Source organism: Aeromonas sp. WP2-W18-CRE-05, assembly GCF_014168615.1.
Classification (GTDB): domain Bacteria; phylum Pseudomonadota; class Gammaproteobacteria; order Enterobacterales; family Aeromonadaceae; genus Aeromonas; species Aeromonas caviae.
This window is the reverse complement of sequence record NZ_AP021917.1, coordinates 3,575,870-3,633,077: the sequence shown is the minus strand read 5'-3', so window position 1 is coordinate 3,633,077 and position 57,208 is coordinate 3,575,870. Positions and strand designations below refer to the sequence as shown.

Here is a 57,208-nt window from a genome sequence, read left to right as displayed (position 1 = left end):
CCATCATCTCGTCGCTCACCTGCAGGGTGGAGTTGAAGCCCGGGCGGAAGCTGTGCAGCACAAAGCCGCGATCCCCGTGCACCGGTCCCCCCTGCAACACCGGCTGTTTCATCTCGGCGGTGGCGGGGGGATTGAGGTTGAGCTTGGTCAGCATGGCGTCCAGGGACATGTCAACCGGAATGTTGACCACCAGTCCCATGGCGCCTTCGCTGCTGTGTTCGCACAGATAGACCAGGGAGCGCTGGAAATAGGCGTCCGTGAGGCTCGGCATGGCGAGCAGAAAGTGATTTTGCAGTGTTTGCATGGAGCGTATGTATCTCTTAGCGTGCAAAGGTATTTGGGGTGATTATGGCAGTTGATGGCGGCGGGCAAAACCGCTTTTTGCCGGCAGTCAAAGGGGCCTTCACGGCCCCTTGTGTGTGTTTCCTCGCTGCGGCAACGGGTCGCTGGGGAAGGGGTCAGCGGCCCAGCCGGCGCTCGATGGCGTCCATCAGCATGCCGGTAATGGAGACGTCGAAGGTCGCCTCTATCTCGCGGATGCAGGTCGGGCTGGTGACGTTAATCTCGGTCAGGCGATCGCCGATGATGTCGAGGCCGACGAAGATGAGCCCCTTCTCTTTCAGGGTCGGGCCTACCGCGCGGGCGATGGCCCAGTCCGCCTCGCTCAGGGGGCGCGCCTCGCCACGGCCGCCGGCCGCCAGGTTGCCACGGGTCTCCCCTTGCGCCGGGATGCGGGCCAGGCAGTAGGGTACCGGTTCACCGTCCACCACCAGCACCCGCTTGTCGCCATCCTTGATGGCGGGCAGATAGGTCTGCGCCATGCAGTACTGGCTACCGTGGGCGGTCAGGGTTTCGATGATGACGCCGACGTTGGCGTCATCCTCCTTCATGCGGAAGATGGAGGCGCCGCCCATGCCGTCCAGCGGCTTGAGGATGACGTCCTTGTGCTCGGCGTGGAAAGCCCGCAGCTTGTCTGCTCTGCGAGTGACGAGTGTGGTCGGGGTGTGCTCGGCAAACCAGGCGGTGTAGAGCTTTTCGTTAGCGTCGCGCAGGCTCTGGGGCTTGTTGACGATGAGGCAGCCCTCATCCTCGGCCCGCTCCAGCATGTAGGTGGCGTAGATGAACTCGGTGTCGAAGGGGGGATCCTTGCGCATCAGGATCACATCCAGGCTGGAGAGCGGCTGATCCACCACCTCGCCCAGCGTGTACCAGTCGGCATAGTCATATTTGACGGTGAGCGGACGCATGGTACCGAAGGCGCGACCGGCCTCCATGTAGAGATCCTTCATCTCCAGATAGAACAGCTCGTAGCCGCGCTTTTGCGCCTCTTCGAGCATGGCGAAGCTGGAGTCCTTCTTGATGTTGATGGCCGAGATGGGGTCCATCACGATGCCGAGTTTAATGGTCATCCGAGTTTCCTTCCTAATGGCTCGATTGGATGTGATGACCCCCTCCCTGCCTCCCCCTTCACAAGGGGGAGGGGCCTGTTGCTCCCTCCCCTGCGAAGGGGAGGGCCGGGGTGGGGTCGGCTGTCAGGCCAGATCGCCGAAGCGGCACTGAAGCGCAGTAATCGCCGTCAGGGCGGCGGTTTCGGTGCGCAGCACCCGCGGCCCCAGCAGCATCTCCTTGAAATCTTCCTGCACGGTACGGGCGATCTCGTCGCCGGACAAGCCCCCTTCCGGGCCGATCAGCAGGCGCACGCCGTGCTCGGGGATGGGCAGGGTGTTGATGCTGTAAGGGGCGCGCGGGTGCAGGTTGAGCTTGAGCTCCTGAGTCTCTTCCGCCAGCCAGGCGTCCAGCTCCATCGGCATGCGCACCTCGGGCACGGTATTGCGGCCGCACTGCTCGCAGGCACTGATCACCACCTTCTGCCACTGCTCGCGCTTTTTCTCCAGCCGATCGGCGGGCAGCTTGACGCCGCAGCGCTCGGAGAAGAGGGGCGTGATGCAGGTGACGCCGAGCTCCACGGATTTCTGGATGGTGAAGTCCATCTTGTCGCCGCGGCTGATCACCTGACCCAGGTGGATGGCCAGCGGTGACTCCACCGAGCGGGTCTCGCAACTGTCGATGGTCACCTCAACGGACTTCTTGCCCACACTGGTGATGGTGGCGGGGTACTGGTGGCCGTCGCCGTTGAACAGCTCGAGCTGCTGGCCCGGCTGCATGCGCAGCACGCGGCCGATGTGATTGGCACCGTCTTCCGACAGGGCGAGGGTCTGGCCAACCTGCAGGCTGGCCGGTTCATAGATACGTGGAATGCGCATGGCTGATAGTCAGTCTCTTGCTTGGAAACCCTTCAATACCCTACTGCACGGCGGCGAGCAAGGCTCGCGAGACAGAGAGTGAAGGGATTCAGGAGGAGGGGGACGCTCCCCCTCCCTGGTCAAATGGGGTTACTGGCACTGCTTTTCAATGAAGGGATTGGTATTGCCCTGCAGCTTGCCGATACGGCGGTTGCGCTCGCACTCCCAGCGATCAGCCGGATACTGCCTGTCCCAGGCTTCGTAAAGCTTGCGCTGCTGGGCCGCCAGACGCAGTCCGTACTGCTGGCTCATGTAGAGGTAGGCGCGGGCGATCTGGCCACGCACCGGCCCCTTGGGCGGCTGCACCTGGCGCTCCTTGAAGTCCACCAGCATCTGGCACTTGCCGTACTGGTTCGGTTTGCCGTTCCAGTCGCTGAAGCGGAAGTTGGCCCGATCGCCGTTCACCTCGCCGATGGCGGGGAAGAGGTTGTGCATGTCTCCCTCCATCCTGTTGAACTCGTCGCTCTTGCCGCAATTCTTGCGACCCCCGTCCTGCCAGCACTGGAGCTGGTGGCCGAACTCCCAGGCGGGCACCACGTGCTCCCATTCGATGCGGGAGGCCCGCTCGGCCTGCTTGCGCGGCAGGTAGCCGCAGCTCTCCCAGTCGGGGGCCATCTTCTTGCCGCTGAACTTGATGTTGCAGCCGCAGTAGAAGGTGACGGGGTGGCTCTGGTAGAGCTTGTTCAGATCCTGCTTGGCGGCGCGAAAGGTCTGGATGTTGTCGGCATGGGCCGGGGCGCTGACCAGCAGGGCCAGGCAGAGGGAGAGCAGAGGGCGAAACATGAATATCCTTGGCAATGAGACAGTTGAATGAAGTAAGCGCGCACCCTATCACAGGAGCGCGACACGGGGTGACTCAATCCGCCGTCGTGTCGCGCTGCCACACCAGGGGCTGGCGACAGCGGCGGCAGTGATAGCGGGCCTCGCCGCGCATCACCTTGTTGTGGCGGCGCACCGAGAGGGGATGCTGCTGGCAGGCGCAGGCATACAAGAAGGTGCGCTGGGCCAGCACCCCCAGATCAAAGCTGTGGGTGGTGCTGGGTTCGAGGCCGAACAGCTCCCGCATCACCGACTGCCACTGGCGACCATGGGGCAGTACCCGGCTCTTGCCGCGCCCCTCTCCCCAGAGCGCATAGACCAGCAGGTGCGCCACCTCGTGGGGCACCACTTCCCTGAGAAACGCTTGCTGATTGGCCTGATAGAGCGCCGGATTGAAACGCAGCTCCCAGGTTTGCAGCCGCGCAGATCCTGCCGCCCGGCCCCGCATGTTGCAGTGGACTTGCGGGCGCGGGAAGGTGCGGCCAAGGCGCGTTTCAGCCTGCACAAAGCAGGCCTCGACACGCGCGAGCAGCGTCTCGATGAGGGCGGGGTCAAGCCGGGTGGCAGTGGCAGGCATGGGATCCTCGGGACAGGACACAAAAGCAAAAGGGGAGCCAGGCTCCCCTTTTATCACAACCTCGAGCCTTACAGGCCAGCGGCAGCGCGCAGCAGCTCGGCCTTGTCGGTCTTCTCCCAGGGGAACTCGTCGCGGCCGAAGTGGCCGTAAGCGGCGGTTGCCTGGTAGATCGGGCGCTTCAGATCCAGCATCTCGATGAGACCATAGGGGCGCAGCTCGAAGAACTCGCGCACCAGCTTGACCAGCAGGGCTTCGGCCACCTTGCCGGTGCCGAAGGTTTCGACGCTGATGGAGGTGGGCTCGGCCACGCCGATGGCGTAGGAGACCTGCACTTCACAGCGATCCGCGAGGCCTGCGGCCACGATGTTCTTGGCCACGTAGCGGGCGGCGTAGGCGGCGGAGCGGTCCACCTTGGACGGATCCTTGCCGGAGAAGGCGCCACCACCGTGACGGGCCATGCCGCCGTAGGTGTCGACGATGATCTTGCGACCGGTCAGACCGCAGTCACCCATGGGGCCACCGATGACGAAACGGCCGGTCGGGTTGATGAAGTACTTGGTGTCCTTGTTGATCCACTCGGCCGGCAGCACCGGCTTGATGATCTCTTCGCGCACCGCTTCCACCAGATCGCTGTGGCTGATGGAGTCGCAATGCTGGGTGGAGAGCACCACGGCATCGACACCCAGGATCTTGCCTGCGTCGTCGTAGGCGAAGGTCAGCTGGCTCTTGGCGTCCGGACGCAGCCACGGCAGGGTGCCGTTCTTGCGCACTTCAGCCTGACGCTTCACCAGCAGGTGGGAGTAGGTGATGGGCGCGGGCATCAGCACGTCGGTTTCGTTGGTGGCGTAGCCGAACATCAGGCCCTGGTCACCGGCACCTTGCTCCAGCGGGTCGGTACGGTCGACGCCCTGGTTGATGTCCGGAGACTGTTTGCCAATGGCGTTCAGCACGGCGCAGGAGTCGGCGTCGAAGCCCATGTCGGAGTGGGTGTAACCAATCTCGCGCACGGTGTCGCGCACGATCTGTTCGATGTCGACCCAGGCAGAGGTGGTCACTTCGCCGGCTACCATCACCATGCCGGTCTTGACCAGGGTTTCGCAGGCGACGCGCGCCTTGGTGTCCTGCTGCAGGATGGCGTCCAGCACCGCATCGGAGATCTGGTCGGCGATTTTATCGGGATGGCCTTCGGAGACCGACTCGGAAGTAAACAGCTTTGCCATGTTTGGTTCTCGATTCGTAAGGGTTATCGCCTTGGCCATAACCGGATAATGACAGGATGACTGTAGAGGTATCTACATCTGGACGTCTATTTTAAATAGGTCATCCGGTGATTGCCAGCACTATTTGGGGGTGGAGCCGCCCGGGGCGGGATGGGGAAGGGATCCACCTCCATGGAGGTAAGGCAGGGGGCGGATTGAATCGTTTTCCCCGCCCAGAAAAGCGATTGTGCTCCCAAAGCCACTTTATTCGCCCAGATAATATTTGCACGCCGCGCCCCCTGCTGGGACAATAACGCGCCTTAATCTTGGCCATCAAATGAAGCAATCGCAGGAGATACAGATGCCTTCTCGTAAAGAGCTTGCCAATGCCATTCGTGCATTGAGTATGGATGCCGTTCAAAAAGCCAACTCCGGTCACCCGGGCGCCCCCATGGGAATGGCGGATATCGCTGAAGTGCTGTGGCGCAGCCACCTCAAACACAACCCGAACAACCCCAAGTGGGCCGACCGCGACCGTTTCATTCTCTCCAACGGCCACGGCTCCATGCTGCTGTACTCCCTGCTGCACCTCTCCGGTTATGACCTCTCCATCGACGATCTGAAAAACTTCCGCCAACTGCACTCTCGCACCCCGGGTCACCCGGAGTACGGTTATGCGCCGGGCGTTGAAACCACCACCGGTCCGCTGGGTCAGGGCATCACCAACGCCGTGGGCATGGCGATCGCCGAGAAGGCCATGGCCGAGCAGTTCAACCAGCCGGGTCACGACATCGTCGACCACTACACCTACGCCTTCATGGGCGATGGCTGCCTGATGGAAGGTATCTCCCACGAAGCCTGCTCCCTGGCCGGCACCCTGGGTCTGGGCAAGCTGATCGCGTTCTGGGATGACAACGGCATCTCCATCGATGGTCACGTAGAAGGCTGGTTCACCGACGACACTCCCAAGCGCTTCGAAGCCTACGGCTGGCACGTCATCCCGGCCGTTGACGGTCACAACCCGGAAGCCATCAACGCCGCTATCGAAGCCGCCAAGGCCGAGACCGGCAAGCCGACCCTGATCTGCTGCCGCACCATCATCGGCTACGGTTCCCCGAACAAGTCCGGCTCCCACGACTGCCACGGCGCACCGCTGGGCAACGACGAGATCGCCGCCGCCCGTGCCTTCCTGAAGTGGGACCACGCGCCGTTCGTCATCCCGTCCGACATCACCGCCGAGTGGAACGGTCAGGAGAAGGGTGCCAAGCTCGAATCCGACTGGGCTGCCAAGTTCGCCGCCTATGAAGCCGCTCACCCGGCCCTGGCTGCCGAATTCAAGCGCCGCACCACTGGCGAGCTGCCGGCCAACTGGGCTGCTGAATCCGCCAAGATCATCGAAACCCTGCAGGCCAACCCGGCCAAGATCGCGACCCGTAAAGCGTCCCAGAACTCTCTGGAAGCCTTCGGCAAGCTGCTGCCGGAATTCATGGGCGGCTCCGCGGATCTCGCGCCGTCCAACCTGACCATGTGGTCTGGCTCCAAGTCCCTGACTCCCGAGAGCGCCGCAGGCAACTACATCCACTACGGCGTGCGCGAGTTCGGCATGTCCGCCATCATGAACGGCATCGCCCTGCACGGTGGTTTCATCCCCTACGGCGCCACCTTCCTGATGTTCATGGAGTACGCCCGCAACGCCCTGCGCATGGCCGCCCTGATGAAGCAGCGCGCCATCTTCGTCTACACCCACGACTCCATCGGTCTGGGTGAAGATGGCCCGACCCACCAGCCGGTGGAGCAGATCGCCTCCCTGCGTCTGACCCCGAACATGAGCACCTGGCGCCCGTGTGACCAGGTAGAGTCCGCCATCGCCTGGAAACACGCCATCGAGCGTACCGACGGTCCGACCTCCCTGATCTTCTCCCGTCAGAACCTGGCCCAGATGGACCGCACCGCCCAGCAACTGGCCGATGCCGCCAAGGGTGGTTACGTGCTGAAGGATTGCGCCGGTACCCCGGAGCTGATCCTGATCGCCACCGGTTCCGAAATGGAACTGGCCGTGGCTGCCTATGAGCAGCTGACTGCCAAGGGCCGTGCCGTGCGCGTGGTCTCCATCCCGTCTACCGACGTGTTCGACGCCCAGTCTGCCGAGTACAAAGAGTCCGTCCTGCCGATGTCCGTCACCAAGCGTGTGGCCATCGAAGCGGGCATCGCTGACTACTGGTACAAGTACGTCGGTTTCGGCGGCAAGATCATCGGCATGCGCACCTTCGGTGAGTCCGCCCCGGCCGAGCTGCTGTTCAAGGAATTCGGCTTTACCGTGGAAAATGTGGTTGCGACCGCAGAGTCCCTGTAATAGCTAATTGCTTTGTATAGAACTGAAAAGCGCCTCCCTTGGGAGGCGCTTTTTTATTGTAATAAAAATAGTTAAATATACTATATCTCTTGGTTCTTAATTGGATAACTTATTATTGTCTGACAATCGTTTAGTAAACACATCTGATTTCCTTTTAATTCTGAAAAAGGAAAGTCAGAAAAATGAATGTTGTAACTGGATAAATCTAGAACTAATTTACTAGAACTGAAATCAAATCGCGCGGCATGCGTTGGGTATATACCTTCATCTTTTGGGGTTACGAGAAATGCGATTGGAAAAAATGACAATAAACTTAGTACTGTAGAATGCCCTTGATTGAAAAAGCTCACACACTTTGCGCTCAAGTGACGATCGTAAGGATAAAACCAGTAATATATATCATGGGTTTTTGTAATGGCATAGTCATCCCCTAGTACAAATTTCTTTAGTGGATCAAAGTACGGAGATTTTTGTGGTGGCTCTTTACACTCGGTCACTGATGTTGCAGATAGAATATGGCCTATCATCGCTCTGGCATATTTGATAGGGTTTATGTCAATAGATACGGTATTATATGGGGAGGTTGGATTCTGAAAATAATTACGAATTTTACTTGTCAGCTTTTTATTTGCATCCGCAACCTCGCCATCATTGCCTCCTAAGATATTACTGTTACAGTCGCTGCAGATTGTTCTGAATTTGCTTCCATTGGTTGATGGTACGCCTTTTATTGATTTGGCACCTGCTCCCATCATTTCCATAATATGACGTTGTTCAACCTTGGTTACAGTAATTGAACCCTGCGGAGGAACATGATCTATCGAGAGTGTGCCAAATTCTCCACAAATCAAACAATATCCATCTCTGATTTTTACATGTCTTACTCTTTCTGAAATTTTACTCATCACTAACCATCCCCAAGTATCTGTAGTGACATCAATTATATGCATGAGCTTGTAGGTTCGATTAGCGAAGCGTAATCGGACGTTCGCGTTCTTTAAGACGATGTCATAAAAATAATCCCCCACATGTTACATAAAAAGAGACCGGCTATCAGCCGGTCTCTTTTTATTATTTAGCGCAACCTTACACCTGCGGCGGGGTGCTTTCCGCATTGGACATCACCGCATCCATCTGCACCAGGGCGCCGGCGGGCAGTTCGCTTACCCCGAATACGGTGCGGGCAGGCAGATAGCCCGGGAAATATTTGGCGTAGATGGCATCCACGTCCGCCAGATCCGCGATGTTCTTCACCTGGATATTGACCTTGACGATATCGTCCATCACATGGCCGATGCTCTCGACGATGGTCTTGATATGGCCGAGGCACTGGGCGGTCTGCTCACGGACGCAACCGGTCAGCACTTTGTCTGTGGTCATGTCGAGCGGCAGCTGGCCCGCGATATGGTTGTAGTGGGAGAAGGCGACGCTCTGGGTATGCAGCGGGCTTCTCGGTGCCTTGTCGGTATTGCGGGCACGGATCACCAGATTGTGCCTGTCTTCCACCAGCTGGGGCGGGGTGCCGTCACCGTGGGAGATGACCGCATCCATCTGCACCCGGGCGCTCAGCGGCAGGGCGGCGGCACTGACCACAGAGCGGGCGGGCAGATAGGCGACGGCACGGGCGATAGCGGAGTCCGGGAAGAAGGTGGTGTAAACCTCGTTGACGGCGTCGAGATCCGCCAGATTGGTCAGATAGACAGTCACCTTGACGATGTCGTCAAAGGGCACGTCGATGCTCTCCAGCACGGTTTTGATATTGCGCAGGCACTGGGCCGCCTGCTCGCGAATGCCACCGTCAACCAGGGCGCCGGAGGCGGGGTCGAGGGGCAGCTGGGCACCGATATTGTTGTAATGGGAGAAGGCGACGCTCTGGCTGGAGAGCGGATCCTGCGGGGCGCGGTCGCTGTTTCGGGAGATCTTGAGCAGCGGGCAGGGGGCCTGGGGGAAGGTGCCTTCCCCGTTGGAGAGCAGGGCGTCCATCTGCACCCTGGCGCCGAGCGGCAGACTGGCGACGGCGAGCACTGTGCGGGTCGGCAGCGAGTGGGGGAAGAATTCCCGATAGACGGCGTTGACGGCATCGAGGTCGGCGATGTCCGCGAGGAACAGGGTCACCTTCACCATGTCCTCCATGCCGTGGCCAACGCTCTGGACGATGGCCTGGATATTGGTGAGACACTGTCTGGCCTGCGCCTGGATATCCCCTGCGACCAGCGCGCCCGTTTTCGGATCGACCGGGAGCTGGGCGGCAATATTGTTGTAGTGGGAGAAGGCCACGCTCTGGGTATAGGGCCCCAGATCCTGAGGCGCATTGGGGGTATTTCTGGCTGACTTGATGATGGTACCACTCATGGCGATACTCCTTTTTCGTTTTTGATGTAGGGTCCGGGCCGCATTGTTCTTCCCTGGCCGAATACGGCACGCTGATGACTCGTGATATTGCGGCAACAGTTGCCCGTTCCCGCCGCAGGGCGACGGAGAAAAGGAGAACGATCATCACAGTGTCGAGCCCTGTTTCGATGCAGACAGCGCGTGCAACAGACAAGGGAGAGAAGTTGGCCTGATGATTCAGACGGGAGAATTCTAGGGGGCGGTTCATGTACAGGATCTTTAGCTACAACCAATTGAAATAGATAGAAAAAAGGCTTCGTTTGTGATCTGATTTAATCGCAAAAAAAAACCGACACGCCCGAAGCCATGACTATTATCAATGCAACCCAGTACCTCAAGCAACTTCTTAGCTCTTCTGAACTCAACCGGATCGGTAAATTTACCGGTTTTTGTCAGCGACTCCGGGATATCCAGCCTGCGAGACTACTCCCGGCTCTGCTCTCAGGGCTTGGTTGCGACAAGGTGGATGGTATTGCTGGTTTGCATCGCCATTTCAATGCGTTGCAGCTCCATGATACTGACCAAATAGCGTATAAACCCTTTCACAACCAGTTACGCAAGCAGGGTTTTCCCTTGTTCATGCGCGCACTGGTTGAACGAGCCATCGCCTTACGCCTCAAGGAGTGTCTACCGGACGCCCACGGACTGGCAGGCTTTGAGCAGGTACTGCTGCAGGACGGGTCGTCATTCGCGTTACATCCGCAATTGGCAGAACATTTCCCGGGCCGATTCAATAAGCACAGCCCCGCTGCGGTAGAGTGTCATATGACCATGTCCTTGCTGGACCAGTCGCCGATATCGATGAGTATCACGGCGGATACCGAATCGGAGCGCAAGCATCTTCCGGCCGCAAATTCGTTAAATAACAAACTGTTATTGGCGGATGCCGGTTACATCAGCCGCGAGTACTTTGCTGATGTGACCAAAGCCAAAGGAAGCTCATGTACAGGATCTTTAGCTACAACCAATTGAAATAGATAGAAAAAAGGCTTCGTTTGTGATCTGATTTAATCGCAAAAAAAAACCGACACGCCCGAAGCCATGACTATTATCAATGCAACCCAGTACCTCAAGCAACTTCTTAGCTCTTCTGAACTCAACCGGATCGGTAAATTTACCGGTTTTTGTCAGCGACTCCGGGATATCCAGCCTGCGAGACTACTCCCGGCTCTGCTCTCAGGGCTTGGTTGCGACAAGGTGGATGGTATTGCTGGTTTGCATCGCCATTTCAATGCGTTGCAGCTCCATGATACTGACCAAATAGCGTATAAACCCTTTCACAACCAGTTACGCAAGCAGGGTTTTCCCTTGTTCATGCGCGCACTGGTTGAACGAGCCATCGCCTTACGCCTCAAGGAGTGTCTACCGGACGCCCACGGACTGGCAGGCTTTGAGCAGGTACTGCTGCAGGACGGGTCGTCATTCGCGTTACATCCGCAATTGGCAGAACATTTCCCGGGCCGATTCAATAAGCACAGCCCCGCTGCGGTAGAGTGTCATATGACCATGTCCTTGCTGGACCAGTCGCCGATATCGATGAGTATCACGGCGGATACCGAATCGGAGCGCAAGCATCTTCCGGCCGCAAATTCGTTAAATAACAAACTGTTATTGGCGGATGCCGGTTACATCAGCCGCGAGTACTTTGCTGATGTGACCAAAGCCAAAGGAAGCTATCTGGTCAGAGGGAGTCAAAATCTCAATCCCAAAGTACAGGCAGCTTACCGACAGGACGGCAGGGAAATGCCCAAGTTACTCGGAAAAAAGCTCAAGGATATCGATCGGAGAAGCTGCAGAGCCGAGGTTCTGGATCTGGATGTGAGTTCGGGAAAGTATAAATATCGACTCATAAGACGTTGGTTTGCAGAGGAAAAACGGTTCTGTATATGGATGACCAATCTTCCGCGTGAGCGATGGCCAGCCGAGAAGGTGATGGCATTGTATCGTTGCCGTTGGCAGATCGAACTGTTGTTCAAAGAGCTGAAATCACATAACCGGTTGAAGGCGTTCGCGACACGACAAAAAGCGATAGCGGAAGGCTTGATCTGGGCTAGTTTGCTGGCCTTGCTGGTCAAACGTCGGCTGGCGCTGACGCTGATTGGCAGCGCGGAGTTATCGATGCTGAAGATTGCCAAAAACAGCGCGCTTTGGTTAATGCCGATATTGGCGAGCATCATCCATGGTGCGTGGCAGGAAATAACAGAGAAGTTGGAGTGGGCAATGGTGTATTTATCCAAAAACGGCAAAAAGAGTAGGCAGAGAAAATCCAAGCAAAACAACACGTTAGACGGTATTATTAATTCGCTTGCCGCTTAAGGTTCTGTACATGAAAGGAAGCTATCTGGTCAGAGGGAGTCAAAATCTCAATCCCAAAGTACAGGCAGCTTACCGACAGGACGGCAGGGAAATGCCCAAGTTACTCGGAAAAAAGCTCAAGGATATCGATCGGAGAAGCTGCAGAGCCGAGGTTCTGGATCTGGATGTGAGTTCGGGAAAGTATAAATATCGACTCATAAGACGTTGGTTTGCAGAGGAAAAACGGTTCTGTATATGGATGACCAATCTTCCGCGTGAGCGATGGCCAGCCGAGAAGGTGATGGCATTGTATCGTTGCCGTTGGCAGATCGAACTGTTGTTCAAAGAGCTGAAATCACATAACCGGTTGAAGGCGTTCGCGACACGACAAAAAGCGATAGCGGAAGGCTTGATCTGGGCTAGTTTGCTGGCCTTGCTGGTCAAACGTCGGCTGGCGCTGACGCTGATTGGCAGCGCGGAGTTATCGATGCTGAAGATTGCCAAAAACAGCGCGCTTTGGTTAATGCCGATATTGGCGAGCATCATCCATGGTGCGTGGCAGGAAATAACAGAGAAGTTGGAGTGGGCAATGGTGTATTTATCCAAAAACGGCAAAAAGAGTAGGCAGAGAAAATCCAAGCAAAACAACACGTTAGACGGTATTATTAATTCGCTTGCCGCTTAAGGTTCTGTACATGGGGGGCGGTTATCCGGGGATGCAAACCGGGATCCTGTTTCTATGAAGTGGCTCAACAGAGTGAAATATATTCATTTTGCGATTCAATTCATGACGGGTATGGCAAATAAAGGTGATGATGATCCCGCTTTACCATGAAAGTGGAACCAGATAGCGCCATATTGTCGCGCATCAGGGTTACAGCCTGTGAATCCTCCGTTAATACTTTTGGCGACATTGCAGCTTATTCTCCCGGTTTTGCATAGCTATCTATTTATCGCTCTCTCGACGCCCTGTTCAGCGCCGCCAAAATATGCTGCGGTGAGCACACTGAAATAACATTCACCCTCTTTGCATGGCCACAGGTCATGACATAAATACGGGAGAAAGAGAGGGCGCTTTTTAGCCCCTGCAGCGGAGGCTGACATGGGCGGGTCACCGCGCCACCTATGCCATATCTTTTCAGCGGCGCGAACGCAGCCCGCCAACAAGGCTCATACGCAAGGGGAGGGGGCCTTCCCCTTGCCTGGCCCGACTTGCCGCCCCCCGATGCATATCACTCCTGTCATGACCTTTCCTGTGAGGGGGCCCCGGAGTCCGCCCTGCTTTGCCGCCCTGACGTATCCCGCACTCCTTGCGATGCAGCCGGCTCATCTTCCCCGCACACCCTTATTTGTGCTCTTTATCATCAACTGCCGTTATTGCGACCTGGGTCGGGGTTTGGGTGGATTATTAACTGTATGATTAATAATGAAATCAGGGACCCTGCCGACGAGCAGCACGGATCGGCACTCATCTGCCCGGGAGTGGCACATGCGATCGCATCGCGATCCCCGTCATCTGACTTCGGAGGTTTTATGCTTGGATTCATTCTGGGTGACATGTACAGCCGCACCAGCGGGTTTCGGCCACCCCCCCGCCTAGGCAAGCACTTCCCCCTCGCCCCCGACTATCAACTGCGCGGTCGCACCGGTGCCGCCATCCTGACCATGGAGACCCTGCTCGATACCCCCTATCCCCAGAAGAAGTTCAGGGCCCTGATCTATGGCGCCTTTATCGAGCGCCAGCGTCGCCTCTTTGCCGAGCAGGTGGTCATTGGCCGGATGGAGGAGGGCCAGGACCTGGCGATCGCCATCGATCTCGCCTTTATCAGCACGGCAGTGCCCATCGGTCTGCTCGCCATCTCGGAGGAGATCGCGCTGCTGACCACCCCCCGTCCCACCCAGAGCCATCCTCATCAGGCGGCCTTGAGCCAGGCGCTCGACTGCACCGCCATGCTGATGTTCTATGCCAAGGTCATTCGCCAGCGCAATGCAGTGCTTGAGCACATCGGCCACCAGTTCGGCTACAGACCGCAGGCCGGGTTGGTGGCCAGGGTGGGCCACGGCGGGGAAGATGACTATGCCGCCTTCATGGTCAATGTGATGACCTGCATCGCCCATTCGGGCTCCTTCAAAGAGGCGCTGGAGAATGGCGTCAGGATGGGCATGCACGAGCCCGCCTTCTTCTGTATCGTCGGCGCTCTGGCCTCGACCCTGTGGGGAGTCCCCAAACCCTGGGCCCATGAGATCTCTCGATTCATCCAGCGCCAGCATCCCCACTATCTCCAGATCCTGCTGCGGGGCGAAGCCAGGGTGGGCCGCAGACAGATCAACCTGGAGCCTCCCAAACCGCCGCTCTGTGCACCGGTCAAGCGCCAGGTAAACCGCTTCCTGAAGTGGGCCTTCTAGGGCCATGGGAGTGCTCTCGAGGTGCGGGCCCATGGCGCTATCCCATCGGCCCGCCCCTCCTGAGGGTCATCACGGGGCTGTAATCTCACTGACCCCTGATCCCCCGGCTACCTTGCCCATGAGAGGATGGCCAGAAAAGCCAACGGCTGCACGGGGGACAAGGGGTGGATAGAAGGTGATCCACCTCGCCTTTTGATGTGAACGTCTTTTGATGTTTGGCGCCATACGATACCATGCGCAGCGTGTGTTCCTGTTGGGGGAGGTGCCGCCCATCGCCCCGTGGCTGGCCGCTGGTCCGTCATGATCACGGGATGCACAATCCGGGGCCGCCACGGCAACCCCTTATCGCCATAGCCAACAGAACGGAGTATCAGGATGGCCATTGCCATTGAGCAGTCGGACAACACACTGAGGGTGAACAAGGATCGCTACGATCTGGGCCGCATCGTCGGCGTGCAGGTAAAAGCACTCGGCTGGATGGATAGGCTCAAGAAGAGCTTGTTGCTGGGAGTGGTCACCTCCAGTGTGCTCTTTTACTTCACCCCTTCCTACGAGCAGGCGGGCAACTGGCTCATCGTGCTCTTCCTGCCTCTGGTGGGTTTTCTGTCTGGCGCCCTGATGGGGCTGATCTCCAGCGCGAAATATGAGTTTTGCATCGAATTTTCCCACGCCGACGAGACGGGCGTGCAGTGGATCACCGCCGCCAGGAGTCGGCATGTCGCCGATTATGAGGCCTTCAAGGCGCAGGCGGCCAGGTTGAAAGAGCGGCTCGGGTAGGGAGCACAGAGTGACGGGTCTGCGTCATCTGGCGCCAGGCATAACAACAAGCCCGAACAGGTGCACCTGTTCGGGCTTGTTTCATTAGGGGCGGATGGCGCTCGGGGAGCGGCTCAGGCGGGATAGAGGGCGCCCAGTACCGCCGGGCGGCTAGCGCCGGTCACCGCAGGCAGGTTGCCCGGCTTTCGCTGGATAAAGCGCTGCGCCAGCCAGGCAAAGGCGGCCCCTTCCACCCAGTCCGGTGCAAGGCCGAGCTGGGCGGTGCTGGTCAGATGCCAGTCGGGCAGCAGGGCTGCCAGCTCCGCCAGCAGCGGGGCGTTGTGGGCGCCGCCGCCGCAGACAAACAGCTCGGGCCGGGTTGGCGCATCACGGTGGGTGGGCAACTGGCGGGCGATGCTGTGGCAGGTGAGGGATTGCAGGGTACGCTGCACATCAGCGGGGGCGTATGCGCAGCCGTCCAGCTCGCCGTCGAGCCAGTCGAGGGTGAACATCTCACGCCCCGTGCTCTTGGGGGCGGGGGCGGCGAAGTAGGGGTGAGCCAGCAACTGCTCCAGCAGCGCAGGAATAAGCTTGCCGCTGGCGGCCCACTGGCCACCGGCATCATAGCTGCCACCGTGGGGCTGGTGGCGGCGATACCAGCCGTCGAGCAGGGTGTTGGCGGGGCCGGTATCGAAGCCATATACCCCTGAACCAGCCCCCCCGTCGGTCTGGCCGGGCAGCACCGAAATATTGGCAATGCCGCCGAGGTTCAGCACGACCCGCAGGGCGCCGGGGCGGGCAAAGAGCGCCTGATGGAAGGCGGGCACCAGGGGCGCCCCCTGACCGCCGAGGGCCATGTCCATGGTGCGAAAATCGGCCACCACGTCGATGCCGGTCAGCGCCGCCAGCAAGGCCGCGTTGCCGATCTGCAGGGTAAAGCCGAGCTGGGGGCGGTGGCGTATGGTCTGGCCGTGACTGCCGATGGCGCGAATCTCCTTGGGAGTCAGCGCCGCCTTGGCGAGCAAAGCCTGGGTGGCGGCGGCAAATTCGCGGGCCACCAGGTTGTCGGCGACCCCCATGCGGTCGATTTCGTTCTCCCCCGGGGTGCAAAGCTCATGCAGGGTGCGAGCCGTATCGACAGGCCAGGGATGGCAGAGGGCCGCCTCGACCCGCAGTGCATCCCCCTCGATCTGCACCAGCACGGCGTCGATACCGTCCATGCTGGTACCGGACATCAAGCCTATATAGCGTTCCGTCATGACAACCCCCTTTCAATGATGCAGGGGAACGGTTCGATGCCGTGCCCCGCTCTGGTACCGGACATCAAGCCTATATAGCGTTCCGTCATGACAACCCCTTTCAATGATGCGGGGGAACCGTCCGATGCCGTGTTCCGCCTTGGTCGACAGCGCTCAGCTGTCGTCGCCGTTGCCCTTGTTTCTGGCCAGTTGCAGCTCGGGGCTGTCCAGCTTGGCCAGTTGGGGCATGGCCTGGGCCTTGAAGCTGGCCAGCGCCCGCCCGCTGAGAGATTCCGCCTGGGGCAGGTTGAGGGTGCGCGGGTTCTTGTGCACGCCGCCCACCACGAATTCATAGTGCAGGTGCGGGCCTGTGACCCGGCCGGTGCCACCGAGCAGGCCGATGGTCTGCCCCTGCTTCACTCGCTGCCCCTTGTTGACGGTGCGCTTGGAGAGGTGCAGGTACTTGGTCACGTAGTTGCCCGCGTGCTTGATGAAGACGTAGTTGCCGTTGAACTGGTTGTAGCCGGCGGCCACCACGCTGCCGCCGCCCGCCGCCATGATGGGGGTCCCCACCGGCGCCACGTAGTCGATACCGTTGTGGGGACGCACCTTGCCGGTGACCGGGTGAAGGCGGCGCGGATTGAAGTTGGAGCTGATGTATTTGAAGTTGACCGGTGCGCGCAGGAAGCTCTTGCGCATCGCCTTGCCGTCCGGGGTGTAGTAGTTGCCATCCGTGTTCAGCACGGCGCGGTAGATGGCCCCCTGGTTGACGAACTCGGCGGCCAGGATGTCGCCGGAGGCAACCCGCTCGTCATCCTGGTATTTGTCCTGGTAGACCACCCGGAAGCTGTCCCCCGGTTGCAGGTCCTGGGCAAAGTCGATGTCCCAGCCGAAGATGGCGGCGAGATCCATGATCTGGTCTTCCGTCATGCCCGCTTCGACGGCGGCGCCCCAGAAGCTGGAGCGGATCTCCCCCTGGGCCACCTGTTCGCGGGTGTCGAGCTCGATCTTCACCGGCCTGGCCACGAAGCCGTCATCCCGGCGGTTCACCTTGAGCGCCTGCTCCAGGCTGTGAGGGTAATAGAGGCTGTGCAGCTCGCCGCCCTTGGTGAGCTTGAAGGTGAGCTCCTGACCGGGTTTGAGCAGGCGCAGGGTATCCGTGCCCTCGAGCTGGTCGATGAGGTGCAGATCCGTGGTGCTGAGGCCCAGGCGCTGGAAGATGACCCCCATGTTGTCGCCGCTGCGCACCTTCACCTGTCTGGTGACATAGCGCGGTTTGGGCGGGGTGACGGGCTCGGCCCGTGCCAGCTGCGCCTCCTCGTCGACCTGCTGCTCGACGGCCAGTTCGTTGTCGTTGTCATCGACCCGGGTGGCGACTGCCTGTTCGCTCGGCCAGGCCGCCAGCATCATCACCATGATGCTCAGGATAAGCACCATCTTGCGGTGCCAGTGAGGGAGAGAGTTGAAGGCGTGCCAAAGGACCATGAGAAGCAGACAAAGTTGAACCCGGAAGAAGGTCGGAGTTTACCGCCTTTCCAATTGGCCCGCCATTCCAGTAATATGTCTGGCCCTGTGGAATCGTGATTGGAGAGTCAAAAAATGTCCCAGCTCGAGGTGGCGCTAGCCGAGATCAAGCGCGGAGCGGAAGAAATTCTGGTTGAAGAGGAACTGGTTGCCAAGTTGAAGGAAGGGCGCCCGCTGCGTATCAAGCTGGGGATGGACCCGACGGCCCCCGACATTCACCTGGGTCACACAGTGATCCTCAACAAGCTGAAAACCTTCCAGGATCTGGGCCATGAAGTGATCCTGCTGATCGGTGACTTCACTGCCATGGTGGGTGACCCCTCCGGCAAGAACGCCACCCGTCCGCCGCTCTCCGAAGAGGCGATCAAGCACAACGCCCTCACCTATGCCGAGCAGGCGTTCAAGATCCTCGATCCGGCCAAGACCCGCATCGAGTACAACTCCAGCTGGCTGAGCGAGCTGGGTGCGACCGGCATGATCAAGCTGGCGGCCAAGCAGACCGTGGCCCGCATGATGGAGCGCGACGACTTCAAGAAGCGCTACAGCAACGGCCAGTCCATCGCGATTCACGAATTCCTCTATCCGCTGCTGCAAGGCTATGACTCGGTCGCGCTGAAGGCGGACGTCGAGCTCGGCGGTACCGACCAGAAGTTCAACCTGCTGATGGGCCGCGAGCTGCAAAAAGATGCCGGCATGGCGACCCAGTGCGTGCTGATGATGCCGCTGCTGGTGGGTCTGGATGGCGTCAAGAAGATGTCCAAGTCCGCAGGCAACTACATCGGCGTCCATGACGCTCCGGGCGAGATGTTCGGCAAGATCATGTCCATCACCGACGATCTGATGTGGAACTACTACGAGCTGCTCTCCTTCCGTCCGCTGGCTGAAATCGAAGAGTTCAAGGCGGGCATTGCTGCCGGCACTCTCAACCCGCGCGACGTGAAGATCTGGCTGGCCAAAGAGATCATCGCTCGTTATCACGATGAAGCGGCGGCTGAAGCGGCCCACGAAGATTTCACCCAGCGCTTCTCCAAGAACGCCATTCCGGACGACATGCCGGAAGTCGAGCTGGCGCTGGAAGGGGAAGGGCTGGCCATTGCCAACCTGCTCAAAGACGCCGATCTGGTGGCCACCACCTCCGAAGCGCTGCGGATGATCAAGCAGGGCGCGGTCAAGGTTGATGGCGAGAAGCTGGAAGATGGCAAGGCACTCATCGGTGCCGGTACCGCCGTCTACCAGGTCGGCAAGCGCAAGTTTGCCCGGGTGACCGTGAAGTAAGTCGCCACCTGCGGCGCCGCCATAAGAAAGGCCTCCCTTGCGGAGGCCTTTTTGTTTTTTGGATGCAGCATGGCGTTCGATGCCATGCAAAGGAGAGGGGCGATCAGCGTTCTCCTACCTGGCGAGCGGCATGATTCCCGGGGCAGGTACGCAGGTATTGGTGGGGGGTCAGGCCGAACTCCTCCTTGAAGCGTGCGGCAAAGCGGCCGGGGGAGTCGTAGCCACAGGCGAGGGCGGTCTGAAGCGGCGTGAGCCCCTGTTGCAGCAGGGTGAGGGCGTGCCCCAGGCGTACCTGGGTCAGTACCTGGCGAAAGCTGCGCCCCTCGGCGGCCAGTTTGCGGACCAGGGAGGCGCGGCTCATGGCGAAGTGGGTCGCTACCGTCTCCAGCCGGTGATCGAGACCAGGCTCCACACTGAGGTAACGGGCCAGCCGCTCCCCCAGGGTCATGGTGGTGGCAGGAAAGAGCAGGCCAAGGCCCCCCGCTTCCCTGAGCTCGCCATAAAACCCTTGCAGCAGCTGGGTCTGGGCCGTCTCGCAGAGCTGCCGCTGCGCCATGGTGGTGACGAGATCGAAGCAGAAGGCGAGGGCCGACGTCACCCTGATGGCCGGTGGCTTGAGGAGATCGAGGGTGCTCTCTGCCAGCCACTCGGCCGGTGGCGGGGCCAGCAGGGTGAGCGCCTGGGAGCGAAACGTGCCCTGCTCCGGCTGGTTGACGAAGGTGAGCCGGTGACCCGCCGGGATCAGCAGCCAGCTCTCCTTGTCAAAGGAGAGGCGCTGCTCCCGCCACCACAGCTGCTTGCGGCCCTGCTGCACCCAGATGAGGGTCGGCGCGTAGATGAGCACCCGGCGCAGGGGCTGCTGGCGGATCCCGAAGTAGTGATTCAGTTGCAGCAGGGGCGTGCTCATCGGGCGGGCTCCTAGGGGGTGGTGAAGGTGGCGGTCAGGGTGGCCTTGCCAAGGGCCAGGCTGTTGAGCATGTAGCCTACCATGGCGGGCGGGGTGTTGGCCTTCACCTCCAGCGCCTTGGGCAGGGCCCAGACGGTGAACTGGTAGCGGTGCATGCCGTGACCGGCGGGCGGGCAGGGGCCGCCATAACCCTGGGTACCGTAGTCGGTGCCAAGCTCCAGCCCCTGCTTGATCTTGCCGGAGGCATTGCTCGGCAGCTCGCTCTGGCTGGCCGGCAGGTTCACCACCAGCCAGTGCCACCAGCCGCTGCCGGTGGGGGCGTCCGGGTCATAGGCGGTGATGGCGACGCTCTGGGTGCCGGCGGGCAGGCTCTGCCAGCTCAACTGGGGGGAGCGGTTCTCGCCGCTGCAACCAAAGCCGTTGAAGCTGAAGACCTTGTCCATGGGTTCACCCTCGCGGATGTCGGTACTCTTGAGGGTCATGGCGCCGGCGGGCAGAGCCGCGAGGCAGAACAGGGGCAGCAGCGGGATAATGGGGGATCTCATGATGGGCACTCCTTTGTGTGAATATGGCATTCACTCTAAGGGGGCTGGCTCAAAACAGAGTGCCCGTATGGCTCAAATTATGCCATGGAGACGGCTTTTGTGAGCTGTTCGGGGCTTTTGAGGGGTATAAAAAAAACCGGCATCCTGGGATGCCGGTTTTTGGGAGAGGCGAGGGGCCTTAGCGCAGGATCATCTCGTCACGGCCCGGGCCGACGGAGACCATGGGCACCGGCACGCCCAGCAGGGCTTCGATGCGCAGCACATAGTCCTGGGCAGCTTTGGGCAGCTCGGCGAAGGTGCGGCAGCCGCTGATGTCTTCGCTCCAGCTCTCCATCTTCTCGTAGACGGGGGTGAGGGCGGCGGTCTGCGGCCAGATCGGGTTCTCGGTGTGGGCACCTTCGTAGGCCACGCAGATCTTCAGATCCGGCAGACCGGTCAGGCAGTCCAGCTTGGTCAGGGCCACTTCGGTGGCAGCCTGCAGCTCGACGCCGTTCTTGGTGGCGACGGCATCGAAGTAACCCACGTCACGGGGACGGCCGGTGGTGGCGCCGAACTCGTTGGTGATCTTGCGGAACTCGTCCTGGTTCTCCATGGCGGTCAGCAGGGTGCCGGTACCGACGGAGGAGCTGAATGCCTTGGCCACGGCGATGACGCGCTCCGGGCGCAGGCCCGGCAGACCGCCACCGATGCCGGCGTAGGCGCCGGAAACGTGGGAGGAGGTGACCCAGGGGTATTCGCCGTAGATGAGATCACGGCCGGCACCCAGCTGGGCTTCGAACAGCAGGGTCTTGCCTTCGGCTTGCAGTGCCTTGAGGGGCATGCTGACGTTGCAGACGGCGTCCAGCCAGGGAGCGGACACTTCCAGCAGCCAGTCGGCCATCTCCTGGGCGGTCTGGGTGAATTCGAAGTCCGGATAGAGAGCCTTCATCTGCGGCAGTTTCCAGTCCAGCATGAACTGGATGCGCTCGACCAGCACGTCCGGCTGTTTCAGCCAGCCCACCAGGATCGCCTTTTTCATGACCCGATCACCGTAAGCCGGGGCGATGCCCTGACGGGTGGAGCCGTAGGCGCCGTCACCCAGGCGTTGCTCTTCCAGGGTGTCTTCCAGCGCGTGCAGCGGCAGGCAGAGGGTGGCACGGTCAGAGATGGCGAGCTTGGGAATGACGCCGGAGGCCTTGACCTCTTCCAGCTCGACGGTGAGCTTCTCGGGGCTGATCACCATGCCGGGGCCCAGCACGACCAGGCAATCCGGGTTGAAGACGCCGCTCGGCACCTGGTGCAGCTTGAAGGTGCCCAGATCGTTGACCACGGTGTGGCCGGCGTTGTTGCCGCCCTGGAAACGAATACTGGCGCCAGCCTGGCCTGCCAGATAATCGACGATGCGGCCTTTGCCTTCATCACCCCAGTTAGCACCTACGACTACGATAGACGACATGACTCTTTCTCCTAAGACGTTAGGCGTCCATCCTAGGAGCCCCGTGAGGATTAGAAAAATTAATTATCTTTATAATTCCGATAAGAAAGCCATATAATTCCGGTGCCATTATCGACACCGCGCTCCCTTGCGTGGTGCCCGTGCCCTGGCGGCGCTGGCCCTGCCATCGACCCGGGAGAAGAGGAACCCCATGCTGGACATTCACTGGCTGCACACCTTCGTCACCCTGGCCCGGTTGCAGCACTTCGGCCAGACGGCCACCGAACTGCACATGACGCAACCCAATGTGAGCCTGCACCTCAAGAACCTGGAGCAGGCGACCCGGGTCAAGCTGGTGGAGCGCAGCCCGTTTCGCCTGACCCAGGCGGGGGAGCGGCTGCTGCAAAGCGCCGAGCGCGCCATCAACGAGTTGCAGCTCTGCCAGTCCGATCTCAATGCCCTGAGCCAGTTGAGCCAGGGGACGCTCGCCATCGCCGCCAGCGACATCATCTCGCGCCTGCTGCTCATCCAGCCGTTCCAGCGCTTCAAGCAGGCCTTCCCCGGCATCGACCTCACCCTGTTCAACACCACCTCGGATCAGGCGGCGGATCTGGTGCGGGCGGGCAAGGCGGATCTGGGCTTCGTGATGGCACAAAAGCGCAGCGAGCCGCTCTTCTACACCGAGTTGCAGCAGGTGACCTGGTGTGCCCTGGGGCACGGCCTGGCCCGCTGGCAGGCGCGGGCCAGCTCGGGGGAGAGCGATCCTCTGGACGAGCCGACCCTGATCCTGCTGGGGCACGACACCCGGACCCGGGCATTGATCGATCCCTCCCTGCCCCTGCTCGGCCTGCCGAGCTGCCGCATCATGGAGGTGGGGAGCGTGGATGCCCAGCTCGACTGGGCCGAGGCGGGTTTTGGCGTCGCCATCGTGCCGGATTTCTCCCTGCACCCCAGGCTCAAGCTGACCGCCCCGGTGACCCGGCTCACCGATTTTCCCGGTACCAGCCTGGGGTACGTGGTGCGCCAGAACCAGGTGCTGTCGCGGGCCATCAAGCAACTGCTGCACTGGGTGGAGGAGGAGATCCAGAATCCGGCGCTGCTGCTGGCGCCGTGACAGGCCAGGCGCCCGTTCCCCATAACCAAGAGGCCACCCCTGGGGTGGCCTCTTGGTTGGTGTTCATTGCCCGGCGGGGGCTGTGGTCCCCACCGCGTGGCTGGTCGGGCTGGCCGGCATGGCCTGCGGTGATGGCGCCTCCAGCGGCGTTGCCGCCGAGGCGGGCGCCTCAGGCGGGGTCAGGGGATGGCCTGGCGCCAGGGTTGCGCTGCCCGGTGTGGGCGGCTCGGTCAGGGCCGGGGCCTGGTTGGTGGAGGCCGCCTCCGAACTGGTTGAGAGGGTCGCGGCGGCCGGCTGCTCCGGCAAGGTGTCGGACCCCTCCAGTGGCGCGGTGCCTTCCTGGGGGCCTGCCCCATCGGTCGGTGTGGCCGCGCTGCTCGCCGGGGGCAAGGTCGGCAGGGCGCCCGAGGTGGCCCCTGCCCCGGATGCCGTGAGGGTGTCCGCCGGGAGGGTGGGCACGGCATCCAGCATGCCGGGATGGAGCAGGGCGATGCTGCCCGCCTGCATGCCTTCCCAGGTGAGGGTGGTCAGTGCCGGATGCAGCCGGGTGAACTGCTTGAGCCGCTCGTTCAGCACGTCCCGCAGGGTGCGCACCTCGCTCTCGGGCAGGCTTGCCAGCGCCACCAGTTCGGCGGTGACGGCGAAGGTGTTGACACCGCTTGTCTGCCCCGGATAGAGGTTGGCGCCGATGCGGCTGCGATCATAGTAGGGGTGCTGCTTGAGCAGCTTGTCCACCTGTTCCCCCTCGATGGGAATGAGGCGGGCCTGACAGCGGCCGGTGAGATCGCCGATGGCCTGATTGGGGTGACCGGCGACCACGAAGGCGGCATCCAGGGTGCCGTCACAGAGCCCCTCCAGCCGGTTGCCCGGGGAGATCACAGGCGGTCGGCTGAAGTCGGCGACCCGCCACCCCATGGCATCGAGCAGGGCCCGGCTGGTGACCCTGTCCCCGGAGTTGGGGGCGCCGACATCGACCCGCTTGCCCTTGATGTCGGCCAGGGTGGTGATGTTGCTGGTGGCGCTGGCAATCAGGGTCAGGGACTCCTTGTGGAGCCGCAACAGGCTGCGCAGCTGATCGTCCGGGGCCTGGCCCGCGAAGGGGCCGGTGCCGTGCACCGCATGGTAGAGCACATCCGACTGCATCAGGGCGAGCTGTACCTCCCCCTTGGCGAGGGCCGCCAGATTGGCGATGGAGCCCGAGGTACTCTGCACCGTGCAGTGCAGGCCGTGGCGGGCACTCTCCTCGTTGAGCAGGCGGCAGATGGCCCCCCCTGTCGGGTAGTAGACACCGTTGAGGGCTCCCGTGCCGATGGTGACATAGGCGGGGGAGGCGAAGAGGGAGGGCGCCAGCATGGCCGCGAGCCAGGGCAGGGCGGTACGTGACAGACGCAACAGGGCAGAGAAGGCGAATGGGCGCATAGTGGACCGAAACCGTGGCTGAACATGAGGAGGAGGCGGGCTCATCCGGTGATGAGCCTCATCTTATCCGTATCAGACGGGAAGCTGAACGGATTTTACCGCTTTTGCGCGCACCGGGCGGCCTGGGGCCGCCGCCCGGGACGGTTCGCTAGCGGGTCTGGAGAATGGCTTTCTCCATGCGGGCCAGGGCCTCGGTGAGACGGGCCCGGGTGCAACCAAAGTTGAGTCGCACGAACTGGCCGTTGCCGAACTGGGCTCCGGGGGAGAGACCCACGCCCGCCTGTTCGAAGAAGGCGACGGGATCGTCCAGGCCCAGGGCGCTCATGTCGATCCAGGCGAGGTAGGTGGCCTGGTTGCGGGCCAGCTTGACGCCGGGCCAGCGGGCCACGGCCTGCTCGATCAGGGCCAGGTTGCCGGTCAGGTAGTCGAGCTGTTCATTCAGCCACTGCTCGCCCCCCTCATAGGCCGCCTCGGCCGCCACGAACCCCAGCAGATTGACGTCGGCGCTGATGCCGCGCATCGCCTGTTGCAGCTTGAGCCGCAGGCGGGCATTGGGGATCACGGCGAAGGAGCAGCACAGGCCCGCGATGTTGAAGGTCTTGCTCGGCGCCATCATGACGGCGGAGCGCTCGGCCGCCTCCGGGCTCAGGGCACCATAGGGGATGTGGCGGGCATCTTTGTCCAGCAGCAGATCGCAGTGGATTTCGTCGGAGCAGATCACCAGGTTGTGGCGCTCGGCGATGGCGTCGATGGCCAGCAGCTCTTCCCGGGTGAAGACGGTGCCACCCGGGTTGTGGGGGTTGCACAGCAGCAGCAGATCCGCCGAGGGGGCCTGACGCTCAAGCTCTTCGAGATCCAGCACCCAGCGGCCTTCTTCCTCCACCACGGGGACGGTGAGCAGGGGGCGGTCATTGAAGCCCGGCGCCTGCAGGAAGGGGTAGTAGACCGGCTTGGGGGTGATGATGCCGCGCCCGTGTTGGCTCCAGGCCTTGCAGGCGAGATTGAGGCCCGGCACCACCCCGGGCAGGAAGACGAGCCATTCGGGCTGGATGGTCCAGCCATAGCGGCTGGCCAGACGCGATACGATCAGTTCGATGAGCCGGGGAGAGGGGCGCGAATAGCCGAAGATGCCGTGGGCGACCCGTTTGGTAAGGGCCTCCAGTACGGCGGGGGGAGAGACGAAGTCGGTGTCTGCGACCCACATGGGCAGGACATCCTGACCCTTGTATTTGTCCCATTTCAGGCTCATGGTACCGCTGCGATCTATTTCCCGGTCAAAATCAAACATGTTAAATCCTTGTACTGGCGCTGGATGGGCTTCCAATGTACGGACTTGGACGCCCCCCCGCAACCCTTGAGGTGGCTGTTGATAATGACATAAAATAGCCGCCGCCATACGCCAAGCCCGCCCGCATCTGGCTCCTTTTTTTCTTCCATATCAATGGTATCTCTATGAGTTTGCTGTCTGTTGCCCGCAAGAGGCCGGATCCCGTCTCTCTCTCGTTTCTCGCCGTGACCTTCATGACCGGGGTGGCGGTGGCGCTGCAGGTGCCGACCTTGAGCCTGTTTCTGGCCGAGGAGGTGCAGGTGCGCCCCTTCCTGGTGGGGCTCTTCTACACGGTGAACGCGGTGATCGGCATCCTCATCAGCCAGTGGCTCGGCCACCGCTCCGACAACAAGGGGGATCGCAAGCAGCTGATCCTGCGCTGCTGCTTCGCCGGCATCGTGCTCTCCCTGCTGTTTGCCTGGAACCGGCAGTACTGGTTGCTGGTGAGCCTGGGGGTGCTGCTGGCGAGCCTGACCGCCACCGCCAGCCCGCAGCTGTTCGCCCTAGCGCGGGAATACGCCGACAGCCGCAACAAACAGGCCGACATGTTCAGCTCGGTGCTGCGGGCCCAGTTCTCCCTGGCCTGGGTGATAGGGCCGCCCATCGCCTTCGCGCTCGCCATCGGCTACGGCTTTGAGGTGATGTATCTGGCCTCGGCGCTGGCCTATGTCATCTGCGCCTTCGTGGTGTGGCGCTGGCTTCCCTCCCTGCCGCTGCCGGTGATGGACAGCGAGGTGGAGCGGGTGAGCAGCTGGCGGGATCCGTCGGTGCGGGCGCTCTTCATCGCCTCCACCCTGATGTGGACCTGCAACAGCATGTACCTCATCAACATGCCCCTCTACATCACCCGCGAGCTGGGGCTGGAGGAGAAGCTGGCCGGTTTGCTGATGGGCACGGCGGCGGCCCTGGAGATCCCCTTCATGCTGCTGGCGGGCTACTACACCCGGCGCTTCGGCAAGCGGCCCATGATGCTGCTGGCGGTGCTGGCCGGGGTCGGTTTCTATGGCGGTCTCGTGACCCTGTCGAGCCAGCATGCCCTCATTGCGCTGCAACTGCTCAATGCCATCTTCATCGGCATCGTGGCCGGCATCGGCATGTCCTATTTCCAGGACTTGATGCCGGGGCGCACCGGGGTGGCGACCACGCTCTTTTCCAACAGCATCCGCACCGGCTCCATCATGGCGGGGGCCATCGCGGGGACGGTGGCGGAGCTCTGGAGCTTCCACGGGGTCTTCATGGTGGCGGCGGCCCTGGCGCTGATGGCGCTGGCCGCCTGCTGGCGGGTCCCCAACGTATAGGGGATGCAAAGGGGAGCCGATGCCCGGATGTGCCGGCACCAGTGCCCCGGTCGTGCGGGGAAGAAGCGGCCTTACCTGGGGTTGTCTCCCTGGTATTCGATGCGCAGGCAGCGCAGCAACAGCTCGGCCGCCGGCCCCAGCGCCTCCACCGAGGGGGTGAGCAGGTAGGTGTAGAGATAGCGTTCGTTGCCGCCGGTGAGATCGAGCTGCACCAGCGAGCCCTCGGCGAGCTCCTCCTGCACCAGGTGGCGGGGCACCCAGGCGTAACCCATGCCAAGACGCACCATGTTGAGCACCTCATGATAGTGGGTCGCCTTCCAGCCGGTGTCGTCCGCATCGTTCCAGTCCACCGAGCGGTGGATGGGGGGATGCAGGCTTATCTGGTTGTGGCTGGCCAGCACCTCGGCAGTGATGGGCTCTCCCTGCTCCGCAAGGGGGTGGCCCGCTGCGCACAGAGGAAGCAGACAGACTTCGTCCAGCGGCAGGCCGGTGCGATCCTGGGGCAGGTGCTCGGAGAGCATCAGATCTCCTGCCTGCAGCGCATTGAAGTGGCAGTGGATCCGCTCATGCAGGTTGATGCGGCAACCGCGGCTGCGGGGATAGAAGTGGGCCAGCGCCCGGTAGAGGCGCTCCCGCGGCTGGACCACGGACACATAGAGGTTGATCTGCGGCTCCCACTGCCGCTCCAGGTTGTTGGCCAGGTTCTCCAGCTCTTCCACCTGCTGGCTGAGCTGGCGCGCCCGCTTGAGGAAGATCTCCCCCGCCGGCGTCAGCACCGCCTTGCGCCCCCGCACCTCCAGCAGGGCCACCCCCAGACTCTGTTGCAGCTTGGCAACCGCATGATTGAGGGAGGATTGGCTCTTGTTCAGCGCCTCGGCAGCCTGGGCATAACCGCCGCAGTCCACCACCGCCTGAAAGACCCGCCATTGCTCAAACGTGCTCTTGGGACGAAACATAGTGCAACCTGTCTGGGGCCGATGGGATTCAACAGGGCGCGCCTTGGCACCCCCTCTTCACTGTAATCCCATCCGGTTGATTTGTTGATTTATTTGGGCTGGGCCACGAAGGTCTTGCCGCTCTGGCCCTGACTGTCACGCCCCATCAGGTAGAGATAGAGGGGCATCAGATCGGCCGGGGTCTTGAGGGTTTGCGGATCTTCCGCCGGGAAGGCGCTGGCCCGCATCCTGGTGCGGGTGCCGCCCGGGTTCAGGGTGTTGACCCGCACCCTGGTGTTCTCCAGCTCGTCCGCCAGCACCTCCATCATGCCTTCGACGGCGAACTTGGAAATGGCATAGGTGCCCCAGTAGGCGCGCCCTTTGCGGCCCACGCTGGAGGAGGTGTAGACGATGGACGCCTCGCCGTGCTCCTTGGCGGTCTGGCGAATGAGGGGCAGCAGCGCCTGGGTCAGCAGGAATTCGGATTTGACGTTGACCTGCATCACCTCGTCCCACTCCTGCTCCTGAATGTGTTCGAACGGCGACAGGGTACCGAGCAGCCCGGCGTTGAACAGCACGCCGTCGAGGCGGCCGAACTGCTGGGCGAAGGTCTCCGCCATGCCGCGGTAGTGGGCGGCAGTAGCCCCTTTCAAGTCCACCGGCACGATGGCGGGCAGGGGGTGACCGGCCGCTTCAATCTGGTCGTAGACCGCCTCCAGCTTGGCACTGGTACGCCCGAGCAGGATCACGGTGGCGCCGTGGGCCGCATAGGTGAGGGCCGCTTCGCGGCCGATGCCGTCACCGGCACCCGTCACCAGAATGACCTTGTCCTTGAGCAGATCACGGGGGGCCTGATAGTCGAGCATGTGGACTCCTGTTAACAATGCCTGGCGGCTTGGCGCAACGAATCGAGTGGGCAAGTGTACTGACCCGGCCCGGCAGTTGACCAGTATGAGACGGCAAAAATGTGAATAAAACAGGGCGATAGCGTCGATCCCTCCGTCCTTGGCACGGGAGATGGCAGAGTTTTTGCGCGAGGGGGGCAAACTCCTTACTATGTGAAAAAACCGAACATAGCGCGGAGCATCAAGTGGCATTTTTGACCGAGTACGGCCTGTTTCTGGCCAAGACCCTCACCTTCCTGCTGGCCATCGGCGCCGTCATCCTGATGGTGGCGAGCAGCCGCCAGCCCAAATCCCGCAAGGGGGAGCTGGTGGTGACCGATCTCTCCGGCGAGCTGGAGCAGGGGCGCCATCAACTGCAGGCAGCCCTGGCGGGCAAGGCCGAGCGCAAGCAGATGGAGAAGACCCGCAAGGCCGAGCACAAGGCCAAAGCCAAGGGGGAGGATGAGCGCAGCCGGCTGTTCGTCATCGACTTCAACGGCAGCATGGATGCCAAGGAAGTGGCCTCCCTGCGGGAAGAGGTGAGTGCCGTGATAGGCGTGGCCCGCCCCGGGGACGAGGTGCTGCTGCGCCTCGAATCCGGCGGTGGCGTGGTGCATGGCTACGGCCTGGCCGCCTCCCAGTTGCAGCGGCTGCGGGACAAGGACATCACGCTGACCGTGGCCATCGACAAGGTGGCGGCGAGCGGTGGCTACATGATGGCCTGCGTCGCGGACAAGATCCTGGCGGCGCCGTTCGCCATCGTCGGATCCATTGGTGTCATTGCCCAGATGCCGAACTTCAACAAGCTGCTCAAGAAGCACGACATCGAATTCGAGATGCACACCGCAGGCCAGTACAAGCGCACCATCACCATGTTCGGCGAGAACGACGATCAGGGGCGGGAGAAGTTTCGCGAGGAGCTGGGGGCCATCCACGAACAGTTCAAGGACTTCGTGGCCGAGCACAGACCCGGTCTCGACATCGACAAGGTGACCACCGGCGAGCATTGGCTGGCGAGCCAGGCCAAGCAGCTCGGACTGGTGGATGCGCTTTGCACCAGCGATGACTACCTGCTGGCCCAGGCCAGCCATCACAAGGTGGTCGGCATCCGCTACAGCAAACCCAGGAGCCTGACCCAGAAGCTTGGCAAGCAGGCGGCACTGGGGCTGGAGGGGGCCCTCGGCCGCCTGTGGCAGCAGAGCCCCTGGCGCTGAGAACCTGTTTCGAGCTTACTGCGAGGTCGTGATCAAGGCTCATGTGCTGCTCGGAATCCTCATGTGTATCTACACACTCCGGTTCCTGCGCAGCTCTTCACCTTGCTGACGATCTCTCGCTACAGCTCGTGAACAGGTTTTATAGCTCAGTGCAAAGGACTAAAAAGAGAGCCGGGCATTGCCCGGCTCTCTTTTTTTATTGCGTCGGCTCTGCAGGCCGATGGCGCACCTCAGCGTTGGAAGGGATAGACGGAACCCAGTTTCAGGATCTGGGTCAGCTCGTCCAGGGCGGTGCGGGTCTCCAGCACCAGGGACGGGTCGCGCAGATCGTCCAGCGCCATGCTGTCGCGATAGTGCTTCTCGACCCACTGATCCAGGCGGGCAAACTGGCTGTCGGTGATGAGGCAGGCCGGGTTGACCGCGGCGAGCTCGGTGTCGTTCATGGCGACCCGCAGGCGCAGACAGGCGGGGCCGCCGCCGTTTCTCATGCTCTGCTTCACGTCCATGTAGTGGACGTCCTTGATGGGGGTGCCCTGGGTCACCAGCCTGGCCAGATAGGCGGACACCGCCGGGTTGTCGCGGCATTCGGTGGGGGCGATGATCGCCATCTCGCCGGATGGCAGGGTGAGGATCTGGGTGTTGAACAGGTAGGATTTCACCGCATCCTGCACCGACACTTCGCTGGTCGGCACTTCGATGAAGTGCAGTTCCCCGTCGCCGAACTTGGTACGCACCTCGGCCAGCGCAGCCTCGGTATGGAGGAACGCCTGCTGGTGGAAGAAGAGCACGTTCTGGTTGCCCACCGCGATGACGTCGTTGTGGAACACCCCCTGATCGATCACGTCCGGGTTCTGCTGGATAAAGACGGCGCTCTCATCCCCAAGGCCATGCAGGCGGGCGATGGCCTGGCTCGCCTCCAGGGTCTGGCGGGCCGGATAGCGTTTGGGGGCGGGCTGGGAGACGTCGAAGGCGCTGCGGCCATAGACGAACAGCTCGACCCCCGCTTCGCCATAGGCGCGGCACAGCCGGGTGTGGTTGGCGGCGCCTTCGTCACCGAAGTGGTCGTTCTCCGGCAGATGCTGGTGGTGATAGAAGTGGCGATCGTTGTTGAACACGGCCCGCAGGATGCGCCCGGTCACCTCGGGCTCCAGGGAGCGGTGGAACTTGTTGGTCAGGTTGGCGGGGGTGAAGTGGATGCGGCCATCCTGGGTGTCGGCGCTCGGGGAGACGGTGGCGGCGTTGGCAGTCCACATGCTGGAGGCAGAGTAGCAGGCGGCCAGCACGGCGGGGGCCTGTCTGGCGGCCTGGGCCAGGACGCTGGCGTCGTTGCCGGTGAAGCCCAGGCGGCGCAGGGTCGCGAGATCCGGTCTCTCCTGAGGAGCCAGCACGCCCTGCACCATGCCGAGGTCGGTCAGCGCCTTCATCTTGCGCAGCCCCTGCTTGGCCGCTTCCTTGGGGTTGGAGGCCTCTTTGGCGTTGCTCTGGGAGGCGACGTTGCCATAGGAGAGGCCGGCATAGTTGTGGGTGGGGCCGACCAGGCCGTCGAAGTTGACCTCGAAGTGCTTCATGATCACATCCTTTCGATTTTTATATGGGGAGCGGTTCCTTCCGCGCACAAAGCTGCGGTGTGCGGCCATTATAAAGAGATTTCATCCTTTGTAACAAGCTGATAACCAGAATGGGTTTTTATGTCACAAGGGTGGCTGGATATGTCATTTCCAATCTAAAAAAGGGGGGGATATAGCATAAAAACAAAAAAGCGGTTGCTTCCCGCGCCCCGGCTTCGCATTAATAAATAAAGAAGCAGGGCGGTTCGGGCTGTCGGGCAAATTGACCCGCAAGATTGCTTTTTCCCGTCAAATCTCTTATACAGCCCCACAAAACCGCACGCCAACCCCGTCGGGTGCAATGAGGATAATAGTTACAGCATGGGCAAATCACTGGTCATCGTGGAGTCTCCGGCCAAGGCCAAGACCATCAACAAATATTTGGGCAAGGACTACGTGGTGAAATCCAGCGTAGGCCACGTGCGCGATCTGCCGACCAGCGGCAGCGCCAGCACCGAGCCCAAAAAACCTGTCATTCGCGGCATCAAGCTCAGCGAATCCGAGAAGGCGGCCAAGGATCGCAACGCCCTGTTCTCAAGGATGGGCATCAACCCGACCGCAGGCTGGCAGGCCAACTACCAGATTTTGCCCGGCAAGGAAAAAGTGGTCAGCGAGTTGCAAAGTCTGGCCGCCAAGGCCGACACCATCTATCTCGCAACCGACTTGGATAGAGAGGGGGAAGCGATCGCCTGGCACCTGCGCGAGATCATCGGTGGCGACGACAGCCGCTACAAGCGCGTGGTGTTCAACGAGATCACCAAGAGTGCCATCCAGGAGGCGTTCGCCCAGCCGTCCGAGCTGAACATTCATCGCGTCAACGCCCAGCAGGCCCGTCGTTTCCTCGACCGGGTGGTGGGTTACATGGTCTCTCCGCTCTTGTGGAAGAAGCTGGCCCGCGGTCTCTCCGCTGGTCGAGTGCAATCCGTCGCGGTGCGCCTCATCGTCGACAAGGAGCGCGAGATCAAGGCGTTCGTGCCGGTGGAGTTCTGGGATCTCAACGCCGACCTGCTCACCGCCGAGAAGAGTGAGCTGCGCATGGAGGTGGTCAGCCGCAACGGAGCCGACTTCAAGCCGGTGACCCAGGCCGAGACCTTCGCCGCCGTAGCGGCCCTGGAAGGGGTCGACTACAAGGTGGTCAACCGGGAAGACAAGCCGACCGGCTCCAAGCCGTCCGCTCCCTTCATCACGTCCACCCTGCAGCAGGCCGCTTCTACCCGTCTGAGCTTCGGGGTCAAGAAGACCATGATGATGGCCCAGCGTCTCTATGAAGCGGGTTACATCACCTATATGCGTACCGACTCCACCAACCTCAGCAAAGAGGCGGTGGACGCGGTGCGGGAATACATCGGCGAGCAGTATGGCGCCGCCTACCTGCCGAGCGATCCGAACCTCTACGGCGCCAAGGCCAATGCCCAGGAGGCCCACGAGGCGATCCGCCCCTCCAGCGTCCAGGTGACTGCCGAGATGCTGGAAGGGATGGAGCCCGATGCCATGCGGCTCTATGACCTCATCTGGCGCCAATTTGTCGCCTGCCAGATGACCCCGGCCCAGTACGACTCCTCCACCCTGACCGTCAAGGCAGGGGAGTTCGAGCTCAAGGCGCGCGGTCGCACCCTGCGCTTCGCCGGCTGGACCAAGGCCCTGCCGCCCATGGGCCGCAAGGGTGAAGACAGCCAGCTGCCGGCGGTGACCGTCGGCGAGGTGCTGAAACTGGTCAAGCTGGATCCGCGCCAGCACTTCACCAAGCCGCCCGCCCGCTTCACCGAAGCGGCCCTGGTACGCGAGCTGGAAAAGCGCGGCATCGGCCGTCCGTCCACTTACGCCTCCATCATCTCCACCATCGTCGACCGTGGGTATGTGCGGGTCGAGAGCCGCCGCTTCTTCGCCGAGAAGATGGGGGAGATCGTCACCGACCGCCTGGTGGAAAACTTCGTCGAGCTGATGAACTACGAGTTCACCGCCAAGATGGAAGACAAGCTCGACGGCATCGCCGAGGGGAGCCTGGAGTGGAAGAAGGTGCTCGACGCCTTCTACGCCGAGTTCACCCAGGAGCTGGAGCAGGCCGACAAGCCCCATGAAGAGGGAGGCATGCGTGCCAACCAGATGGTGCTGACCGATATCGACTGCCCGGATTGTGGCCGCAAGATGGGTATCCGTACCGCCACCACCGGCGTCTTCCTCGGCTGCTCCGGCTATGCCCTGCCGCCCAAGGAGCGCTGCAAGAAGACCATCAACCTGGTCAGTGCGGACGAGTTCGTCTCCGCCACCGACGGGGACGAGGCGGAAACCGATGCCCTGCGTGCCAAGCATCGCTGCGGGATCTGCGGCACCGCCATGGACGCCTACATCATCGACGACAGCCGCAAGTTGCACGTCTGCGGTCGCAACCCGGATTGCGATGGTTACGAGGTGGAGCAGGGGCAGTTCAAGCTCAAGGGCTACGAAGGGCCGAGCATCGAGTGCGATCGCTGCGGCTCCGAGATGCAGCTCAAGAACGGCCGCTTCGGCAAATACATGGGTTGCACCAACGAGAGCTGCAAGAACACCCGCAAGATCCTGAAAAATGGCGACATTGCACCGCCGAAAGAGGATCCGGTGCCGCTGCCCGAGCTGAAATGCACCCAGTCCGACGCCCACTTCGTGCTGCGGGATGGCGCCGCCGGCCTCTTCCTGGCCGCCAGCAACTTCCCCAAATCCCGCGAGACCCGTGCGCCCCTGGTGGAGGAGCTCAAGCGCTTCCGCGATCGCCTCTCTCCCAAGCACCAGTACCTGGCGGACGCCCCGGCGTCAGATCCTGACGGAAACGCCTCCGTGGTGCGCTTCAGCCGCAAGACCAAGGAGCAGTACGTGATGACCGAGGTCAACGGCAAGGCGACCGGCTGGACAGCCCATTACGACAACGGAAAATGGCAGGAGAGCCTGCCCAAGGCGAAGAAAGCCTGATGGCGACGCCGCTCACAGCATGATGAAAGAGGCCCCTTGCGAGGGGCTTCTTTGTTGGTGGATGGCGATATACTGGAATGGCTGCATGGATGGCAGCGCAAGACAGGGAGTTGTCATGGAGATACATGAAATACGGCCGGGCATGACCTGCCTGACCCGTGAAGGGACAGCCTATGTGCTGGAGGTGGACAGACAGAGTCTGCTGGTGCTCTTGCAACGGGAGGATGAGACCATCCCGGTACAGGTGCGCAGCGATGACATTCTGGGGCCCATTGCCGGCGACTAGGGAAGAGAACGTGACGGAGGGCGACCACAGAGGCCCTCCCTTTGTTGCAAGAGCCCCCATCCCTTCGGGGCGTGCCAGCCTCGTCAGAAGGGAACCAGAAAGAGCAGCTCGGCCAGGTCGGGCTGCCACTGCCACTCCCGCATCCTGACCCGCCCGCCAATCACGGGCACCCCCTCCTCCTGCAGCAGCCCCGCTTGCTTGTCAAAGCCTGCGGATCCTTTTGGCAGCGAAATGGTGCCTGCCGCCCCCAGCACCCGGTGCCAGGGCAGCACCTTGTCGGTTTCCCGCAACACCTTGCCCACCAGTCGTGCTCGTCCGGGCAGGCCCGCGAGATCCGCCACCTGGCCGTAGCTCACCACGCGGCCGGGGGGGATCAGGGCCAGGATCGCCTCGATGCGGGCCGTCTTGTCCAGGGGGGGCGCGTTCGTTCTCATGATGATGGCTCGTCAAAAACAGCAGAAGCGCCATTGTGGCGCTTCTGTCATGGGGCTTGCAATCTGTCAGCCGAAGGTCTGGCTCAGTCCCCTGAGCTCGCGGGCCCGCCTGAGCAGCTCCTGGCTGGAGTCGTCCACCGCCTGGATCTTCTGGCTGTTGGCGCGGGAGTATTCGGAGATCTGGTGGATGTTGCGGCTGATCTCCTCCACCACCACCTGCTGCTGCTCCGCGGCGGCGGCGATCTGGGTGGAGAATTCGGTCACCTGATCGATTTCACCCAGCACCAGGTGCAGGTTGCCTGATCCCTGGCGGGTCATCTCGACGCATTCCCGGGTCTGGGCCAGGTTGTCCTGCATCATGCCCTGCCAGCGCTCCAGGGTGTGCTGGATCTGGCTGATGCTGCCCTGGATCTGCTCGGTCGCCTTGTGGGTACGGGTCGACAGGGTGCGCACCTCGTCCGCCACCACCGCAAAGCCGCGCCCCTGCTCGCCGGCACGGGCGGCCTCGATGGCGGCGTTGAGGGCCAGCAGGTTGGTCTGCTCGGCGATGCCCTGGATTTCACCCATCACGCTGCCAATGCGCTCCGACTCGCTGGCGAGCTCCACCGCGGAGTGGAAGGCCTGCTCCGCCTGGCTGGCCAGCCTGTTCATCTGCTGCTGGGTCTGATCCAGCTGTTCCACCGTGCTCTGGCAACTGCTGCGTGCCTCGGTCACCTGGCCGTTGGTGTCCTGGATGTTGCGGGCGATTTCGTGGGCGGTGCTGGCCATCTGGGTCATGGCGGCCGCCATCTGCTGGGTCTGGGCATCCTGCTCGTTGATGTCGAGGAAGGCGCGGTGTGAGGAGTCCTGCAGATCGGTTGCCAGGGCCTGAAGCGGATGGGTGGCATCGTCGACCCGCCCCAGCACGGTGCGGATCCGGGCCTGCAGCATCTTCAGGTGAAAATCGGCGATGGCCCCCGGGGCATCCCCCGAATAGACCAGCCGGGTCAGGCTGTCATATTGCTGACCGAGCTGCCTGAGATAGCGGGGCAGGGCGATGAGTTCGCGCCAGTAGGCGCCCGCAATGGCGAGGGGGGGAAGCAGCATCAGCAGCGCGGTGAGGGGGCCCTGGGTGAGGGCGGCCCAGACCAGCAGCGCCAGCAGCGGCAGGCCGAGCATCAGCGGCCTGAAACGGCGCAGCGAGGGCCGGGCCGGGGTGCCCCGTTGCTCGGCCGAAAGCAGGGCCCGATAGGCCTGGGCGGCTGCCTGCTTGAGCTGGGGGTCGGGCTTGCAGCGCACCGACTGGTAGCCGCTTATCTTGCCGTGCTCGTAGATGGGGGTGACGTAGGCGTCGACCCAGTAATAGCGGCCATCCTTGCAGCGGTTTTTCACCACTCCCCGCCAGGGGTTGCCCTCCTTGAGGCGATCCCAGAGGTCGGCGAAGGCGGCCTTGGGCATGTCGGGGTGGCGAACCAGGTTGTGGTTGTGGCCGACCAGTTCATCGACCTGATAACCGGCGATGCGGCAGAAGGCGGGGTTGGCGTAGGTAATGACGCCGCGCAGATCCGTGGTGGAGACGAGTTGCACGTCGGCGGGAAATTCCACTTCACTGTCCACGACCTGGGCGTGTTTGCGGGCCATAAGGGTAAGCTCCGATCTGTTTGCTGATTGTTATTGTGGCGGAACCGCAGGGAGGTGCATCCCCTGTCTGGTTTCATCGGGGGCCTTATTTTGCCAACAAAGGCAGATGAAAAGTAGGGGCTAGGTTGGGTTTTTGTTGTCGATGGGTAAAAAAACGGCGACCAAAAGGTCGCCGAAAAGAAAAAGATAACACTACCTCTGTGGCACCCGGTAACGCACTTGCAACTGGTCGAGGATGTGCAGCTGGCCGGGCAGACGGGCGACGAAGTGCTCCCACACCTTGCGGGCGGGAGTGCTCCAGGCCACCTCTGCCGTGGCCAGCATGCGCGGGAACAACATGTAGTCGAGACGATCGCGAGAGGTGATCAGTTCCGACCACAAGGGGCTCAGCACCCCCAGGATGTTATCGTTGGCATGGAAATCGGCCGGGGCAGGATCGCATGCATACACCTGCGCCAGGTTGAGGGTACCCGCCCAGTAGAGTCCCGGCTCGTGGATGTCCTGACTCCAGGCGAGATCCAGATAGAGATGCTGGGCAGGCGCCATCACCACGGGGTAACCGGATGCGGCGGCATCCAGGCCGGCCTGGAAGCTGGTCCAGGCGAAGACGGTGGCCTCCCGGCTCACCTTGTCACCGTGCAGTATCTCCTCCCACCCCAGCATCTGCTTGCCCTTGCGGGCCAGGTATTGCTGGCAGTGGCGCAGCAGGTGCCCCTGCAGCTCGCGGCAATCCTGATACCCCTGCTCGGCCATCAGCTGCTGGCAGGCGGGACTGTCGGTCCAGACGCCAGTGGGCACTTCGTCCCCCTCCATGTGAACCTGACTCCCGGGGAAGAGATCGCACACCTCGTCCATCACGGCGTCCAGGAATCGATAGGTGCCGGGCAGGGCCGGGTTAAGCACGTTGTCGTCGAAATATTGCACCGAGAGGTAGCGGGAGCGGTCTGCCTCTTCCACCAGCAGCTCGGGTAGCGCCTTGATGGCGGCGTGACAGTGCCCCGGGATGTCTATTTCCGGAATGATGGTGATGCCAAGCCCGGCGGCGTAGGTGACCAGCTCGCGCACCTCGCTCTGGGTGTAGTAACCGCCATAAGGGTCGGGGCCGCCGCTCAGCTGGGGCCCCACCGCCAGGCCATGGCCGCGCCAGGCTCCCACGGCGGTCAGCTGGGGGAAGGCCTTGATCTCCAGGCGCCACCCCTCGTCGTCGGTCAGGTGCCAGTGGAAGCGGTTGAACTTGTAGAGGCTCATCTGCTTGAGCAGGCGCTTGAGGGTGGCGATGGAGTGGAAGTGGCGGGCACAGTCGAGGAAGATGCCGCGAAAACCGAAGCGCGGTGCATCCCGCACCGTCAGGCAGGGCAGGCTCTCTCCGTGTTGGAGCGCCCACTGGGCCAGGCTCACCAGCCCGTGTCGCCAGCCCGCCTCGCCGGCGGCCCGGATGACGATCTCCTCCGGCGTGATGGTGAGCTCATACCCCTCGGGGGGAAGTGTCGCCTCGACGAGGTGGATCTCCGCATCGTGATCCTGGGTCAGGGCCAGGCCTGTCAGCTCGTTGAAATGGGCTAGCAGGGAGGCGAGGGGAATGGGGCCGTCGACGTGGGCCCGCTCGGCCAGCCGGAAGTTGCCTTCTGTATAAATCAGGTGGGCGGGCTGGGGCACGAGGCCGTTGACGGCCTCCACCTGTGGCAGGTCGGGGCCCGGGGAGGGCGGGTTGGTCAGGCCAAGGTCTTCCCCCTCCAGCACCAGGGGTTGCAGCTGTCCCTTGCTCTCCAGGCTCAGGAAGAAACCCTTGGGCATATCGGAGTCATGCTTGAGCGGGGTGTTGCGACAGCAGAAGCGCAGCTCGCTCACCCCCTCGTGGGGCACCATGACCTTGTAACTGCCGCTCTGGCGCTCCAGAGCGCCCCCTTCGATCGAGTGGGGATCGATCTGGCGGGCGAGGCAGAAGTGGAGTTTCCAGGGGGTGGCCGGGAGTTGGCTCAGGGTGAAGCGAAACCAGACATCGTCACCATCACGGTGATCGACCCGGGTGTGGATCAGGGGTGCGGACATGGGAATTCCTCTGATGGGGTGAAGGAAACGGGAACCTGTCCCGCAGGTGTTGTCGGCCCGACCAGGCTCAGGGATGCAGACATGGCAGCGCCTCCGTCCTGGCAAACAGGATGGCCCCCTCCAGCGCGTCGCGCTTGGGGGCGACTAGATGGAAGTGGCCCAGACGGGGGGCGAGGCGCGTGCCGATGCCACCCAGCAGGGCGATCCGGTCTGCCCCGAGCTGGGTCATGCCCTCCAGCAGCATGCCGAGCTGGGCACAGGTCTCATCCAGCAGGGCGGTGGCGAGCTCGTCCCCGTCGCTCGCGGCATCGAATACCCAGGGGGCGAAGCGGCCATAGTCGGCCGGGATGGCGCGCGCAGCCCAGCGCACCACCTCGGCCTGATCACGCTTGAAGTGATCCATCAGGCGCACCGCCAGGGTGCTGGGGGGCAGGATGCCGTCGTGGCAGAGCAGGGACTGCTGGATGGCGCGCAGCCCGAGCCAGGCGCCGCTGCCGAGATCCGAGACGGGGAAGCCGCGACCCGAGCAGGTGCGAAGGCGTCCCTCCCGGTAGATGAGACCCGCCGAGCCGGTGCCCGCGATCAGGATGGCCCCCTCCTGGCCGTCGAAGGCGCCGAGGCAGGCACCAAAGGCATCGGAGGTGAGCTTCACCCGCGCAAACGGGAAGGGCATGGTCAGCATGGCGTGGTAGCAGTCGGCGAGCTCGGCGGAGGCGAGTGCGAGCCCGACTCCCATCCGCTGTTCGCTCTCACTGGGCAGACCCGCGTCGATGCGGGCCTGATCGATGGCAGCCAGCACATGGCCGTGGGCGAGGGCGATGCCCAGCTCCAGATTGGAGCCGGCGGCGCGCCCCTCGCCGAGCAGCTTGCCTGCGTTGTTGCGAATGCGGGCCCGGGTGTGGGTGCCGCCGCCGTCCACCCCGACCCAGAACTCAATCATGGGGGCCTCCCTGCGCGCTTTGCCAGGTGACGGCCAGGGTAAACCTGGCTGGCGGTATGGAGGAGCCAGGGCTCTCCCCGGTGCCAGTGATGTGTGAACCGCTCTCAATCATGGTGGCCTCCTTGTGCGCTCTGCCAGGTGATGGCCAGGGCGAACCAGGCGGCGTGCGGGATCCATTGCTCCCCCCAGCGCCAGTTCTGATCCAGCCGATCCTTGTACGCCTCTGGAATAAAGGCCACGTCATTTTCGTCATCGAAACCGGCGGTGATGCCGTTGCAGATCCCCCCCTGCGCATTGGGGTAGCCGGCGGTGTATTCCGGGTTGTTGATGCCCTGACCCGCCAGCATGCAGGCGTTGAAGGGGTTTCTCCCCAGGATCCAGTCGAGCTGCTGCTGGCCGAAGGTGCGCAGCAGTGCGCTCTGCCCGGGCAGGTGCTGTGCGGCAGCAAATGCCATGGTGGCGAGCGACGCCAGCCGGGCGTTCTCCCCCTGCCACCAGTAACCGGATTCGTTGTGGTGGGGCATAAAGAAGCTGATGCGCGCTTCTTCGCCGACACCTTTCACATACTGGCGGGCGAGGGCGAAGGGATTGCCTGCCCGGGCCGCGAGAGCCAGCTCGGCCGCCAGGGCCTGCTCGGCGACGGTCCTGGCCGCCCACTGGCGCGCCGGATCCGGCTCGATGGCGAGATACTCCAGCAGCGCCAGCACCGGCAGGCCCGCTTCGGCGGCGTGGTAGTAGGGGCGAGAGCCATCGTCGTTGGCGGCCCAATGGTGGCCGAGATCGGGGTGGGCGCGCTGGCGGGCGCACAGCCGGCCGGCCCGATCCCGCGCCTCGGCGAGCCACTCGGCGCCCAGCGTTCTGGTGAGCTCGACCGCCGCCAGCAGGGCGCAATAGTCGTCGATGATGTTCTCGACCCCGTCATCCAGGTAGGCGAGGTTGTGCTCGCGCAGGTGCAGGTAGCCGCGTCTGGCCGCTTCGGCGTACTGGCTTGTGTCAAGGTCGCCGCCAATCGGTTCCCGGGCGGCGCGGGCCAGGGCGGCGATGGCCATGCCGCCCCCCTGGCGAAAACCCGCCTGCCAGCGGGCGGACTTGATCCCCTGCTGGGTCGCATAGGCGCACAGCTCTCGCTGCTCGGGATCCTTGCTCCACTTGTCGAACAGGGTCATGTAGAAAAAGCCGCTCTCGTCCTGCATCCGGCAGAGAAAATCCGCCCCGTGCAGCCCCTCGTCATTGAGCCGTTTGCACAGGTTCATCCCGTGGATGTCACGACGTGTCGCCAGGAGTTCCCGGCACTTGAGCAGGGACCAGACCACCATGGGGGTCTGCTGGGGATTGAGGTAGTTGGCGTAGGAGAGGTGACTCAGGTACTTGCTCATGTCGCCGCTGGCGTCGAACCAGCCGCCATGTACGTCCCGGCGCTGATCGGTGCCAAAGAGGCGTGCCCTGCGGTCCGCCCGGTCGAAGGTGCCGCTGGCGCGTTGTCCCTTGAAGTAGTGGATGACATCGGAGAGGCAGCGGCGCGCCAGCAGCCCTCGGTCGATGGCAAAGGGGGGGGATCGCACCAGACGCTCCTGCGCTCCCGTGGTCACGACGGCCTCCAGTCGGTAGTGGCCGGGCTCGGTGAAGGCGGAGAAATCGGCCCGCCAGTAGTGGCGCCCCTGCCAGCCGGGGACACTTCCCGCCGCCACCAGCGGCGTCTCCAGCAGGAGGTGGTCGTCCTCCTGGCGCAGCAACCTGACATGGCCGCGGATATCGAGGTCGGCGCCGCACTGCAGCAGGGCGCTCTTCTCCCCGTGACATTCGTAACCCACCTGGTTGATCAAAAGTTCCATCAAGGTCTTACTCCGAAGGCTCGCCCCTGACGGGCGAGGCTCATTGCGGGGCCTTGCGGCCCCGACGCGAGGCATGGCCGGGCGACGGCGCCCGGCCGCGGGCCTGCTTACCCCTGTTCGTGGAGGTAGCAGCGCACGAAGTGGTTGTCGGCGAGCCGGGTCACCGGGGGCAGGCTCTCCTTGCAGCGGGGCATGGCCTGATGGCAGCGCCCGGCAAAGGGACAGCCACGGGATTCCGGGGTCCAGAGCGGGATCTCCCCCTTGCGGCCTCCCTCCAGCTCGGCGTGGATGCTCTTCTCGGGATCCGGCACCGCCGAGATGAGCAACTGGGTGTAGGGGTGCTGGGGGTGGTGCAGGATCTCGTCCACCTCTCCCCACTCCACCATGTGACCCACGTACATCACCGCCAGATCTTCCGCCACGTAGCGGGCGGTGGCGATGTCGTGGGTGATGTAGAGCATGGAGACGCCGAGCTCGTTCTTCATCTGCTCCATCAGGTTGAGGATGCCGATGCGAATGGAGACGTCGAGCATGGAGGTGGGCTCGTCCGCCAGCACCACTTCCGCCTCCACCGCCAGGTTGCGGGCGATGTTGACCCGCTGGCGCTGGCCGCCGGAGAGCTGGTGCGGGTACTTGGCCGCGGTCGCCTTGGCGGGGGTGAGCCCCACCTTTTCAAGGAGGCCATAGACCATGTCGGGCAGATCCCGCCTGTCGCTCACCTTGCTGTGCAGCAGCAGGGGGCGGGCGATGTGGTGGTAGATGGTGTGAGTCGGATTCAACGAACCGAACGGATCCTGCCACACCATCTGCACGCTCTGGCGGTAGTCCAGCAGGGCGGTGCCCTTGTTGAACTCCTCCAGATCCCGGCCACGGTAGAGGATGCGGCCGTTGGAGAGCTTGTACATCTTGGCGATGATCTTGGCGATGGTGCTCTTGCCGGAGCCGGATTCCCCCACCACTGCCAGGGCGCGGCCCCGGTGCAGGTTGAAGGTGATGTCGGACAGCGCCCGCATCTTGCCGCTCTTGATGGCGTTGGAGTTGACGGCGAAGTCCTTGTAGAGGTGCTGGACCTCGATGATGGGCGCGTCGGTTTGGGCGATTTGCATGACAGACATCCTTAACAGCCAGCGGCCTTGTCCAGATGGATCGGAAGATCCGGTTGTTCCTCTGCTGCCTCATGAAGGTGGCAGGCAGCTTGTTGGCCGGGCCGGATCTCGGCCAGCCGGGTATATTCCTGGCGGCAGCGCTCATGCACCTTGGCGCAGCGTGCCTGGAAGCGGCAGCCCACTGGCACCTCCAGCAGATTGAGTGGGCTGCCAGGGATCCCCTCCAGCACGGTCTTGGGCCCGTGCAGGGGGGGGAAGGAGTTGCCAAGGCCCCGGGTATAGGGGTGCAGGGGCGCGGTCAGGATCGCCTTGGCCGGCGCCACCTCCACCAGTTCCCCCGCGTACATGATGCCGATGCGATCGCAAAATTCGACCATCAAGGAGAGGTCATGGGTAATGAAGAGGATGGAGAAGTTGAACTTCTCTTTCAGGGCATAGACCTTCTGCAGGATCTCCCGCTGCACCACCACATCGAGCGCCGTGGTGGGTTCGTCCATGATCAGCAGCTCGGGGTTGAGGGCCATGGCGATGGCGATCACCAGCCGCTGGCGCATGCCGCCGGAGAACTGGTGCGGGTAGTCCTTGAGCCGGCTCGGGTGGATGTCGACGATCTCCAGCAGCTCCTGGGCGCGCTTGATCGCTTCATAGCGGGTCATGCCGGGGTTGTGGGCCAAGAGCACGTCGCAGAACTGCTCCTCCATGCGCAGCACGGGGTTGAGCGCATTCATGGCGGACTGGAACACCACGCTCGCCTGGCGCCAGCGGTAGCTGCGCAGTCGCTCGTCGTCGAAGCCGAGGATGTTCTCTCCCTTGAACAGGATCTCGCCGCCGCTGATGTAGGCGGGCGGTTTGTGCAGGCGCGCCACCGAGAAGGCGACCGTGGACTTGCCGCAGCCGGACTCGCCGGCGAGGCCGAACACCTCACCCGGCATGATGTCAAAACTGACCGAATTGACGGCGCGCACGTCGCCGCTCTCGGTGATGTAGTCGACGCAGAGCTGGCGCACCGACAGCAGGGGTTGTTGCGGCTTCATGCTGTCTTCTCCTGAGCTGTGATGGGAGTGGCAAGCTGCTTCCAGCGGCGCAGGCCCTTGTGGGAACGAAGCTGCGGGTTGGCGATTTCGTCGATGGCGAAGTTGAGCATGGCGAGGCCCGCCCCCAGGGTGGCGATGGCGAAGCAGGGGGCCAGGATCTCCCACCAGGCGCCCACCAGGATGGCGCTCGAGGTCTGGGCGTTGTAGAGCATGATGCCCCAGCTCACGACGGTGGGGTCGCCCAAGCCCAAGAACTCCAGGGTCGCCTCGGTGACGATGGCGTAGATGATGGAGCCGATGAAGCTCACCCCGATGATGGAGATGAGGTTCGGCAGTATCTCCACCAGGATGATGCGCCAGGCCGGTTCACCCAGCACCTCGGCGGCGATGACGAACTCCTTTTCCCGCAGGGCCAGGGTCTGGGCGCGGATGACCCGGGCGCCATAGGCCCAAGAGGTCAACCCTATGATGAGGGCGATGACCATGGGGGAGGCCTCTCCGATGAAGCTTGCCAGCACCAGCAACAGGGGGAGGTTCGGGATCACCAGCACCACGTTCATCAGGAAGGTGAGGCACTCGTCCACCACGCCGCCGAAGTAGCCGGCGGTGATGCCCACCGTGATGGCCAGGGCGCACACCAGCAGGCCTGCCCCGAAGCCCACCATCAGGGAGATGCGGGCGCCGTTGGTGAACTGGGCCCAGAGATCGTGGCCCATGCGGTTCGATCCCATCACCAGCTCCACGCTGGGGGGCTGGTGGGGGCGGGCGACCCGCTTGGTGGGTTCGTTGCTGGCGAGCAGCGGGGCGAACAGGGCCATCAGCACGAAGGTGACCACGATGGCGAGGCCGAAGGCGGCCTTCTTGTTACCCAGCAGGATTTTCAAGATAGTCGGCATACGCATCTTATTTGCCTCCTGTACGCAGACGGGGATCCAGGAAGACGTAGAGCACGTCCGCCAGGAAATTGAAGCTGAGCATGGTGATGGTCATGATGAGCAGTTGCCCCTGGATGAGGGGGTAGTCACGGGCCAGGATGCCCTGATAGAGGGTCAGTCCCAGGCCGGGGTAGTTGAAGATCACCTCGGTGATGAGGGATCCGCCGATGACGAAACCGAGCGCCATGGAGAGGGCGGTGACGCTGGGCAGCACGGCGTTGCGGGCGCCGTAGTTGAAGATCACCCGGTTGCTGGAGAGCCCCTTGGCCTTGGCCATGGTGATGTAGTCCTCGCCCAGGAGGTTGATCATGTTGTTGCGCATGGTGATGAGAAAGCCCCCTACCTGCACCGCGGCCAGGGTGCCCACCGGCATGATGGCGTGCAGCAGGATGCTCTTGATGTGTTCCCAGCCAAAATCGGCGGGGATCTCGGGGCTGTAGGCGTAGCCGATGGGCAGCCAGCCGAGGCTCACGCCGAACAGGAAGAGGGCGAGCAGGGAGACCACCACGGGGGGGATGGCCTGCATCACCAGGGTGAGCGGGGAGAGGATGCTGTCCATGCGTCCGCCCCGGTACCAGGCGGCGAAGATGCCGACGATGGAGCCGATGGAGAAGCTCAGAATGGTGGAGGTGCCCACCAGGAACAGGGTCCAGCCGATGGCGCGGCCGAGGACGTCGGCAACCGGTTGGGGGTAGTAGCGCACCGAGGTGCCGAGATCCCAGGTGAAGACGCTCTTCACATAGGTGAGAAACTGGGTGCCGATGGGGCCGTCCACGAAACCGAAGGTGGCTTTGAGGGCTTCCAGTGCGGCGGGTTCCATCATGGCGCCGGCCCGGGCAAACATGACGGAGACGGGGTCTCCCGGCATGGCTCTGGGTAGCAGGAAGTTGATGGTGGCGGCCACCAGGAAGGCGACCAGATAGAAGGAGAAGCGTCTAAGTATAAATCCCATGGTGATACCTTTTACTGCAAGCCTGCCCCGCGCCGGGCAAAGCTCCCCCAACCCCGGCAGGTGCGGGGGATGGAAGACATGGCGGGGAAGAGGGCCCCCCGCAGGGGGCCGGGGTGATTAGCTGTTTGGCTTGAGTGACAGCACGTGCAGCAGACGCTCCGGAGTGTCCGGGTGAACCTGCGGCTTGGCGACCGGGTTGTCGGCACTGAACCAGCCATTGAAGCGCTTGGTGCTGTATTCGTACCAGGTCGGGTTGTTGAACACCGGGATGATGGTCTGGTTGGCCCCGACACGCTCCTGGATGGCGAACATGATCTCCTTCTGCTTGGCCGCATCGGCGGTCTGGGTGAAGTCGTCGATCAGCTTGTCGAGCTCGGGATCCTTGTAGCGGGGCGCCGCGAAGCGGTTGCCGCGCTCACCCATGTTACGGGAGTGGAAGGCGGTCTCGAAGTACTTGTGCGGGTTGGCACCGGCAAAGTAACCCTGCAGGGCGACGTCGAAGTCACCGGTGATCAGGGACTCGGTCCAGACGGTGGCTTCCGGGGTGGCGGTCTTGGCGTTCAGGCCCAGGGCCTGCAGGCCTTCGACCCCGATCTGGACGGTGTTGACCCAGTCGGTCCAGCCGTTCGGTACCAGCACTTTGAACTCGATCTTCTTGCAGCTCGGGGTGTCGAGGAACTTGTCGCCGTCACAGTCCTTGTAGCCCGCCTGTTTCAGCAGGGCCTTGGCCCCTTCCAGGTCGAACTTGTTGTACTTGCCGTACTTCTTCTCGACGTCCGGGTTGTCCCAGGAAGCGAATGCCTTGCCAAGCCCTGACGGGTACTCGTTGACGGTGGGGTAGCCGTAGCCTGCGATGTCCACCATGGACTGGCGGTCCATGGCCATGGAGAAGGCACGGCGGAAGTTGATGTCGTTGAAGGCTTCGTGGTTGCCCGGGTTCTTGCTCTGGAAGTTGACGTTGAACGCCACTGTGCCGGAGGCGGGGAACCAGTACTTGTTGTTCTTGGGATCGTTGCCGACGTAGAGGCGCTCGATGTCCGGTACGAAGGAGCCGAACCAGTCCACGTCACCCTTCATCACGGCGGCCAGTACCTGGTCGTTGGTGGCCATCTGCGGCATGCGCAGGCAGTCGATGGAGAGGCTGGCGTTGTCCCAGTAGTGCGGGTTGCGGCACTGGGTGTAGAGCTGGGCGGAGAAGTTGTCCACTTCGGTGAAGGGACCGGTCCCGACCGGCTTGTCGTTGGTGAAGGCCACCGGGTCTTTCACCGACTTCCACTGATGCTCCGGCACGATGGGCACCAGCACCAGGTCGTTCACCACGTTGGTGTTGATCTCGGCCAGGTCGAATTTGACCTTGTGGTCACCCAGCTTCTCGACACCCTTGATCTGGGTCCAGATGGAGCGCTCGTCCAGCGCCTTGTCGGCCTTGACCAGGTTGAAGGAGAAGAGGATGTCGTCGGCGGTGAAGGCTTCACCATCGGACCACTTGACCCCTTCGCGCAGGTCGAAGGTGACGGATTTCAGATCATCGCTGAAGGCGTAGTGGGTAGCCAGACGATAGACGGGTTTGCCACCCTGCATATCGTTGAAGATCACCAGCGGCTCATAGATGAAGTGACGGGTGGTGTGGAGCAGACCCGCTTGCAGGAAGGGGTTGAAGTTCTTGACCCATGCGGTTTCCTGCTGGGCAACCAGGGTCAGCACCGTCTTGTTGTCGGCGGCCATGGCTGTGCCGGTGGCACCGGCAAGCAGAGTTCCCAGCATGACTGAGGTTGCGATTTTGGATACTTTGGCAAGCATATTTTTTCCTTTCTTATTGGTCTTCCATGGTTTTGGAATGGAGCACCGACATCGCATGCTTGGATACCGGCCCTCGCTGTTGGTCAGGTTTTGCACCCTTGTAGTTGTGTCGTCCAACGCCCTTAGAAAAGCAGAATTAACAGGAAAACAACAACTCTTCATTTCGTCGATATCGTAAAAATTGCACGGCGCACGTCATTATCGTCAAAATGTATTTTTAATCCTTTTAAATTATACAGTTGCATTAATTCTCACAAAGTAAAAAGTCACCTTGCCACTCCCTGTGACAACGATAATGTGAGCTGGATCGTGCTCGTTTTTTCCCCGTTGACACGGCTTATTTTTGTGCAGGAAACAAGCGACTCACGCGAGCGGAGAGAAGTGTGCGCTGGTTCACGGGCGCGTGCGAAAAGAGGGAGGGGAGGGAGATCAGTGATGAGGGGCGGGACAGGGGATGACAGGGGGGCATGCAAGAGCCTGAGGGGCGGCGGACATTAAAAAAGCCAGTCGGTGAGACCGACTGGCTTTGAGGGGGAGTGGCGTGATTATTCCACCAGGCTGGCCCAGAGGTCGTACTCGTCCGCTTCGTCGATGCGGACCTTGACCATGTCGCCGGGCTTGAGGCCGGTTTCACAGTTCAGGTAGACCAGGCCGTCGATCTCGGGGGCATCGGCGGCGGAGCGGCCGGTGGCACCCTCTTCGTCCACCTCGTCAATCAGCACCAGCATCTCTTTGCCCACTTTACGGGCCAGCTTGCGGATGGAGACCTGCTGTTGCAGTTCCATGAAGCGCTGGAAGCGCTCTTCCTGCACCTCGGCCGGCACCGGATCCGGCAGCTCGTTGGCCTTGGCACCCTCGACCGGGCTGTATTTGAAGCAGCCAACCCTGTCCAGTTCCGCCTTGTCGATGAAGTCCAGCAGCATCTGGAACTCTTCCTCGGTCTCGCCGGGGAAGCCGACGATGAAGGTGGAGCGCAGGGTGATCTCGGGGCAGATCTCGCGCCACTTCTGGATGCGCTCCAGGGTGCGCTCGACGGAGCCGGGGCGCTTCATCAATTTGAGGATGCGCGGGCTGGCGTGCTGCAGCGGGATGTCGAGGTAGGGGAGGATTTTGCCGTCGCGCATCAGGGGGATGACGTCATCCACGTGCGGGTACGGGTAGACGTAGTGCAGGCGCACCCACATACCGAGCTTGGCCAGCTCTTCGCACAGGGCCACCATGCTGGTCTTGACCGGCATGCCGTCGTAGAAACCGGTGCGGTGCTTGACGTCCACGCCGTAGGCGGAGGTGTCCTGGGAGATCACCAGGATCTCCTTCACGCCAGCCTCTTTCAGGCGCTTGGCTTCGGCCAGCACTTCGCCGATGGGGCGGCTCACCAGATCCCCGCGCATGGAGGGAATGATGCAGAAGGTGCAGCGGTGGTTGCAGCCTTCGGAAATCTTGAGATAGGCGTAGTGGCGCGGGGTCAGCTTGACGCCCTGGGCCGGCACCAGGCTGGTGAAGGGGTTGTGGGTGGGTTTTTCCACGTATTTGTGGACGTGGCCCAGCACCTCTTCATAGGCGTGGGGACCGGTGATCTCGAGCACCTTGGGGTGGATCTCGCGGATCTGGTTCTCTTTGGCACCCAGGCAGCCGGTGACGATCACCTTGCCGTTCTCGGCCAGGGCTTCACCGATGGCTTCCAGGGACTCCTGCACCGCGCTGTCGATGAAGCCGCAGGTGTTGACCACCACCAGCTCCGCATCGTCATAGCTGGGCACCACGTCGTACCCTTCGGTACGCAGCTGGGTCAGGATGCGTTCGGAATCGACCAGGTTTTTGGGGCAACCCAAGGAGACGAATCCTACTTTGGGGGCCTGTTTTGTGTTGGACATCGCTCAATCACTCTTAGGTGGCTCTTATTCAAGGGCGCGGATTTTACCGGAATGGCTAACCAAAAACTATACAGCCGACACGTCGGAAGCGAACAATCTCTTTGTCCGGGGACGCGGGGTGGGGCGGGCGTGACATGACCACGGGCAGGGAGGGGGCCGTCGCCGGTGCGGGCGGGATCACGATCCCTGTGCGCCGTCACCATTTGGCAGGAGGGGCAAAAAGGGTGTCACTATACTCCCAACAGGCCTATCAGAAGGATGTGCGGGATGGAGAGTTCATTTGGTGAGAAAGTGCAGAACGTGCACGCCACCCTCAGACAGCGCTTTGACAAGTTGAGCCGGGTGGCGATCGCCATCTACGACCCGCAGACGGACCAGCTCAAGACCTTTGCCCACAGCACGGACGGGGGCTCGCCGCTGTTGCAGTACGAGGTCAGGCTGAGCGAGGTGCCTTCCCTGCGCTACCTGGCCGAGCACCAGCGGCCCAGGGTGCTCGACACCCTGGATTCCCTGCTGGGCTCCCCCTCCGAGCACAGCCGCAAAGTGCTGGCGGCCGGGTACGCGTCGAGCTATACCGAGCCGCTGCTGCTCAACAGTCGCTTGTTCGGCTTTCTGTTTTGCGATGCCAAAGAGCCCGGTTACTTCGATGGCGCCATTTGCGGTGAGCTGGCGGCCTATGCCCAGATCCTGGCGGCCATCATCGCGGTGGAGTTCTTCTCCATCCAGACCCTGAACGGGGCCCTGACCACGGTGCGGGAGTTCAGCCGCTACCGGGACGAGGAGACCGCCAATCACCTGCACCGCATGTCGGCCTATTCGCGGCTCATCGCCCGGGAAGTGGCGGCCCATTACCCCTTGAGTGACGAGGAGGTGGAGTTCATTCACCTTTTTTCCGAGCTGCACGATATCGGCAAGATTGCGGTGCCCGACGCCATCCTGCTCAAGCCGGGCAAGCTCACGGCCGAGGAGTACGGGGTGATGAAGACCCACCCCTTCAAGGGGCGGGAGATGATCGCCCTGATGATCCGCGAGTTCGGCCTGGACGGCATCCATCACACCGACATGCTGAAGAACATCATCGCCTACCACCACGAGCGTTTCGACGGTCAGGGCTACCCGGAAGGACTGGCGGGGGAGGCGATCCCCCTGGAAGCCCGCATCGTCGCGGTGGCGGATGTGTTTGACGCCCTCACCAGCGAGCGTCCCTACAAGCAGGCCTGGCCCCTCGAAACGGCCTTTGAATACCTCAAGACCCATGCCGGCAGCCAGTTCGACCCTGTCTGCGTCGCGGCGGCGCTGCAAAGCCGGGAGGCGTTTTGTGCCATCCATCGGCAATATCGGGATCCCGTGATCACCTGATTGCGCCCCTCTCTCCTCCCCGGTTTCTCCCGGATTCCCCAGGCCCCGTCATCTGACGGCGGGGCCCTGGGGCCCTCTCTCGTTTCATCGCCTTTTGGTGCATCCGGCGCCGGGGTTGTTCTGCGGCATTGCGGCGGGGCAGGGCGCCGCGGTGAGCGGGGCGGCCAACGGGAGGATTGTCCGGGGTAAGGTCATAAGAGTGCCTTATAAAGAGAGGCCAGATATTAGCCATCATGTACAGAACCTTAAGCGGCAAGCGAATTAATAATACCGTCTAACGTGTTGTTTTGCTTGGATTTTCTCTGCCTACTCTTTTTGCCGTTTTTGGATAAATACACCATTGCCCACTCCAACTTCTCTGTTATTTCCTGCCACGCACCATGGATGATGCTCGCCAATATCGGCATTAACCAAAGCGCGCTGTTTTTGGCAATCTTCAGCATCGATAACTCCGCGCTGCCAATCAGCGTCAGCGCCAGCCGACGTTTGACCAGCAAGGCCAGCAAACTAGCCCAGATCAAGCCTTCCGCTATCGCTTTTTGTCGTGTCGCGAACGCCTTCAACCGGTTATGTGATTTCAGCTCTTTGAACAACAGTTCGATCTGCCAACGGCAACGATACAATGCCATCACCTTCTCGGCTGGCCATCGCTCACGCGGAAGATTGGTCATCCATATACAGAACCGTTTTTCCTCTGCAAACCAACGTCTTATGAGTCGATATTTATACTTTCCCGAACTCACATCCAGATCCAGAACCTCGGCTCTGCAGCTTCTCCGATCGATATCCTTGAGCTTTTTTCCGAGTAACTTGGGCATTTCCCTGCCGTCCTGTCGGTAAGCTGCCTGTACTTTGGGATTGAGATTTTGACTCCCTCTGACCAGATAGCTTCCTTTGGCTTTGGTCACATCAGCAAAGTACTCGCGGCTGATGTAACCGGCATCCGCCAATAACAGTTTGTTATTTAACGAATTTGCGGCCGGAAGATGCTTGCGCTCCGATTCGGTATCCGCCGTGATACTCATCGATATCGGCGACTGGTCCAGCAAGGACATGGTCATATGACACTCTACCGCAGCGGGGCTGTGCTTATTGAATCGGCCCGGGAAATGTTCTGCCAATTGCGGATGTAACGCGAATGACGACCCGTCCTGCAGCAGTACCTGCTCAAAGCCTGCCAGTCCGTGGGCGTCCGGTAGACACTCCTTGAGGCGTAAGGCGATGGCTCGTTCAACCAGTGCGCGCATGAACAAGGGAAAACCCTGCTTGCGTAACTGGTTGTGAAAGGGTTTATACGCTATTTGGTCAGTATCATGGAGCTGCAACGCATTGAAATGGCGATGCAAACCAGCAATACCATCCACCTTGTCGCAACCAAGCCCTGAGAGCAGAGCCGGGAGTAGTCTCGCAGGCTGGATATCCCGGAGTCGCTGACAAAAACCGGTAAATTTACCGATCCGGTTGAGTTCAGAAGAGCTAAGAAGTTGCTTGAGGTACTGGGTTGCATTGATAATAGTCATGGCTTCGGGCGTGTCGGTTTTTTTTTGCGATTAAATCAGATCACAAACGAAGCCTTTTTTCTATCTATTTCAATTGGTTGTAGCTAAAGATCCTGTACATGTATTAGCCATATGACTGGCATGAGGCCGCTGGCGGGCACGACATGGCCGGGGCGGCGCCTCTGGCGGCTCGTCCCGTCGCGATGTCGGCTCGGTGGTGACACTTTGATCATTTCAATAATTCTTGTATAGTTGAAATGAAGCATCCAAGGGGGGAGACCCATGAACAAAGAGACGGCCACCAAGGTCTTTGAATCGCTGGCTTCCGGGATCCGGCTCGAGGTGTGGCGGCTGCTGGTCAAGGCCGGGCTGGAGGGGCGGGTCGCGGGGGAGCTGGCCGGCGAGCTCGACATCGCTCCCAATACCCTCTCGTTTCACCTCAAGGGGATGCTCAACGCCGGGTTGCTGTCGGTGGAGCAGGAGGGGCGTTTTCTGCGCTATCGCGCCAACATCCCCCTGATGCTGGGGGTGATCGCCTACCTCACCGAGGAGTGCTGCGCCGGTCATCCCGAGGCGTGCGGCCTGCTGCCCGCCGGGCCCGGCAGCGCTTCCCGCGCCGAGGGGTCGTCGCCCTGCTGCGGCGAGTCGTAACGGGCCAGGGCTGTCTATGCCCATGTGCCGTGTCATTCATCTATTCAACCTGGGGTGCGAGCGTGGATCGCACCGGGAGTCATCATGTCTGCAAGCTGTGAGGCCAAGGCAGCCCCTGCCATCGGCTTTTTTGAACGTTATCTGACCGCCTGGGTCGCCCTCTGCATCCTGGTGGGCATTGGTCTGGGGCAGGGGTTGCCGAGCCTCTTCAAGGCCATCGGCGCCATGGAGGTGGCCAGGGTCAACCTGCCGGTGGGGCTGCTTATCTGGGTGATGATCATCCCCATGCTGCTCAAGATAGATTTTGGCGCCCTGCACCAGGTGAAGGGGCACCTCAAGGGAATCGGGGTCACCCTCTTCATCAACTGGCTGGTCAAGCCCTTCTCCATGGCCTTCCTCGGCTGGCTCTTCATCCGCGTGCTGTTTGCCGACTGGCTGCCGGCGGATCAGCTGGACAGCTACGTGGCGGGTCTCATCCTGCTGGCGGCGGCCCCCTGCACCGCCATGGTGTTTGTCTGGAGTCGCCTCACCAACGGCGATCCCTACTTCACCCTGTCGCAGGTGGCGGTGAACGACCTCATCATGGTGTTTGCCTTTGCCCCGCTGGTGGCGCTGCTGCTCGGGGTCTCCAGCATAGTCGTGCCCTGGGATACCCTGCTCACCTCGGTGGTGCTCTACATCGTCATCCCCGTCATCCTCGCCCAGCTGCTGCGCAAGGCCTTGCTGAGAAAGGGGCAGGCTCATTTTGACGGCGTCATGACACTCATCCAGCCCTGGTCGGTGGCGGCCCTGTTGCTCACCCTGGTGCTGCTGTTCGCCTTTCAGGGCAACGCCATCATCGAGCAGCCGCTGGTCATCGCCCTCCTGGCGGTGCCCATCCTGATCCAGGTGCTGTTCAACTCCGGGCTGGCCTACTGGCTCAACCGCAAGGTGGGGGAGAAGCACTCGGTGGCCTGCCCTTCCGCCCTGATCGGGGCCTCCAACTTCTTCGAGCTGGCGGTGGCCGCCGCCATCAGCCTGTTCGGCTTTCATTCCGGCGCGGCGCTCGCCACCGTGGTCGGGGTGCTCATCGAGGTGCCGGTCATGCTGCTGGTGGTGCGCGTGGTCAACGCCAGCAAACCCTGGTACGAGGCGGGGCTAAGCCGCTAACGGATGGCCACTAACCCATTTCTATTCACTTGAGTCATGAGAGACAGGTAAATGAGTGCAATCACTATCTATCACAACCCGGAGTGCGGCACCTCCCGCAACACCCTCGCGCTGATTCGCAACAGCGGTGTGGAGCCCACCATCATTCACTATCTGGAGACGCCCCCCTCCCGCGACGAGCTGGTGGCCCTGATCGCCGCCATGGGCATGCCGGTGCGCGATCTGCTGCGCAAGAACGTGCCCCCCTACGAGGCGCTGGGGCTGGCAGAAGATCGCTTCAGCGATGACGAACTGATCGATGCCATGCTGGCCCACCCCATCCTCATCAACCGGTCCATCGTGGTCACCCCCCTCGGCACCCGGCTGTGCCTCCCGTCGGAGGTGGTGCTCGATATCCTGCCCGACCCGCAGCAAGGGGCCTTTGCCAAGGAGGATGGCGAGCAGGTGGTGGACGGCCAGGGCAAACGGCTTCGTTGAGCCCCTGCGCGTCAGCGTCTGACCCGCGCCGGGGGGATGCCCTTAACGGGCAGGCGCCAGATCTGCTACTGTGACCTTCGACTCATCACAGAGGGTGGAAACAATGAAGATTCGATTCCTGGTGATAGCCACGGCACTGGCGCTGGCCTCGACCCCCGGTCTGGCCGACTGGGCAAAGCTGAAGGAGGCCGCCTCCGAACTCGGTACCGCGGTGAGCGATACCAGCAAGGAGGCGTGGAAGGGGATCACCGATTTTTCCAAGGAGACCTGGGAGTCGGTGTCCAGCTGGGGGGCCGAAGCCTACAACAAGGCGGGGGCCTGGACGGCAGAGAGCGCGGCCACCGGCAAGGAGTGGCTGACCGCCGCCGACAAGAAGCTCGACACCATGCTCGAGCCCAAGACCCCGGAGGAGGCGAGAACCGCCCTCGATACCATGGCCGATACCGCCCTGGTGCGGCTGTTCAACGAGCAGCCCTCGGCCAAGTTGCTGTTTGACAAGGCTTATGGCTATGCGGTGTTCGACTCGCGCAAGTTCTCCCTGATGATCCATACCAATCAGGGGGCCGGGGTCGCCGTCAATCGCACCAGTGGCAAGCACACCTACATGAAGATGTTCGGTGCCGGTCTTGCGGCCGGGATCGGCGGCAAGTTCTACCAGCAGGTGATCCTGTTCGAGGACAAGGCGAGGTTCGATGCCTTCGTCAGCAAGGGGTGGGAAGCCACCTCCGAGGTGGGCGCCGTGGCGGGCAAGGAGAGCGCCGAGCTCACCGCCAAGTACAATGGGGGCATGGCCATCTACCAGATTGGCGAGAAGGGGCTGTTGCTTGACGCCAACATCTCGGGCTCCAAGTACTGGCTGGATGATGACCTGAACAAGTGATCCCTGCCGATCTGACTCGTTTTTTCTTGGAGGAGATCGAGGTGCACTCTGTTTAATTGTCGGGACTTGCAGTAAAAAGAGGGCCTTGGGCCCTCTTTTTCATGGGCGCCGCACAGAGTCCAGCGACAAGGAGAGCAAGATGACCCATGAGGCCGAACAGGAGCGGATGGCTGCCCACCGCCGGGAGTGGGACAAGCAGAGCATCTATCTGCGCCTGCAGGAGGGGATCCCGGCCGCGTTCTGGGTCTGGGGGGATCTGGTGGCACCGCTCGAACCCTGCCTGACACAGGGTGATCAGGGGGCATCCTTCGGTTGGGGGGAGGCCGACGAGGCCAGCCTGGCGCTTTCCCATGCCATCATCGCCAGGCTGGTGAGCGTGGGGCTGGTGGCCCCGGAGCAGGCGGGGGAGAAGGCCCGCTACCTGCGCGACGAGGTGCTGGCCAAGCTGCCTGCAGGCGAGCACTACGATCTGCACCTGAGTTACCTGCGGCTGCTGCTGGGCGATCCCCCCGGATCGGCAACCTGATCCCCGGATGGCCGGTGCCCGCCGGCCTGATCGCGCCCCGCTTTTATCCCTGATCTCGAGATCTCGCTCTGGTTGGCACCTTTATTGCTTCAAGCCAGTCAGTGTCAATGATTTGTCTGGGAAGGGAAGATGGAAATTAGCGCAAGCAGCCTGATGCAAGAGATGCAGGCCCTCAAGGTGGAAGCCGGTGCCACGCCGTTGACCCAGCCCGGTCGTCCGGTCAGCTCCGATTTCGGCCAGATGCTGCAACAGGCCCTGGACAACGTCAACGAGTTGCAGGGCACCGCCAACGATCTGCGTACCCGCTTCGATCTCGGCGACAAGTCGGTGGATCTCTCCCAGGTGATGATCGCCGGCCAGAAATCCTCCATCGCCTTCGAGGCGACGGTGCAGGTGCGCAACAAGATGGTCGATGCCTACAAGACCATCATGAACATGCCGGTGTAACTCGGGCCCATGGCGACCGAGCATCATGAAGATGTCAGCAACAAGGACATAAACCGTGGCAACTGATCAAAACGGCGATCTGCTGATCAACAACGAGGGGGCGGCCGCCCTCGACGAGCACGAGCAGAAGAGCTCGGCGCTGGGCTTCCTGTCCAACACCGATGTGTTGCGCCAGATCACCCTGATCCTGGGGCTGACCATCTGTCTGGCCATCGCCGTCTTCATCCTCTTGTGGGGCAAGGAGCCGGAGATGCGTCCCCTCGGCACCTTCACCACCCAGGAGCTGGTCTCCACCCTGGATTACCTGGATCAGCAGAAGATCCCCTATCAGGTGGATGGCAAGAGCGTGCTGGTCAGTGCTGAAAACTATGCGGACATCCGGTTGCGCCTGACCCGCGCCGGTCTGGCCAACAACAGCGACGCCAGCAACGACGGCGAAGCCATCCTGCTCAAGGACTCCAGCTTCGGCGTCAGCCAGCGCATGGAGAGCGAGCGCCTGAAACTGAGCCGCGAGCGCCAGCTGGCGAGCGCCATCGAGCAGTTCCAGAACGTCGCCAAGGCCCAGGTGCTGCTGGCCATCCCGAAAGACAACGTGTTTGCCCGCAACGAACGCAA

Annotated in this window: 48 protein-coding genes and 2 pseudogenes (2 of these 50 cut by a window edge); 20 read left to right on the top strand and 30 right to left on the bottom strand. The window is 62.0% G+C overall.

Annotated elements, in window-relative coordinates; genetic code table 11:
* The 6 genes from H7R73_RS16845 to metK form a co-directional block, all read right to left on the bottom strand.
* Positions 1 to 304 carry the 5' portion of a YqgE/AlgH family protein gene (locus H7R73_RS16845; RefSeq protein WP_010673864.1) on the bottom strand. It extends 251 nt beyond the left edge of the window, so the window shows 304 of its 555 coding nt (coding positions 1-304); the start codon lies at positions 302 to 304; its stop codon lies off the left edge, out of view.
* A 154-nt stretch (positions 305 to 458) separates the two neighbouring features.
* A complete protein-coding gene (gene gshB, locus H7R73_RS16840) occupies positions 459 to 1,409 on the bottom strand; it encodes a glutathione synthase (RefSeq protein WP_103259734.1) in 951 nt (316 codons plus the stop codon).
* Between the two features lie 123 nt (positions 1,410 to 1,532).
* Positions 1,533 to 2,264: a 16S rRNA (uracil(1498)-N(3))-methyltransferase gene (gene rsmE, locus H7R73_RS16835; protein WP_041212593.1), complete on the bottom strand. Its 732-nt coding sequence runs from the start codon at positions 2,262 to 2,264 to the stop codon at positions 1,533 to 1,535.
* A gap of 129 nt (positions 2,265 to 2,393) precedes the next feature.
* Entirely contained in the window at positions 2,394 to 3,086 is a 693-nt protein-coding gene (locus H7R73_RS16830; protein WP_039040144.1) for an endonuclease, read from the bottom strand.
* A gap of 73 nt (positions 3,087 to 3,159) precedes the next feature.
* On the bottom strand, positions 3,160 to 3,699 hold the full coding sequence (locus H7R73_RS16825) for a SprT family zinc-dependent metalloprotease (RefSeq protein WP_103259735.1): 540 nt from the start codon (positions 3,697 to 3,699) through the stop codon (positions 3,160 to 3,162).
* A 68-nt stretch (positions 3,700 to 3,767) separates the two neighbouring features.
* The gene (gene metK / locus H7R73_RS16820) at positions 3,768 to 4,919 is read right to left on the bottom strand and encodes a methionine adenosyltransferase (protein ID WP_010673869.1); all 1,152 of its coding nucleotides are present in this window, start codon (positions 4,917 to 4,919) and stop codon (positions 3,768 to 3,770) included.
* 340 nt (positions 4,920 to 5,259) lie between these two features.
* Here metK and tkt point away from each other — a divergent pair, with 340 nt between their 5' ends.
* The gene (gene tkt / locus H7R73_RS16815; RefSeq protein ID WP_103259736.1) at positions 5,260 to 7,251 is read left to right on the top strand and encodes a transketolase; all 1,992 of its coding nucleotides are present in this window, start codon (positions 5,260 to 5,262) and stop codon (positions 7,249 to 7,251) included.
* Positions 7,252 to 7,331: 80 nt separating this feature from the next.
* On the opposite strand, the gene H7R73_RS16810 is transcribed toward tkt, so the two are convergent.
* Entirely contained in the window at positions 7,332 to 8,201 is an 870-nt protein-coding gene (locus H7R73_RS16810; RefSeq protein WP_197971165.1) for a hypothetical protein, read from the bottom strand.
* 136 nt (positions 8,202 to 8,337) lie between these two features.
* Complete coding sequence (locus H7R73_RS16805; protein ID WP_103259737.1) at positions 8,338 to 9,603, bottom strand: RidA family protein; 1,266 nt, start codon at positions 9,601 to 9,603, stop codon at positions 8,338 to 8,340.
* Between the two features lie 345 nt (positions 9,604 to 9,948).
* On the opposite strand from H7R73_RS16805, the pseudogene H7R73_RS16800 reads away from it, so the two are divergent.
* From H7R73_RS16800 to H7R73_RS16780, 5 genes and pseudogenes are all read left to right on the top strand, one after another.
* A pseudogene (locus H7R73_RS16800) lies at positions 9,949 to 10,581 on the top strand (IS4-like element ISApu2 family transposase); the annotation flags it as partial.
* A 102-nt stretch (positions 10,582 to 10,683) separates the two neighbouring features.
* A complete protein-coding gene (locus H7R73_RS16795) occupies positions 10,684 to 11,958 on the top strand; it encodes an IS4-like element ISApu2 family transposase (RefSeq protein ID WP_011191341.1) in 1,275 nt (424 codons plus the stop codon).
* A gap of 16 nt (positions 11,959 to 11,974) precedes the next feature.
* Positions 11,975 to 12,622: pseudogene (locus H7R73_RS16790) on the top strand (IS4-like element ISApu2 family transposase); the annotation flags it as partial.
* An 848-nt stretch (positions 12,623 to 13,470) separates the two neighbouring features.
* Positions 13,471 to 14,343, top strand: a complete 873-nt coding sequence (locus H7R73_RS16785) for a hypothetical protein (protein WP_103259738.1) — start codon at positions 13,471 to 13,473, stop codon at positions 14,341 to 14,343.
* A gap of 375 nt (positions 14,344 to 14,718) precedes the next feature.
* Positions 14,719 to 15,120 carry a hypothetical protein gene (locus H7R73_RS16780; RefSeq protein ID WP_223920217.1) on the top strand — a complete coding sequence of 134 codons (402 nt, stop codon included), beginning with the start codon at positions 14,719 to 14,721 and terminating at the stop codon, positions 15,118 to 15,120.
* Between the two features lie 113 nt (positions 15,121 to 15,233).
* Here the strand turns inward: H7R73_RS16780 and H7R73_RS16775 are convergent, their stop codons facing one another.
* Together H7R73_RS16775 and H7R73_RS16770 are read right to left on the bottom strand one after the other, a co-directional pair.
* A complete protein-coding gene (locus tag H7R73_RS16775; protein WP_103259739.1) occupies positions 15,234 to 16,358 on the bottom strand; it encodes an anhydro-N-acetylmuramic acid kinase in 1,125 nt (374 codons plus the stop codon).
* 153 nt (positions 16,359 to 16,511) lie between these two features.
* The gene (locus tag H7R73_RS16770) at positions 16,512 to 17,822 is read right to left on the bottom strand and encodes a peptidoglycan DD-metalloendopeptidase family protein (RefSeq protein WP_041212599.1); all 1,311 of its coding nucleotides are present in this window, start codon (positions 17,820 to 17,822) and stop codon (positions 16,512 to 16,514) included.
* Positions 17,823 to 17,936: 114 nt separating this feature from the next.
* Here H7R73_RS16770 and tyrS point away from each other — a divergent pair, with 114 nt between their 5' ends.
* Positions 17,937 to 19,136, top strand: coding sequence for a tyrosine--tRNA ligase (gene tyrS, locus H7R73_RS16765; protein WP_103259741.1), 1,200 nt, complete (start codon positions 17,937 to 17,939; stop codon positions 19,134 to 19,136).
* Between the two features lie 103 nt (positions 19,137 to 19,239).
* Here tyrS and H7R73_RS16760 read toward each other — a convergent pair whose 3' ends face one another.
* From H7R73_RS16760 to H7R73_RS16750, 3 genes are all read right to left on the bottom strand, one after another.
* Positions 19,240 to 20,043, bottom strand: coding sequence for a helix-turn-helix transcriptional regulator (locus H7R73_RS16760; RefSeq protein WP_103259742.1), 804 nt, complete (start codon positions 20,041 to 20,043; stop codon positions 19,240 to 19,242).
* An 11-nt stretch (positions 20,044 to 20,054) separates the two neighbouring features.
* Positions 20,055 to 20,588 carry a YbhB/YbcL family Raf kinase inhibitor-like protein gene (locus H7R73_RS16755; protein WP_049637270.1) on the bottom strand — a complete coding sequence of 178 codons (534 nt, stop codon included), beginning with the start codon at positions 20,586 to 20,588 and terminating at the stop codon, positions 20,055 to 20,057.
* A gap of 178 nt (positions 20,589 to 20,766) precedes the next feature.
* Positions 20,767 to 22,023: an adenylosuccinate synthetase gene (locus H7R73_RS16750; protein WP_010673886.1), complete on the bottom strand. Its 1,257-nt coding sequence runs from the start codon at positions 22,021 to 22,023 to the stop codon at positions 20,767 to 20,769.
* Between the two features lie 190 nt (positions 22,024 to 22,213).
* Here H7R73_RS16750 and H7R73_RS16745 point away from each other — a divergent pair, with 190 nt between their 5' ends.
* Positions 22,214 to 23,116 carry a LysR family transcriptional regulator gene (locus H7R73_RS16745; RefSeq protein WP_041212603.1) on the top strand — a complete coding sequence of 301 codons (903 nt, stop codon included), beginning with the start codon at positions 22,214 to 22,216 and terminating at the stop codon, positions 23,114 to 23,116.
* 63 nt (positions 23,117 to 23,179) lie between these two features.
* Here H7R73_RS16745 and H7R73_RS16740 read toward each other — a convergent pair whose 3' ends face one another.
* Together H7R73_RS16740 and H7R73_RS16735 are read right to left on the bottom strand one after the other, a co-directional pair.
* Positions 23,180 to 24,535: a TAXI family TRAP transporter solute-binding subunit gene (locus H7R73_RS16740; protein WP_103259743.1), complete on the bottom strand. Its 1,356-nt coding sequence runs from the start codon at positions 24,533 to 24,535 to the stop codon at positions 23,180 to 23,182.
* A gap of 148 nt (positions 24,536 to 24,683) precedes the next feature.
* Entirely contained in the window at positions 24,684 to 25,823 is a 1,140-nt protein-coding gene (locus tag H7R73_RS16735) for a MalY/PatB family protein (RefSeq protein WP_041212604.1), read from the bottom strand.
* 164 nt (positions 25,824 to 25,987) lie between these two features.
* Here H7R73_RS16735 and H7R73_RS16730 point away from each other — a divergent pair, with 164 nt between their 5' ends.
* On the top strand, positions 25,988 to 27,160 hold the full coding sequence (locus H7R73_RS16730) for an MFS transporter (protein ID WP_103259744.1): 1,173 nt from the start codon (positions 25,988 to 25,990) through the stop codon (positions 27,158 to 27,160).
* A gap of 71 nt (positions 27,161 to 27,231) precedes the next feature.
* Here the strand turns inward: H7R73_RS16730 and H7R73_RS16725 are convergent, their stop codons facing one another.
* Both H7R73_RS16725 and H7R73_RS16720 read right to left on the bottom strand, forming a co-directional pair.
* Positions 27,232 to 28,116 carry a LysR family transcriptional regulator gene (locus tag H7R73_RS16725; RefSeq protein ID WP_103259745.1) on the bottom strand — a complete coding sequence of 295 codons (885 nt, stop codon included), beginning with the start codon at positions 28,114 to 28,116 and terminating at the stop codon, positions 27,232 to 27,234.
* 89 nt (positions 28,117 to 28,205) lie between these two features.
* Positions 28,206 to 28,961 carry a YciK family oxidoreductase gene (locus H7R73_RS16720; protein WP_039040520.1) on the bottom strand — a complete coding sequence of 252 codons (756 nt, stop codon included), beginning with the start codon at positions 28,959 to 28,961 and terminating at the stop codon, positions 28,206 to 28,208.
* Between the two features lie 224 nt (positions 28,962 to 29,185).
* Here H7R73_RS16720 and sohB point away from each other — a divergent pair, with 224 nt between their 5' ends.
* Complete coding sequence (gene sohB / locus H7R73_RS16715; protein ID WP_103259746.1) at positions 29,186 to 30,193, top strand: protease SohB; 1,008 nt, start codon at positions 29,186 to 29,188, stop codon at positions 30,191 to 30,193.
* A gap of 230 nt (positions 30,194 to 30,423) precedes the next feature.
* Here sohB and astB read toward each other — a convergent pair whose 3' ends face one another.
* Entirely contained in the window at positions 30,424 to 31,761 is a 1,338-nt protein-coding gene (astB, locus tag H7R73_RS16710; RefSeq protein ID WP_103259747.1) for an N-succinylarginine dihydrolase, read from the bottom strand.
* Positions 31,762 to 32,121: 360 nt separating this feature from the next.
* On the opposite strand from astB, the gene topA reads away from it, so the two are divergent.
* Positions 32,122 to 34,743: a type I DNA topoisomerase gene (gene topA / locus H7R73_RS16705; RefSeq protein WP_039040523.1), complete on the top strand. Its 2,622-nt coding sequence runs from the start codon at positions 32,122 to 32,124 to the stop codon at positions 34,741 to 34,743.
* A 115-nt stretch (positions 34,744 to 34,858) separates the two neighbouring features.
* Positions 34,859 to 35,029 carry a hypothetical protein gene (locus tag H7R73_RS16700; protein WP_164882955.1) on the top strand — a complete coding sequence of 57 codons (171 nt, stop codon included), beginning with the start codon at positions 34,859 to 34,861 and terminating at the stop codon, positions 35,027 to 35,029.
* Between the two features lie 83 nt (positions 35,030 to 35,112).
* Here the strand turns inward: H7R73_RS16700 and H7R73_RS16695 are convergent, their stop codons facing one another.
* The 11 genes from H7R73_RS16695 to rimO all read right to left on the bottom strand — a co-directional run bounded on the left by H7R73_RS16695 (position 35,113) and on the right by rimO (position 49,605).
* Entirely contained in the window at positions 35,113 to 35,463 is a 351-nt protein-coding gene (locus H7R73_RS16695; protein WP_039040524.1) for an MGMT family protein, read from the bottom strand.
* 66 nt (positions 35,464 to 35,529) lie between these two features.
* Positions 35,530 to 37,083, bottom strand: coding sequence for a methyl-accepting chemotaxis protein (locus H7R73_RS16690; protein WP_103259748.1), 1,554 nt, complete (start codon positions 37,081 to 37,083; stop codon positions 35,530 to 35,532).
* A 192-nt stretch (positions 37,084 to 37,275) separates the two neighbouring features.
* Positions 37,276 to 39,132 carry a beta-N-acetylhexosaminidase gene (locus H7R73_RS16685; RefSeq protein ID WP_182951333.1) on the bottom strand — a complete coding sequence of 619 codons (1,857 nt, stop codon included), beginning with the start codon at positions 39,130 to 39,132 and terminating at the stop codon, positions 37,276 to 37,278.
* A gap of 67 nt (positions 39,133 to 39,199) precedes the next feature.
* Positions 39,200 to 40,072 carry a BadF/BadG/BcrA/BcrD ATPase family protein gene (locus H7R73_RS16680; protein ID WP_103259750.1) on the bottom strand — a complete coding sequence of 291 codons (873 nt, stop codon included), beginning with the start codon at positions 40,070 to 40,072 and terminating at the stop codon, positions 39,200 to 39,202.
* A gap of 104 nt (positions 40,073 to 40,176) precedes the next feature.
* Complete coding sequence (locus tag H7R73_RS16675; RefSeq protein WP_103259751.1) at positions 40,177 to 41,904, bottom strand: glycoside hydrolase family 9 protein; 1,728 nt, start codon at positions 41,902 to 41,904, stop codon at positions 40,177 to 40,179.
* Between the two features lie 107 nt (positions 41,905 to 42,011).
* Positions 42,012 to 43,010, bottom strand: coding sequence for an ABC transporter ATP-binding protein (locus tag H7R73_RS16670; RefSeq protein ID WP_103259752.1), 999 nt, complete (start codon positions 43,008 to 43,010; stop codon positions 42,012 to 42,014).
* 11 nt (positions 43,011 to 43,021) lie between these two features.
* On the bottom strand, positions 43,022 to 44,044 hold the full coding sequence (locus H7R73_RS16665; protein WP_042015838.1) for an ABC transporter ATP-binding protein: 1,023 nt from the start codon (positions 44,042 to 44,044) through the stop codon (positions 43,022 to 43,024).
* Positions 44,041 to 44,946: an ABC transporter permease gene (locus H7R73_RS16660; RefSeq protein ID WP_010673904.1), complete on the bottom strand. Its 906-nt coding sequence runs from the start codon at positions 44,944 to 44,946 to the stop codon at positions 44,041 to 44,043. Before H7R73_RS16660 ends, H7R73_RS16665 begins: the two co-directional genes overlap by 4 nt.
* A 1-nt stretch (position 44,947) precedes the next feature.
* Positions 44,948 to 45,931, bottom strand: a complete 984-nt coding sequence (locus H7R73_RS16655; RefSeq protein ID WP_010673905.1) for an ABC transporter permease — start codon at positions 45,929 to 45,931, stop codon at positions 44,948 to 44,950.
* A 117-nt stretch (positions 45,932 to 46,048) separates the two neighbouring features.
* A complete protein-coding gene (locus tag H7R73_RS16650) occupies positions 46,049 to 47,731 on the bottom strand; it encodes an ABC transporter substrate-binding protein (RefSeq protein WP_103259753.1) in 1,683 nt (560 codons plus the stop codon).
* 545 nt (positions 47,732 to 48,276) lie between these two features.
* Positions 48,277 to 49,605, bottom strand: a complete 1,329-nt coding sequence (gene rimO, locus H7R73_RS16645) for a 30S ribosomal protein S12 methylthiotransferase RimO (protein ID WP_103259754.1) — start codon at positions 49,603 to 49,605, stop codon at positions 48,277 to 48,279.
* A gap of 267 nt (positions 49,606 to 49,872) precedes the next feature.
* Between rimO and H7R73_RS16640 the strand changes: the two genes are divergently transcribed.
* A complete protein-coding gene (locus H7R73_RS16640; protein ID WP_041215594.1) occupies positions 49,873 to 50,964 on the top strand; it encodes an HD domain-containing phosphohydrolase in 1,092 nt (363 codons plus the stop codon).
* A 245-nt stretch (positions 50,965 to 51,209) separates the two neighbouring features.
* On the opposite strand, the gene H7R73_RS16635 is transcribed toward H7R73_RS16640, so the two are convergent.
* On the bottom strand, positions 51,210 to 52,484 hold the full coding sequence (locus H7R73_RS16635; protein ID WP_011191341.1) for an IS4-like element ISApu2 family transposase: 1,275 nt from the start codon (positions 52,482 to 52,484) through the stop codon (positions 51,210 to 51,212).
* A 261-nt stretch (positions 52,485 to 52,745) separates the two neighbouring features.
* Between H7R73_RS16635 and H7R73_RS16630 the strand changes: the two genes are divergently transcribed.
* From H7R73_RS16630 to fliF, 7 genes are all read left to right on the top strand, one after another.
* A complete protein-coding gene (locus tag H7R73_RS16630; RefSeq protein ID WP_039039917.1) occupies positions 52,746 to 53,114 on the top strand; it encodes an ArsR/SmtB family transcription factor in 369 nt (122 codons plus the stop codon).
* A gap of 84 nt (positions 53,115 to 53,198) precedes the next feature.
* Positions 53,199 to 54,263, top strand: a complete 1,065-nt coding sequence (gene arsB / locus H7R73_RS16625) for an ACR3 family arsenite efflux transporter (RefSeq protein WP_103259755.1) — start codon at positions 53,199 to 53,201, stop codon at positions 54,261 to 54,263.
* A 51-nt stretch (positions 54,264 to 54,314) separates the two neighbouring features.
* A complete protein-coding gene (arsC, locus tag H7R73_RS16620; RefSeq protein ID WP_182951332.1) occupies positions 54,315 to 54,740 on the top strand; it encodes a glutaredoxin-dependent arsenate reductase in 426 nt (141 codons plus the stop codon).
* 103 nt (positions 54,741 to 54,843) lie between these two features.
* Positions 54,844 to 55,620: a beta cell expansion factor BefA gene (gene befA, locus H7R73_RS16615; protein ID WP_041212621.1), complete on the top strand. Its 777-nt coding sequence runs from the start codon at positions 54,844 to 54,846 to the stop codon at positions 55,618 to 55,620.
* Between the two features lie 139 nt (positions 55,621 to 55,759).
* Entirely contained in the window at positions 55,760 to 56,146 is a 387-nt protein-coding gene (locus H7R73_RS16610; protein WP_103259757.1) for a hypothetical protein, read from the top strand.
* A 129-nt stretch (positions 56,147 to 56,275) separates the two neighbouring features.
* Positions 56,276 to 56,593 carry a flagellar hook-basal body complex protein FliE gene (gene fliE, locus H7R73_RS16605; protein WP_029314161.1) on the top strand — a complete coding sequence of 106 codons (318 nt, stop codon included), beginning with the start codon at positions 56,276 to 56,278 and terminating at the stop codon, positions 56,591 to 56,593.
* 55 nt (positions 56,594 to 56,648) lie between these two features.
* Positions 56,649 to 57,208, top strand: partial view of a flagellar basal-body MS-ring/collar protein FliF gene (fliF, locus tag H7R73_RS16600; protein WP_041212623.1) — the start only. 1,141 nt of this gene lie beyond the right edge of the window; 560 of the gene's 1,701 nt are visible here — the first part of the coding sequence; its start codon is at positions 56,649 to 56,651; its stop codon lies off the right edge, out of view.

Coding starts and splice junctions, on each gene's coding strand:
- H7R73_RS16630 (WP_039039917.1), top strand. CDS start 52,746: ATGAACAAAGAGACGGCCACCAAGGTCTTTGAATCGCTGGCTTCCGGG.
- metK (WP_010673869.1), bottom strand. CDS start 4,919: ATGGCAAAGCTGTTTACTTCCGAGTCGGTCTCCGAAGGCCATCCCGAT.
- H7R73_RS16745 (WP_041212603.1), top strand. CDS start 22,214: ATGCTGGACATTCACTGGCTGCACACCTTCGTCACCCTGGCCCGGTTG.
- H7R73_RS16770 (WP_041212599.1), bottom strand. CDS start 17,822: ATGGTCCTTTGGCACGCCTTCAACTCTCTCCCTCACTGGCACCGCAAG.
- H7R73_RS16810 (WP_197971165.1), bottom strand. CDS start 8,201: ATGCATATAATTGATGTCACTACAGATACTTGGGGATGGTTAGTGATG.
- fliE (WP_029314161.1), top strand. CDS start 56,276: ATGGAAATTAGCGCAAGCAGCCTGATGCAAGAGATGCAGGCCCTCAAG.
- befA (WP_041212621.1), top strand. CDS start 54,844: ATGAAGATTCGATTCCTGGTGATAGCCACGGCACTGGCGCTGGCCTCG.
- H7R73_RS16735 (WP_041212604.1), bottom strand. CDS start 25,823: ATGTTTGATTTTGACCGGGAAATAGATCGCAGCGGTACCATGAGCCTG.
- H7R73_RS16830 (WP_039040144.1), bottom strand. CDS start 3,086: ATGTTTCGCCCTCTGCTCTCCCTCTGCCTGGCCCTGCTGGTCAGCGCC.
- H7R73_RS16675 (WP_103259751.1), bottom strand. CDS start 41,904: ATGGAACTTTTGATCAACCAGGTGGGTTACGAATGTCACGGGGAGAAG.
- H7R73_RS16760 (WP_103259742.1), bottom strand. CDS start 20,043: ATGAGCACGCCCCTGCTGCAACTGAATCACTACTTCGGGATCCGCCAG.
- H7R73_RS16670 (WP_103259752.1), bottom strand. CDS start 43,010: ATGCAAATCGCCCAAACCGACGCGCCCATCATCGAGGTCCAGCACCTC.
- H7R73_RS16825 (WP_103259735.1), bottom strand. CDS start 3,699: ATGCCTGCCACTGCCACCCGGCTTGACCCCGCCCTCATCGAGACGCTG.
- H7R73_RS16785 (WP_103259738.1), top strand. CDS start 13,471: ATGCTTGGATTCATTCTGGGTGACATGTACAGCCGCACCAGCGGGTTT.
- H7R73_RS16750 (WP_010673886.1), bottom strand. CDS start 22,023: ATGTCGTCTATCGTAGTCGTAGGTGCTAACTGGGGTGATGAAGGCAAA.
- H7R73_RS16660 (WP_010673904.1), bottom strand. CDS start 44,946: ATGCGTATGCCGACTATCTTGAAAATCCTGCTGGGTAACAAGAAGGCC.
- gshB (WP_103259734.1), bottom strand. CDS start 1,409: ATGACCATTAAACTCGGCATCGTGATGGACCCCATCTCGGCCATCAAC.
- H7R73_RS16610 (WP_103259757.1), top strand. CDS start 55,760: ATGACCCATGAGGCCGAACAGGAGCGGATGGCTGCCCACCGCCGGGAG.
- H7R73_RS16650 (WP_103259753.1), bottom strand. CDS start 47,731: ATGCTTGCCAAAGTATCCAAAATCGCAACCTCAGTCATGCTGGGAACT.
- rsmE (WP_041212593.1), bottom strand. CDS start 2,264: ATGCGCATTCCACGTATCTATGAACCGGCCAGCCTGCAGGTTGGCCAG.
- H7R73_RS16805 (WP_103259737.1), bottom strand. CDS start 9,603: ATGAGTGGTACCATCATCAAGTCAGCCAGAAATACCCCCAATGCGCCT.
- H7R73_RS16680 (WP_103259750.1), bottom strand. CDS start 40,072: ATGATTGAGTTCTGGGTCGGGGTGGACGGCGGCGGCACCCACACCCGG.
- H7R73_RS16740 (WP_103259743.1), bottom strand. CDS start 24,535: ATGCGCCCATTCGCCTTCTCTGCCCTGTTGCGTCTGTCACGTACCGCC.
- arsB (WP_103259755.1), top strand. CDS start 53,199: ATGTCTGCAAGCTGTGAGGCCAAGGCAGCCCCTGCCATCGGCTTTTTT.
- topA (WP_039040523.1), top strand. CDS start 32,122: ATGGGCAAATCACTGGTCATCGTGGAGTCTCCGGCCAAGGCCAAGACC.
- H7R73_RS16685 (WP_182951333.1), bottom strand. CDS start 39,132: ATGTCCGCACCCCTGATCCACACCCGGGTCGATCACCGTGATGGTGAC.
- H7R73_RS16635 (WP_011191341.1), bottom strand. CDS start 52,484: ATGACTATTATCAATGCAACCCAGTACCTCAAGCAACTTCTTAGCTCT.
- rimO (WP_103259754.1), bottom strand. CDS start 49,605: ATGTCCAACACAAAACAGGCCCCCAAAGTAGGATTCGTCTCCTTGGGT.
- H7R73_RS16695 (WP_039040524.1), bottom strand. CDS start 35,463: ATGAGAACGAACGCGCCCCCCCTGGACAAGACGGCCCGCATCGAGGCG.
- astB (WP_103259747.1), bottom strand. CDS start 31,761: ATGAAGCACTTCGAGGTCAACTTCGACGGCCTGGTCGGCCCCACCCAC.
- H7R73_RS16655 (WP_010673905.1), bottom strand. CDS start 45,931: ATGGGATTTATACTTAGACGCTTCTCCTTCTATCTGGTCGCCTTCCTG.
- H7R73_RS16640 (WP_041215594.1), top strand. CDS start 49,873: ATGGAGAGTTCATTTGGTGAGAAAGTGCAGAACGTGCACGCCACCCTC.
- H7R73_RS16755 (WP_049637270.1), bottom strand. CDS start 20,588: ATGAGATCCCCCATTATCCCGCTGCTGCCCCTGTTCTGCCTCGCGGCT.
- arsC (WP_182951332.1), top strand. CDS start 54,315: ATGAGTGCAATCACTATCTATCACAACCCGGAGTGCGGCACCTCCCGC.
- H7R73_RS16775 (WP_103259739.1), bottom strand. CDS start 16,358: ATGACGGAACGCTATATAGGCTTGATGTCCGGTACCAGCATGGACGGT.
- H7R73_RS16730 (WP_103259744.1), top strand. CDS start 25,988: ATGAGTTTGCTGTCTGTTGCCCGCAAGAGGCCGGATCCCGTCTCTCTC.
- H7R73_RS16665 (WP_042015838.1), bottom strand. CDS start 44,044: ATGAAGCCGCAACAACCCCTGCTGTCGGTGCGCCAGCTCTGCGTCGAC.
- H7R73_RS16690 (WP_103259748.1), bottom strand. CDS start 37,083: ATGGCCCGCAAACACGCCCAGGTCGTGGACAGTGAAGTGGAATTTCCC.
- H7R73_RS16700 (WP_164882955.1), top strand. CDS start 34,859: ATGGAGATACATGAAATACGGCCGGGCATGACCTGCCTGACCCGTGAA.
- tyrS (WP_103259741.1), top strand. CDS start 17,937: ATGTCCCAGCTCGAGGTGGCGCTAGCCGAGATCAAGCGCGGAGCGGAA.
- H7R73_RS16720 (WP_039040520.1), bottom strand. CDS start 28,961: ATGCTCGACTATCAGGCCCCCCGTGATCTGCTCAAGGACAAGGTCATT.
- H7R73_RS16725 (WP_103259745.1), bottom strand. CDS start 28,116: ATGTTTCGTCCCAAGAGCACGTTTGAGCAATGGCGGGTCTTTCAGGCG.
- H7R73_RS16795 (WP_011191341.1), top strand. CDS start 10,684: ATGACTATTATCAATGCAACCCAGTACCTCAAGCAACTTCTTAGCTCT.
- tkt (WP_103259736.1), top strand. CDS start 5,260: ATGCCTTCTCGTAAAGAGCTTGCCAATGCCATTCGTGCATTGAGTATG.
- H7R73_RS16780 (WP_223920217.1), top strand. CDS start 14,719: ATGGCCATTGCCATTGAGCAGTCGGACAACACACTGAGGGTGAACAAG.